At 58.3% G+C, this 57671-nt stretch carries 51 protein-coding genes and 2 pseudogenes (2 of these 53 cut by a window edge); 27 read left to right on the top strand and 26 right to left on the bottom strand.

Annotated elements, in window-relative coordinates:
* Together DU29_RS1000000131080 and DU29_RS01000000129395 are read left to right on the top strand one after the other, a co-directional pair.
* Nucleotides 1-321 (top strand): annotated as a pseudogene (locus DU29_RS1000000131080) (carbohydrate porin); its annotated part reaches 72 nt to the left of the window's first position; the annotation flags it as partial.
* Complete coding sequence (locus DU29_RS01000000129395; protein ID WP_050483057.1) at nt 293-811, top strand: LysR substrate-binding domain-containing protein; 519 nt, start codon at nt 293-295, stop codon at nt 809-811. The pseudogene DU29_RS1000000131080 and the gene DU29_RS01000000129395, both read left to right, overlap by 29 nt.
* A gap of 53 nt (nt 812-864) precedes the next feature.
* On the opposite strand, the gene DU29_RS0102600 is transcribed toward DU29_RS01000000129395, so the two are convergent.
* On the bottom strand, nt 865-1734 hold the full coding sequence (locus DU29_RS0102600; RefSeq protein WP_028620301.1) for an SDR family oxidoreductase: 870 nt from the start codon (nt 1732-1734) through the stop codon (nt 865-867).
* A gap of 117 nt (nt 1735-1851) precedes the next feature.
* On the opposite strand from DU29_RS0102600, the gene DU29_RS0102595 reads away from it, so the two are divergent.
* The 5 genes from DU29_RS0102595 to DU29_RS0102575 all read left to right on the top strand — a co-directional run bounded on the left by DU29_RS0102595 (nt 1852) and on the right by DU29_RS0102575 (nt 5388).
* The gene (locus tag DU29_RS0102595; protein WP_028620300.1) at nt 1852-2775 is read left to right on the top strand and encodes a LysR family transcriptional regulator; all 924 of its coding nucleotides are present in this window, start codon (nt 1852-1854) and stop codon (nt 2773-2775) included.
* Nucleotides 2776-2951: 176 nt separating this feature from the next.
* Complete coding sequence (locus DU29_RS0102590) at nt 2952-3581, top strand: LysE family translocator (protein WP_028620299.1); 630 nt, start codon at nt 2952-2954, stop codon at nt 3579-3581.
* A gap of 286 nt (nt 3582-3867) precedes the next feature.
* Nucleotides 3868-4335 carry a cyanase gene (cynS, locus tag DU29_RS0102585; RefSeq protein ID WP_028620298.1) on the top strand — a complete coding sequence of 156 codons (468 nt, stop codon included), beginning with the start codon at nt 3868-3870 and terminating at the stop codon, nt 4333-4335.
* 102 nt (nt 4336-4437) lie between these two features.
* On the top strand, nt 4438-4686 hold the full coding sequence (locus tag DU29_RS0102580; protein ID WP_028620297.1) for a DUF2790 domain-containing protein: 249 nt from the start codon (nt 4438-4440) through the stop codon (nt 4684-4686).
* A 39-nt stretch (nt 4687-4725) separates the two neighbouring features.
* Entirely contained in the window at nt 4726-5388 is a 663-nt protein-coding gene (locus DU29_RS0102575; RefSeq protein ID WP_028620296.1) for a carbonic anhydrase, read from the top strand.
* 74 nt (nt 5389-5462) lie between these two features.
* Here the strand turns inward: DU29_RS0102575 and DU29_RS0102570 are convergent, their stop codons facing one another.
* Together DU29_RS0102570 and DU29_RS0102565 are read right to left on the bottom strand one after the other, a co-directional pair.
* On the bottom strand, nt 5463-7535 hold the full coding sequence (locus DU29_RS0102570) for a pyridoxamine 5'-phosphate oxidase family protein (RefSeq protein ID WP_028620295.1): 2073 nt from the start codon (nt 7533-7535) through the stop codon (nt 5463-5465).
* An 8-nt stretch (nt 7536-7543) separates the two neighbouring features.
* Nucleotides 7544-8179 carry a DJ-1/PfpI family protein gene (locus DU29_RS0102565; protein WP_028620294.1) on the bottom strand — a complete coding sequence of 212 codons (636 nt, stop codon included), beginning with the start codon at nt 8177-8179 and terminating at the stop codon, nt 7544-7546.
* A gap of 261 nt (nt 8180-8440) precedes the next feature.
* Between DU29_RS0102565 and DU29_RS0102560 the strand changes: the two genes are divergently transcribed.
* On the top strand, nt 8441-9217 hold the full coding sequence (locus DU29_RS0102560) for an alpha/beta fold hydrolase (RefSeq protein ID WP_028620293.1): 777 nt from the start codon (nt 8441-8443) through the stop codon (nt 9215-9217).
* A gap of 37 nt (nt 9218-9254) precedes the next feature.
* Here the strand turns inward: DU29_RS0102560 and DU29_RS0102555 are convergent, their stop codons facing one another.
* From DU29_RS0102555 to rclC, 7 genes are all read right to left on the bottom strand, one after another.
* Entirely contained in the window at nt 9255-10166 is a 912-nt protein-coding gene (locus DU29_RS0102555) for a LysR family transcriptional regulator (protein ID WP_028620292.1), read from the bottom strand.
* Nucleotides 10166-11086 (bottom strand): LysR substrate-binding domain-containing protein, encoded by a 921-nt coding sequence (locus DU29_RS0102550; RefSeq protein WP_028620291.1) that lies wholly within the window; start codon nt 11084-11086, stop codon nt 10166-10168. Before DU29_RS0102550 ends, DU29_RS0102555 begins: the two co-directional genes overlap by 1 nt.
* A 106-nt stretch (nt 11087-11192) precedes the next feature.
* Nucleotides 11193-11822, bottom strand: coding sequence for a glutathione S-transferase family protein (locus tag DU29_RS0102545; RefSeq protein ID WP_028620290.1), 630 nt, complete (start codon nt 11820-11822; stop codon nt 11193-11195).
* 105 nt (nt 11823-11927) lie between these two features.
* Nucleotides 11928-12842 carry a transcriptional regulator CynR gene (cynR, locus tag DU29_RS0102540; RefSeq protein ID WP_028620289.1) on the bottom strand — a complete coding sequence of 305 codons (915 nt, stop codon included), beginning with the start codon at nt 12840-12842 and terminating at the stop codon, nt 11928-11930.
* Nucleotides 12843-12937: 95 nt separating this feature from the next.
* Nucleotides 12938-14299 (bottom strand): glutathione-disulfide reductase, encoded by a 1362-nt coding sequence (gene gorA / locus DU29_RS0102535; protein ID WP_028620288.1) that lies wholly within the window; start codon nt 14297-14299, stop codon nt 12938-12940.
* A 34-nt stretch (nt 14300-14333) separates the two neighbouring features.
* Nucleotides 14334-14567 carry a hypothetical protein gene (locus tag DU29_RS0102530; RefSeq protein WP_028620287.1) on the bottom strand — a complete coding sequence of 78 codons (234 nt, stop codon included), beginning with the start codon at nt 14565-14567 and terminating at the stop codon, nt 14334-14336.
* Between the two features lie 178 nt (nt 14568-14745).
* Nucleotides 14746-15321: a reactive chlorine resistance membrane protein RclC gene (gene rclC, locus DU29_RS0102525; protein ID WP_033050234.1), complete on the bottom strand. Its 576-nt coding sequence runs from the start codon at nt 15319-15321 to the stop codon at nt 14746-14748.
* Between the two features lie 168 nt (nt 15322-15489).
* Between rclC and DU29_RS0102520 the strand changes: the two genes are divergently transcribed.
* Both DU29_RS0102520 and DU29_RS0102515 read left to right on the top strand, forming a co-directional pair.
* Nucleotides 15490-16401: an AraC family transcriptional regulator gene (locus tag DU29_RS0102520; RefSeq protein WP_028620285.1), complete on the top strand. Its 912-nt coding sequence runs from the start codon at nt 15490-15492 to the stop codon at nt 16399-16401.
* A 125-nt stretch (nt 16402-16526) separates the two neighbouring features.
* Nucleotides 16527-18443, top strand: a complete 1917-nt coding sequence (locus DU29_RS0102515) for a tyrosine-protein phosphatase (protein WP_028620284.1) — start codon at nt 16527-16529, stop codon at nt 18441-18443.
* 39 nt (nt 18444-18482) lie between these two features.
* Here the strand turns inward: DU29_RS0102515 and DU29_RS0102510 are convergent, their stop codons facing one another.
* Entirely contained in the window at nt 18483-19451 is a 969-nt protein-coding gene (locus DU29_RS0102510; protein ID WP_028620283.1) for an AraC family transcriptional regulator, read from the bottom strand.
* Nucleotides 19452-19760: 309 nt separating this feature from the next.
* Here DU29_RS0102510 and DU29_RS0102505 point away from each other — a divergent pair, with 309 nt between their 5' ends.
* Nucleotides 19761-20873: an endonuclease/exonuclease/phosphatase family protein gene (locus DU29_RS0102505; protein WP_028620282.1), complete on the top strand. Its 1113-nt coding sequence runs from the start codon at nt 19761-19763 to the stop codon at nt 20871-20873.
* Between the two features lie 6 nt (nt 20874-20879).
* Here DU29_RS0102505 and DU29_RS0102500 read toward each other — a convergent pair whose 3' ends face one another.
* Nucleotides 20880-21797 carry a LysR substrate-binding domain-containing protein gene (locus DU29_RS0102500; RefSeq protein WP_028620281.1) on the bottom strand — a complete coding sequence of 306 codons (918 nt, stop codon included), beginning with the start codon at nt 21795-21797 and terminating at the stop codon, nt 20880-20882.
* 189 nt (nt 21798-21986) lie between these two features.
* Between DU29_RS0102500 and DU29_RS0102495 the strand changes: the two genes are divergently transcribed.
* The 5 genes from DU29_RS0102495 to DU29_RS0102475 all read left to right on the top strand — a co-directional run bounded on the left by DU29_RS0102495 (nt 21987) and on the right by DU29_RS0102475 (nt 27020).
* Entirely contained in the window at nt 21987-22736 is a 750-nt protein-coding gene (locus DU29_RS0102495) for an SDR family NAD(P)-dependent oxidoreductase (RefSeq protein WP_028620280.1), read from the top strand.
* A 97-nt stretch (nt 22737-22833) separates the two neighbouring features.
* The gene (locus tag DU29_RS0102490) at nt 22834-24138 is read left to right on the top strand and encodes an MFS transporter (protein WP_177326933.1); all 1305 of its coding nucleotides are present in this window, start codon (nt 22834-22836) and stop codon (nt 24136-24138) included.
* A gap of 18 nt (nt 24139-24156) precedes the next feature.
* Nucleotides 24157-25005, top strand: coding sequence for a transketolase (locus DU29_RS0102485; RefSeq protein WP_028620278.1), 849 nt, complete (start codon nt 24157-24159; stop codon nt 25003-25005).
* Entirely contained in the window at nt 25002-26024 is a 1023-nt protein-coding gene (locus DU29_RS0102480; protein WP_028620277.1) for a transketolase family protein, read from the top strand. Before DU29_RS0102485 ends, DU29_RS0102480 begins: the two co-directional genes overlap by 4 nt.
* Nucleotides 26025-26075: 51 nt before the next feature.
* Complete coding sequence (locus DU29_RS0102475; protein ID WP_028620276.1) at nt 26076-27020, top strand: alpha/beta hydrolase; 945 nt, start codon at nt 26076-26078, stop codon at nt 27018-27020.
* Between the two features lie 139 nt (nt 27021-27159).
* On the opposite strand, the gene DU29_RS1000000132785 is transcribed toward DU29_RS0102475, so the two are convergent.
* Together DU29_RS1000000132785 and DU29_RS01000000129390 are read right to left on the bottom strand one after the other, a co-directional pair.
* Complete coding sequence (locus DU29_RS1000000132785; protein WP_161781269.1) at nt 27160-27330, bottom strand: hypothetical protein; 171 nt, start codon at nt 27328-27330, stop codon at nt 27160-27162.
* Between the two features lie 3 nt (nt 27331-27333).
* On the bottom strand, nt 27334-27741 hold the full coding sequence (locus DU29_RS01000000129390; protein WP_033050233.1) for a zeta toxin family protein: 408 nt from the start codon (nt 27739-27741) through the stop codon (nt 27334-27336).
* Between the two features lie 301 nt (nt 27742-28042).
* Between DU29_RS01000000129390 and DU29_RS0102465 the strand changes: the two genes are divergently transcribed.
* On the top strand, nt 28043-33658 hold the full coding sequence (locus tag DU29_RS0102465) for a putative Ig domain-containing protein (RefSeq protein ID WP_028620275.1): 5616 nt from the start codon (nt 28043-28045) through the stop codon (nt 33656-33658).
* A 230-nt stretch (nt 33659-33888) separates the two neighbouring features.
* Here DU29_RS0102465 and DU29_RS0102460 read toward each other — a convergent pair whose 3' ends face one another.
* From DU29_RS0102460 to DU29_RS0102450, 3 genes are read right to left on the bottom strand one after another with little or no spacing between them, the layout of a single operon-like run.
* Complete coding sequence (locus DU29_RS0102460; protein WP_028620274.1) at nt 33889-35238, bottom strand: TolC family outer membrane protein; 1350 nt, start codon at nt 35236-35238, stop codon at nt 33889-33891.
* A gap of 2 nt (nt 35239-35240) precedes the next feature.
* Nucleotides 35241-36605: an HlyD family type I secretion periplasmic adaptor subunit gene (locus DU29_RS0102455; protein WP_028620273.1), complete on the bottom strand. Its 1365-nt coding sequence runs from the start codon at nt 36603-36605 to the stop codon at nt 35241-35243.
* Nucleotides 36598-38319, bottom strand: coding sequence for a type I secretion system permease/ATPase (locus tag DU29_RS0102450; protein ID WP_028620272.1), 1722 nt, complete (start codon nt 38317-38319; stop codon nt 36598-36600). The genes DU29_RS0102455 and DU29_RS0102450 overlap by 8 nt, the downstream gene beginning before the upstream one ends.
* 657 nt (nt 38320-38976) lie before the next feature.
* Between DU29_RS0102450 and nhaA the strand changes: the two genes are divergently transcribed.
* Nucleotides 38977-40350 carry a Na+/H+ antiporter NhaA gene (nhaA, locus tag DU29_RS0102445; protein WP_028620271.1) on the top strand — a complete coding sequence of 458 codons (1374 nt, stop codon included), beginning with the start codon at nt 38977-38979 and terminating at the stop codon, nt 40348-40350.
* A gap of 70 nt (nt 40351-40420) precedes the next feature.
* Here the strand turns inward: nhaA and DU29_RS0102440 are convergent, their stop codons facing one another.
* From DU29_RS0102440 to DU29_RS0102430, 4 genes and pseudogenes are all read right to left on the bottom strand, one after another.
* Nucleotides 40421-40747: an AzlD domain-containing protein gene (locus tag DU29_RS0102440; protein WP_028620270.1), complete on the bottom strand. Its 327-nt coding sequence runs from the start codon at nt 40745-40747 to the stop codon at nt 40421-40423.
* Nucleotides 40744-41478, bottom strand: a complete 735-nt coding sequence (locus tag DU29_RS0102435; RefSeq protein WP_028620269.1) for an AzlC family ABC transporter permease — start codon at nt 41476-41478, stop codon at nt 40744-40746. Before DU29_RS0102435 ends, DU29_RS0102440 begins: the two co-directional genes overlap by 4 nt.
* 94 nt (nt 41479-41572) lie before the next feature.
* A pseudogene (locus DU29_RS1000000133115) lies at nt 41573-41680 on the bottom strand (proline racemase family protein); the annotation flags it as partial.
* A 70-nt stretch (nt 41681-41750) separates the two neighbouring features.
* A complete protein-coding gene (locus DU29_RS0102430; protein WP_028620268.1) occupies nt 41751-42533 on the bottom strand; it encodes an SDR family NAD(P)-dependent oxidoreductase in 783 nt (260 codons plus the stop codon).
* 369 nt (nt 42534-42902) lie between these two features.
* Here DU29_RS0102430 and DU29_RS0102425 point away from each other — a divergent pair, with 369 nt between their 5' ends.
* Nucleotides 42903-45272 (top strand): tetratricopeptide repeat protein, encoded by a 2370-nt coding sequence (locus DU29_RS0102425; protein ID WP_028620267.1) that lies wholly within the window; start codon nt 42903-42905, stop codon nt 45270-45272.
* Between the two features lie 43 nt (nt 45273-45315).
* Here the strand turns inward: DU29_RS0102425 and DU29_RS0102420 are convergent, their stop codons facing one another.
* Nucleotides 45316-45957: a dTMP kinase gene (locus DU29_RS0102420; RefSeq protein ID WP_028620266.1), complete on the bottom strand. Its 642-nt coding sequence runs from the start codon at nt 45955-45957 to the stop codon at nt 45316-45318.
* 27 nt (nt 45958-45984) lie between these two features.
* A complete protein-coding gene (locus DU29_RS0102415; protein ID WP_028620265.1) occupies nt 45985-47496 on the bottom strand; it encodes a Fic family protein in 1512 nt (503 codons plus the stop codon).
* Between the two features lie 374 nt (nt 47497-47870).
* Here DU29_RS0102415 and DU29_RS0102405 point away from each other — a divergent pair, with 374 nt between their 5' ends.
* The gene (locus DU29_RS0102405; RefSeq protein ID WP_028620264.1) at nt 47871-48539 is read left to right on the top strand and encodes an FMN-dependent NADH-azoreductase; all 669 of its coding nucleotides are present in this window, start codon (nt 47871-47873) and stop codon (nt 48537-48539) included.
* 71 nt (nt 48540-48610) lie between these two features.
* On the opposite strand, the gene DU29_RS0102400 is transcribed toward DU29_RS0102405, so the two are convergent.
* Nucleotides 48611-49522: a LysR substrate-binding domain-containing protein gene (locus DU29_RS0102400; RefSeq protein WP_028620263.1), complete on the bottom strand. Its 912-nt coding sequence runs from the start codon at nt 49520-49522 to the stop codon at nt 48611-48613.
* Between the two features lie 84 nt (nt 49523-49606).
* The gene (locus tag DU29_RS01000000129385) at nt 49607-50260 is read right to left on the bottom strand and encodes a TetR/AcrR family transcriptional regulator (RefSeq protein ID WP_050483055.1); all 654 of its coding nucleotides are present in this window, start codon (nt 50258-50260) and stop codon (nt 49607-49609) included.
* 102 nt (nt 50261-50362) lie between these two features.
* Between DU29_RS01000000129385 and DU29_RS0102390 the strand changes: the two genes are divergently transcribed.
* Complete coding sequence (locus DU29_RS0102390) at nt 50363-51103, top strand: SDR family NAD(P)-dependent oxidoreductase (protein ID WP_028620262.1); 741 nt, start codon at nt 50363-50365, stop codon at nt 51101-51103.
* A 112-nt stretch (nt 51104-51215) separates the two neighbouring features.
* Nucleotides 51216-52181 (top strand): alpha/beta fold hydrolase, encoded by a 966-nt coding sequence (locus tag DU29_RS0102385; protein ID WP_050483054.1) that lies wholly within the window; start codon nt 51216-51218, stop codon nt 52179-52181.
* A 48-nt stretch (nt 52182-52229) separates the two neighbouring features.
* Here the strand turns inward: DU29_RS0102385 and DU29_RS1000000130865 are convergent, their stop codons facing one another.
* On the bottom strand, nt 52230-52865 hold the full coding sequence (locus tag DU29_RS1000000130865) for a TetR/AcrR family transcriptional regulator (protein WP_050483053.1): 636 nt from the start codon (nt 52863-52865) through the stop codon (nt 52230-52232).
* Between the two features lie 114 nt (nt 52866-52979).
* On the opposite strand from DU29_RS1000000130865, the gene DU29_RS0102375 reads away from it, so the two are divergent.
* The 5 genes from DU29_RS0102375 to DU29_RS0102355 form a co-directional block, all read left to right on the top strand.
* A complete protein-coding gene (locus DU29_RS0102375) occupies nt 52980-53381 on the top strand; it encodes a DoxX family protein (RefSeq protein ID WP_050483052.1) in 402 nt (133 codons plus the stop codon).
* A gap of 150 nt (nt 53382-53531) precedes the next feature.
* On the top strand, nt 53532-54914 hold the full coding sequence (locus DU29_RS0102370; protein ID WP_081832419.1) for an epoxide hydrolase family protein: 1383 nt from the start codon (nt 53532-53534) through the stop codon (nt 54912-54914).
* 90 nt (nt 54915-55004) lie between these two features.
* Nucleotides 55005-56270: an epoxide hydrolase family protein gene (locus DU29_RS0102365; protein WP_081832418.1), complete on the top strand. Its 1266-nt coding sequence runs from the start codon at nt 55005-55007 to the stop codon at nt 56268-56270.
* 48 nt (nt 56271-56318) lie between these two features.
* Nucleotides 56319-56714 carry a RidA family protein gene (locus tag DU29_RS0102360; RefSeq protein ID WP_028620257.1) on the top strand — a complete coding sequence of 132 codons (396 nt, stop codon included), beginning with the start codon at nt 56319-56321 and terminating at the stop codon, nt 56712-56714.
* Nucleotides 56715-56860: 146 nt separating this feature from the next.
* A protein-coding gene (locus DU29_RS0102355) for a sensor histidine kinase (RefSeq protein ID WP_028620256.1) crosses the window boundary here: on the top strand, nt 56861-57671 show its 5' portion. Its footprint extends 311 nt past the window's final position; 811 of the gene's 1122 nt are visible here — the first part of the coding sequence; it begins with the start codon at nt 56861-56863; its stop codon lies off the right edge, out of view.

The following is a 57671-nucleotide window of genomic DNA, read 5'->3' as shown; positions in this document are numbered from 1 at the left end:
GGACATCCGGTGAACATGTCCGGCGGAAGTGGCTGGACCAACTATCCCAACGCCCACTTGGGCGTGCGGGTGAAGTACGACCTCTCGTCTTCGTGGCAGCTGCGCGTGGCTGCATTTAATGTCGACCCTGAGAGCAACGGCAATTCCAGTCGCGCCTGGCACTTAGGCCCCAAGCACACGACCGGAACCGTGGTACCCATCGAACTGGTTTACAAGCACGCGGGTGACTTGCCCGGCGAATATAAAGTTGGCTATTACTACGACAGTTCGGACGTAAAACGCATCGGCAACGATGAAGAAGTATCTGGCCGTGGTGGACATCGTTGCTGGCGGATTCGATGCGGGCATACGGTTGGCGGAAAGCGTGCCGCAGGACATGATCGCCATTGCGATCACCCCTCCACTGAGGTTCGCGGTGGTCGGCTCTCCCCAGTACTTTGCGGGCTGCAAAAAACCAAAAGTGCCGGCCGATCTTCTCGCGCACAATTGCATCCGTGTGCGCTTCCCCAGCGGTGCGATCTACAAGTGGGAATTCGAGAAGCGTGGTGAGCAACAATCGGTCGATGTCAGTGGATCGCTGACGCTCGACAGCCATCACCTGATGCTGGAGGCCGCGCTGCAAGGCGCCGGACTGGCCTGGACCAACGATTTCGCCGCTGCTGCGCATATTGCCTCAGGCAGTCTGATCCGCGTGCTGGAGGATTGGACACCTGCGTATCCGGGCCTGCGCCTTTACTATCCGGCCAACCGTCATACGCCGGCAGGACTTCGGGCGTTCATCGACGTTGTCCGCGAGACGGTTGCGAATTAAGCGCGGGTTGTTTCGGCGGCAGCGACCTTCCTTGGTCGACCTGCAGTCACCCCTCAGAGCTTGAACGCGTCCCGGAGGATGGCTTCAAGGTCTTTGGGCTTGCGGCCTATGAGCTCCTCCAAGGTACGGCTGGTTTGATCGAATGCACCTTTCTCGATGGCGTTGAACCAGCCGCCAATGAAACTTGCGACATGCGCAGGCCAGCCTTCAGCTTCCCGGGCGGCAACGAAGGCTTCGTTCGAAATCGGCTGATAGCCGATGGCTTTTCCGGTGATTCGCGAGAGTGCGGCGGCGATGTCGACAAATGACCAGGCTTGCCCACTGTTCAGCAGATAAACGCGGCCTTCGTGACCCGACTGGCTGAGCAGCACAGCGCCGCCTTCCGCGAGTTCCTCGACGTTCGTCAGCGGCACCCGCCCCTGACCGGCAGGGGCGCTGAAGCCCTCCTGCGCTGCAGTGTCGCCGATAAACAGCGAGAGCCCGTCGGCATACAGCGGATGGCGGACGATGGTGTAATCCAGCCCGGATGATTTCAACAGCGCCTCGGTTTCGAGGTCGCTGGCCGTCACCCCATCAATGGGGCAAAAGTCATCGCTGATCCGCTGGATGCTGGTGTAGATCACATGCCGGACACCGGCCAGACGCGCGGCCTCAAAAACGTTTTTGTGCTGCGTCACACGATCGCTGAAAGCGACGGCCGACACCAGGTAGATTTTTTCCACCCCGGCAAAGGCACTGACCAGGGACTGGACGTTGAGGTAATCGCCTTCGCGCACTTCTACGCCCACATCCACCAGCGCCTGCGCTTTGCTCTTATCTCGCACCATCCCCACTACGTCCGCCGCAGGTACTTTCGCCACAAGCGATCGTACAACCGCACTGCCCAACTGGCCGGACGCGCCGGTGATCAACATTTTGCCCATGAGATTCTGCCCTGGTCTGATCAATGAAATTCAATCGACGCCACTATGGGCTCAACGGCCGCATCCAATTAGTCACGAATAGGTAGAATCAGCTTCAACCAAAAGTTGGAGACCCGCGTGGACAATCTGGGCAACCTGGAATCATTTGTGCGAGCCGCTGAAGCCCGCAGTTTTTCCGAAGCCGCTCGACGGATGGGTATTTCCGCCGCAGCCGTGAGTAAAAACATCGCGCGTCTGGAAACCAGGTTAGGCACCCGATTGTTCCAGCGCAGCACGCGCAGCCTTTCCCTCACCGAGGCCGGTGAGGCGCTGTATGAACAAGTGGCGAGCAGTGTCGAAACCATCCAGGGCGCCATGACGCAACTGGGCGACGCGCGGGATGTGCCGGCCGGGCGACTGCGGGTCAACATGGCGCCTTCGTTCGCCTACGATTACGTGTTGCCCCTGCTCAAGGTTTTCAAGCAACGTTACCCTGCGGTGGTGCCGGACTGGCACCTTGAAATCCGACGCGTGGATTTGATCGGGGAAGGGTTCGACGTTGCGATTGGCGGCGGTATGGAATTGAGCCCGGGCGTCGTTGCGCGAGAGTTGGCCAAACTTCACCTGGTCGCTGTAGCGGCCCCGGATTGGCTAAAGGGCAAGCCGCTGCCGCTTGTGCCAGCGGATCTTCAGGGCCAGGACGGCATCGTCACGCGCTCCACCGACACCAACAGATTACGCACCTGGACATTGCGCAATGCCGGTGGCGATACCTTTGATCTGAGCCTCAAACCCACAGCCATCATGAACGACCCGGAAGCCTTGAACGCGTGCGCGCTGATGGGGCTGGGCGTGGCGTTGGTACCCTTGGAGCGAGCGTGGTCCGGATTACAGCGCGGTGAACTGATTCGGCTGCTGCCGGATTGGTACGTTGATCTGGGTTCAGTGTCCTTGTACTACTCTGCGCGCAAGGTACTGCCGGCTAAAACCCGCGTGTTCATAGAGTTTCTGCTGGAGCATTTCCGGGAAACACTGGGTGATCGTTTCAACGCGGCCCGTTGAGGTTGTGACACCCGGGCTGATGCGTGCAATGCTCGGTTGGCATACACGTCCTAATCAAGCCTGATAAAGAGCAGGATCAGCCAATAAGACGGCCCTCAAGAGTTTAATACGCAACCACCTGCCCCGCCCCTCGGCTCTAGAATTGTCTTCCTCATCTCCTGTCGAGCACCGCGAATATGGAAGACACAGCGCTGTACCTTCTGGCTATCTCAATGGTTCTCTTGATGCCCGGCCCAGACATGATCCTGCTGCTTCAAACCGGTGCGAAACAAGGCAGAACCGCAGCGCTCGCGACAGCATTGGGTCTTGCGCTGGCGCGAGCCTGCCATGTGGCATTGGCTGCGATGGGATTGGCCACGCTGTTCAAGGTTCTGCCCTGGACGTTTGATATCGTGAAATATGCGGGAGCGGCCTATCTGCTCTGGATCGGGCTGCAGATGTTCAAAACGAGCGGAGTGAGCGCTCCCGCCATTGCCGAGAACAGCCCCCCAACACACACCCTGGGAGCGGCGTTCCGACGCGGGCTGCTCACCAATTTGCTGAACCCGAAGGCGCTGCTCTTTTGCTCCGTGCTACTTCCTCAATTCATTGATCCAACCCGATCGTCGGTTTCGGAGCAGTTTGCTGTGCTCGGGTTGATTCTTGTGATCACAGGGCTCGCGTTCGATAGCGTCTACGCAACCGCCAGTGCCTGGGTGGGTCGCTGGCTGGAGCGAAGCATCACCGCGCAACGAGTACAACACTGGTTGTTCGGCACACTTCTGATTGGATTTGCGGTGCGATTGGCGTTCGTCCAGCAAGCCTGACACGCAGCGAAACGTTGCTGTCGACTAACTGATAAGCATCACAGGCCACCGACTGCATCACCCTCCCGCTGACAACTGCTCCCGTCGCCACCAAGCCCGCCAAGCGCGGGCTTCTTTTTGCCTGCGCCCCGCTATTCAGCCACTGCCCCGATCTATAGGAAGGGCTTATGCGAAGCATTGCATATCGGTCTTGGACGCTATCGAGCAAGCGGCAGAACATGGGTCCACACCAAGCAACAAGCGTTTCCCAACCCCGTTACCCCAAGCATCCGAAAGGAGCAACACCATGCAGCAGTCCCACGCTTACAACGACACCAGCCTCGCATTGACCGCCAAAATTCTCGACGCCAAAGCCCGCAAAAATCTTTCATTCGAAGACGTGGCTCAAGGCACCGGTCTTAGTCTTGCTTACGTGACCGCTGCCCTGCTTGGCCAGCACCCACTCCCGGAAAATGCCGCCAAAGTGATCGGCGAAAAACTGGATCTGGACGCCGATTCGGTCGCCCGTCTGCAGATCATTCCCCTGCGTGGGAGCTTGTCGGGTGTTCCTACCGACCCGACCATCTACCGCTTCCACGAAATGATCCAGATCTATGGCACCACGTTGAAAGCCCTGATTCACGAGCAGTTCGGCGACGGCATCATCAGCGCAATCAATTTCAAGCTCGACATGAAAAAAGTCGAGGATCCAGAAGGTGGTCACCGCGCCGTGATCACGCTGGACGGCAAGTTCCTGCCACTGCGTCCTTTCTAGGATTGCGACCGCAACTGTCATTCGGCCCGCCACTTCAGCGGGCCTGCTTCAACCCACTTTATCGACTTCACCTGTTCACCCAATTTGCCTGGAGGATTCGTCATGAAAAAAATTCTGTTACTCGCCCTGTCCCTGACCGCTTCGCTGTCGGCCTATGCACAAGAAGCTTCGGCCGCCCCGCAAGCCACGCCCTATGTGTATGGCATGCACCTGGACATCGCCAAAGTCATCGACATAACCCCGGCAGCAGACGTCTGCGGCCCGGTGCCCGTGCAGATGACCTACAAGGATTCCCACGGCGACACCCGGGTCCTTGAATACAGCGTCATCGGTCGCGGCTGCAGCAATTGATTGCACGTTGAATTCAACTCTCAGACAGAGGCACACACCATGAAATCGCTGATCGAAGGTTTACTCAAGTTTCAGAAAGAAGCCTTTCCACAACGCACTGACCTGTTTAAACATCTGGCCACCACGCAGCATCCAGGCACATTGTTCATCACCTGTTCCGATAGCCGCGTAGTCCCGGAATTATTGACGCAACAAGAGCCAGGCGAGCTGTTCGTGATCCGTAACGCCGGCAACATCGTGCCGTCCTACAGCCCCCATCCCGGCGGCGTGTCGGCAACGGTCGAATACGCCGTGGCGGTGCTGGGGGTCACGGATATTGTCATCTGCGGCCATTCCGATTGCGGTGCAATGACCGCCGTGGCCAAGTGCACGTGCATGGCTCACCTGCCTGCTGTTGCCGGTTGGTTGCAACACGCCGAGTCGGCAAAAGTCATCAATGAATCCCGCGCCCATGCCAATGACGCGGCGAAGGTCAGCTCGATGGTTCGGGAAAATGTCATCGCCCAATTGGCCAACATCCAGACCCATCCAAGCGTACGCCTGGCTCAGGAAAAAGGCCTGCTGAATTTGCATGGCTGGGTGTACGACATCGAAACCGGTTCAGTCGACGCACTCGACGCCGACCATCGCAGCTTCAAATCATTGGCACAGCACCCCGGGACCTGCGCAGTGCATGCCCGTCTGGAAGAAGTTGCTGCCTGAAAGCATCCAGACGAGAAAGGAGGTTTGCTCAAGCACTCACCCCGCGAATGCGGGATGAGCGATAGAGACACGTGTTACAAATCCAGCACCAGGGGGGCATCGCCCTCCTTGCTTTGCGCCGGGACTGCACAACAAATCAAGACTTCTCCCTGCGCCGGCATTTCTGCGGGTAAGTTCAAATAGTGCACCTGCCCGCTGACCAGTTTCGTACGACAGGTTCCACACGACCCGCCGCGGCAACTGAAGTCCGGATTCAAACCCCTGCTTTCAGCCAACTCCAGCAAGCTGCCGCTTCCCGGCTCCCAGCGCGCCTCTTTCGCAGACGTCGAGAACAGCACTTTGACCGGGCTACTGGCTGCCGGAACTTGCTCGACGGCCGGGGTCAACTGGTCGCGCAACCGCACCAGGGTCGAAGGGCCGAACGTCTCGGCGTGAATGCGATCGTCGCCAATGCGCAGCTGACGCAGGCCATCGTATAAAGCCTGGGTGAACGCGCCCGGGCCACACAGGTAAAAATCATAATCGTCCAATGGCAGCAGCTCTTTGAGCAGAGCGACATCCACACGTCCAGCCAACTCGAAGTCTTCGCCCTCGCGAGCGTTCTGCTCGGGCTGACTGAGAAGTCTTAACGCGCGAATCTTGTCTTTCGCACGGGTCGCCAGTTCAAACAGTTCGTCCCTGAATGCCAGGTCCGCCAGGCTCCGTGCGCTCTGGATGAACCAGGTCGGCCGTGTTCTCCGAGTGCGCTCTCCTTCGTAGATGACTTCGCGCAGCATCGACAGCAGCGGCGTGACCCCAACGCCAGCGGCCAGCAGAACCAACGGCCGATGCTCATCGGCCTGCACGGTGAATCGTCCTTGAGGGGCACGGGCTTCGATGAGATCGCCCACCTGAATCCGGTTGTGCAAGTGCGACGAAACCAGGCCGTCACGCTTGACGCTGATCCGGAAAAAATCGTCCGAAGGTGCACTCGACACACTGTAAGTCCTGACAAGGGGCGCCTGCCCTTCGACCAGGCCAAACCGTACGGGTAAATGCTGGCCTGCCTCGAAACGCGGCATCCCCGCGCCATCGACCGGCTCCAGATAAAAAGAGCGGATGGTGCTGCTTTCTTCGACGATGCGGGTGACGCGCAGCTGCCGCCATTGATCGCGCAGCGCATCGGCCTGTAAGCGGCCTTCTGCTTTCTCCCAGCTGCCGGTCATCACACTGTTCGGCGAAAAACCTTCGAATGCCCAGCGCAACGCCAGCACACTCCGCCTTCTGACGACCTGTTCCACCGTCAAGGTCCAGAGTCGCTCGGCGCCCTGGAACGCAGCGATTTCAGGCCCCTCAAGCACAAGCTCGGTGCGGCCGGCCACTTGAAGCACATCACCTGTGGAGAAATCGACAAAGAGCAAACCGGCCCTGGGATTGAGCAACAGGTTGCCCAATGTATTGAAATGCAGATTGCCGGCGAAATCGGGAATCGTTAGCACGTTGCTTTGGACTCTGACGAAACCCGGATTGCCACCGCGGTGCGAAACGTCTACCGAGCGCTTCGATGGGTCGCCGTCCAGGTCGACGTAGCTGGCGAGAAAAAAAGTATCGGCCTTGCGAATCAGCTCTTTCGCCGCCTCGTCCAGTTCGGTCAGGCATTGCGCCGCAACGTCGGCTGAGGAACGTCCGACGCTGACCGGTTCTACGCTTCGCAACTGAATGTACTGCGGACAATTGCCAAAAGCGTGCACCACAGAAACGGCAAAACCGCCAGATGAGGCGGTGCTGATGTTGCCGTTCATACGATTGCGCCGTCGGGTCTTCAGGTCGATACCGAGCAGCCCGACTGCGGCGCCCTTCGCCAGGGCAGTTCTGACCGGGTCGCCGTCTGCAGGGAGGCGCTGCAGGTGCAAAGTGCGTGGGTCGGGAGAATCGACGAACCCGGGCGGGCCCTCGATCAGCGTCGCCCACGGCATGCCTTTGTCATCGACGGCACCCAGTATCAGATAAGGCAGCTGGCTGTAAAACGAGCGATGTTGATCCGGCATGTAGTCACGTACCACCTTTCGCCCGAAGTGCTCCATCTGCTGCGCCACGCCGACGCTTTCCTGCAACTGCCGCTCACCCGCATGCCAGGGCGAAGCCCCTGGCTCATCCGTTTTATTCATGATCACCTCTACATAGGTTGCGTTGGAACCTGTGGCGTCTCGAACCAATGACGATCGGGTGTAGCAAAGCGCATTTTCTTGCGGATGTACGTCGCGTTCTGCGCACCGGTGAGTTTTTCCAGCAGCACAAAAGCGACTTCAGTGGCGGTGCCGGGTCCGCTGGACGTAATGATGTTGCCATCGACCACGACAGGTCGATCGACGAACACAGCGCCCGTTTCCACCAGCTGATTCCGGCGCTTGCCGCCTTCCTGGTGATAAGTCGTGGCATTTCTGCCTCGCAGCACACCCGCGACGCCGAGGCACACCGACGATACGCACACGCTGGCGACGGGTTTGCCAGCGCTGACAAAGTAGCGAATCGTCTGCAGAAACGGCTCGCTGAGCGCCTCTTCATAAAATCCCGACGGTTCGAAACCACCCGGCAGCGCCAGCGCGTCGAAGCTGCTGATATCCAGATCGCGCAACAGACAACCCGGATTGACCGATAAACCAAAGGTGGTGACGATCTTTCTGCGAAGGCCGGCGTTCACCAGTTCGACAGGGCAATCACCGAGCAGATCGGCCCAGCCGAGCACGTCGGTGAACGCGGCCATCTCCATCGGTTCGACGCCATTGGCGAGCAGCATGAGGACTCGTTTCATCGGGTGGTTATCTCCGCAGTGATGCCCTGAACAAAGTGCTTGAACGCATGCTCTGCTTTATTCGCTTTGATGAGAACGGCCACAAAATGCAATCCACTGTTTCGCCCGCTGAAATGATGGCGTGTATCTGCCTGTAGCAAAGGTGGGATCAGACACGTTTCCATGCAGAGCACTGGATACCCGGACACATGGGAAACACAGCGACAGGTTCAACTATCCCTGTCGCTTCACTGCCCTCCCACGCTTAAACAGGAACATCCGATGAAGAAGATTTTTGCAGGTCTGGCCCTGGCTGCCGCAATGGTCAGTGCCACCGCTGCGCTGGCTGCACCGGTCAAACCGACTGTCGTTCTGGTTCACGGGGCTTTCGCCGATTCCAGCAGTTGGAATGGCGTCGTCAAAATTCTGGAAAAAGATGGCTATCCAGTGATCGCAGCCGCTAACCCGCTTCGCTCACTCAAGGGTGACGCGCAGTCGGTGGCCGACGTGCTCGCCAGCATCAAAACGTCGGTCGTGCTGGTTGGCCATTCCTATGGCGGGCCCGTCATCACCGAAGCGGCATACGGCAACGCCAACGTCAAAGCGCTGGTGTACGTCGCCGCCATTGCACCGGAAGCAGGTGAATCCACTGCAGAATTATCGGGGCGTTTCCCCGGCGGCACTTTGGGCCCGACTCTCTCCGCGCCCGTAGACCTGGCTGACGGCGGCAAGGACCTGTATATCCAGCAGGAAAAATTTCATGAGCAGTTCGCCGCTGATGTTCCTGACGCGGACGCCAGATTGATGGCTGCCACCCAACGTCCCGTGACAGTCGCTGCGCTCAATGAGGCTTCGACCGAGCCGGCCTGGAAAACCATTCCTTCCTGGTTTGTTTACGGCGACGCAGATAAAAACATCCCGGCACAAGCGCAGGCCTTCATGGCTGAGCGGGCACATGCTAAGCAGACCGTTGTGGTCAAAGGCGCGTCGCACGTTGTGATGGTGTCCAACCCAAAAGTGGTTGCCAGCCTGATCGAGAAGGCAGCGACCGCCCAATGAAGTGTTTCAGCGACCGCAGGTCAGGGTCGCTGATCAATCAAAGAGCATCCGGCAGCAGTGCCGGATGTTCGCGCAGGCCCTCGACCATGTAGTCGACAAAGCTGCGCACCCTCATCGAGGCCCTTCGTCTTTCGCGGTAGACGACATGCACGGGCAGCGCTGGCAGTTCAAAAGGTTGCAGGACCCGGCGCAATCGATCGCTTTTGAGGTAATCGTAGGCTGGATAACTCAAGCAACGCGTGAGGCCCCCACCATGCACCGCCGCATCGATGGCCGCTTGCGCCGTGGTGCAACTGACGCGTGATCGGGCTTTGAGGGTGGTCTGAATACCGTGGCTGGAAAAATCCCAGTGAATCTTCTCCCGATAAGCCTGGATGCCAATCAACCGATGACGTTTAAGGTCGTCCGGCTCGGCGGGCACACCGCAGGCGTCAAGATAGGCAGGGCTGGCACAAACGATCGAACGCACGTAGCCCACAGGCCTGGCGATCAACGATGAACTGGGCAGATGCCCCACCAGCACGGCCACGTCCAGACCTTCCTCGTTCATGTTCGGGAAACGGTCATGGTAATGAGCGAACACTTTGACGTCGGGATACACCTCCATGTAATTGGCTAGCAACGATGTCATGACATAGCGGCTGAAAAGCAGTGGCAGCAACACCGTCAGATTGCCTTGGGCCTGTACGTGAAGGCCTTTGGCAGAGGCTTCGGCGTCTTCGATTCCTTTGAGGATGCGCGAGCAGTCAGCCATGAATGCCGCCCCCGACTCCGTCAACGACACGCCACGGGTGCTGCGTTGTAACAGAGCCACACCGAGACGCGCCTCCAGCCGGGCAATCGCGCGAACAACCGTCGGGCCGGAGACATTCAGGCGACGCGCCGCTGCCGCCAGACTTGGCCGCTCCGACAGCGCTTCGAACATGAGCATTTCATGGAAGCGGTCCATCAGAAGGTACTTTTCATGGTCGGTCTGAGCGCTTTGTCACCGCCCAGGCGGTCCGTGAGGAAATCGACAAAGGTGCGAACCTTCGCGGGCACGCGGTTGCTCTTCAGATAAACGACCTGAATGGGCAACGCGGGTGGTTCAAAATCCTGCAGCACCACTTCCAATTCACCGGCCGCAACCTGACTGGCCACCTGGTAGGACAACACACGCGTTACGCCCCAACCCAGGCAGGCAATATTGATCGCAGCCTGGTTAGCGGTCACGACCAACCGTGGATCGAAACGAAAACTCAATGGATTGCCGTCATGTTCAAATTGCCAGTCGCTTAACAAATGGCTCGCCGAAGACATAACGATTTTGGCCGAGCTGAGTTCGCCGGGGTGGCGTGGCCGACCGAATCGTTCGAAGTAATCGGGGGCGCCGCAAATCACCTGGCGCACCTCGCCCACCTTGATGCCGTGCTGATTATTCTCGTGTAAATGGCCGATACGGATTGCCACATCGATCCCTTCATCCACCATGCTCGTCACGCGGTCAACCAGTAACGCGTTGAGATTAACGGAAGGAAACTGGTCCAGGTATTCAGCCAGCAATGGGGCAATGTACAACTCGCCAAAGAGCACCGGCGCCGTCACCGTCAGGTGGCCACAGGGAATAGAGTAACTGCCGGCAGCGGCCTCTTCCGCTTCATTGAGTTCGCCGAGTATTCGCCGGCAATCGTCCAGATAGCGTTGCCCGGCCTCGGTCAAGTGCAGGCTGCGTGTGGTGCGTGATAACAGTTGGGTGCCGATTCGCTCCTCCATGGCAGCAATGGCGCGAGTCACGCTGGGCGGGGATATATTCAAACGGCGGGCAGCGGCCGCGAAGCCCTCTTCTTCGGCGACCGTCATGAAAATCTGCATTTCTTGAAAGCGATCCATAGGCGACTCTGCCGTGACATAGGGACAGCAAGATCTGCACGCCAGAGCGAGCAGACGATCACCGGAGCTTGCCCGGGGTATTTCCCGGGAAGCTCCGACCGTTCGATCAGACTTGCTGCAAACCCGTGGCAGTACGCTGCATGCCAACAAAATTTGGCAGTGCCTCGATACTGCTCAACCAGGCACGGACGTTAGGATAGTCAGTCAGCGCAACATTGCCTTCCGGGGCGTGGGATATGTAGGTATAAGCCGCGACATCAGCGACGGTCGGCTTATCGCCCGCCAGGAATTTGCTGCTGCCCAACTCTTGCTCCATGACGGCGAGCAGACTGTGGGACTTGCTGATCGCCTCTTCAGCGTTGTAACCGGCACCGAACACCGTAATCAGTCGAGCTGTCGCCGGGCCTGAGTTGATCTGACCGGCCGCGATCGACAACCAGCGTTGTACCTTGGCTTGCGCAACAGGGTCGCTGGGCAGCCACTCGCCGTTGCCGTATTTAGCGGCCAGGTAGACCAGAATCGCGTTCGAGTCAGCCAGCACGGTGCCGTTATCATCCAGCACCGGTACCTGGCCGAAACTGTTCAACGCCAGGAACTCGGGAGTCTTGTGCGCGCCTTTCGCCAGGTCCACGAATACCAACTCGGTTGGCTGCCCGAGCAGCGACAGCATCAACTCGACGCGATGGGCGTGGCCTGACAATGGGTGACGATAAAGTTTGATAGGTTGCTGGGACATGACCTGCTCCGGTTGTTATGGATTCGACCCGGTGATCGCGTCGATGGAGTGATCTTGCCCCTGTCTCCCAAACAGCGGAATTACCACAATTCACAATCCAGCATTTCACTCGGCGTAATGATCGGCACCCTGGCCTGATTCCACGCCCGCTGTACCCAGCATCAGGTTCATGAACGCGACTGACGCTGCGCTGTGGTAGTTATTCTTGCGCCGGAGGATCGACACGCCACGTTGAGGCGCCTTGTCGAGCAGGGCCAACCTGTGCAAAGCGCGATCTTGAGTGGCGATGGGTTCCGGAAGAATGGTGGCGACTGCCGTGTTGCGGATGACTTCCAGCAACGTGTTCACTGAGTTGACCTGGACCAGCACTTTCGGCGTGATCTTCACCCTGGCGAAGTACTCGTCGATACACACGCGGGTGGCGAAGTCCGGTGTCAGCAAGGCGAAATCCAGTTCAGCCAGCTGTTCGGACGTCAACGCGTCCTCGCAGTCATACAGGGGATGAGCACGCCCGACCATCAGACCCAGTGTTTCAACAAATGCCGGGATTGACTCGATATCGGCGTTCCGCACCTGGTCAAATGCGACCGCAATGTCCAGCGAGTCATTGACCAGCCCCGTTTCAATGTCACCCATCGACAGCTCGAAAATCTCCAGGCGGATATTCGGATACTGCGCGATGTAGTCACGCACTAAGGGCCCCAGGACGTACGCCATGAAGGTGGGTGCCATGGCGAGCCTCAAGGTGCCACGTGACAAGTCCTTTACATCGTGCAAAGCCCGCTTGCCGGCCGCCAGTTCCACCAGAACGCGACGGGCGCATTCGATGTAGGCCAGCCCCGCATCGGTGGGTCGGACAGTTCGGGATGTTCGGTCAAACAGACTGACGCCAAGGGTTTCTTCCAGCTGCCGTATCTGTTGCGACAGCGTCGGCTGAGACACATGCAGGACTTCTGCGGCGCGGGTAAAGCCACCGTGGTCAGCCACTGCCAACAAATACCGCAGATGTCTTAGCAGCATGGGGTCACCTGAAGATTAAACGCGAGTTGCAGTGTATCTCGTACGTTTGCGGCGTGAAGGGCTGATCTGCTTTCGGCTGAGCAACCGAACGCCCTTCACCGCCTGACCACTGCCGTACGCAGGGTGACAAATTCTTCTGCCGAGGTCGGGTGCACCCCAATGGTGTCATCGAACAGTCGTTTGGTGGCACCGGCCTTGAGCGCAATCGCCAACCCTTGAATGATGTCGCCCGCATCCGGACCCACCATATGGCAGCCCAGTACCCGATCGGAATCCGCGTCGACCACCAGTTTCATCAATGTCTGCTCCGAGGATTCGGTCAGGGTCAGTTTCATCGGGCGGAAACGGCTCTCGAACACCACGACCTGGTGCCCCTGCTCGATCGCTTGCTGCTCGGTAAGACCCACCGTGCCGATGTTCGGCTGACTGAACACAGCGGTCGGTATATGACGATAATCGACTGGTCGATAGTGTTCGGGTTGAAATAACCGTCGAGCAACCGCCATGCCTTCCGCTGTCGCAACAGGCGTCAGCTGCACGCCACCAATCACGTCGCCAAGCGCCAGAACAGAAGGCTCGTCAGTTTCGAAATGCTCATTGACGGCGATATAGCCCGCTTCGTTGAGTTCGACGCTGGTGTTTTCCAACCCCAGGTTATCGAGCATTGGCCGGCGACCCGTCGCGCAGAACACGCAATCGGTCGCCAGTTGCCTGCCATCGTTAAGTGTCGCGAGCAAACTTCCATCAGCCTGCTTGTCGATCTGGACAAGGTCGGTATTGAACGCCAGTCGCAGCCCGCGCTTGGTCAACTCCTCTGCCAAATGAGTACGTACTGACTGATCGAATCCTCGCAAGAACAGATCGCCTCGGTACAGCAGCCGGGTTTCGGCGCCCAGCCCATTGAAGATGCCAGCGAATTCCACCGCGATATAACCGCCGCCGACGACGAGGATGCGCTTGGGCAGTTGTTCCAGAAAGAACGCTTCGTTCGAGGTGATCGCATATTCACGCCCCGGGATGTCCGGGATCTGCGGCCATCCACCGGTCGCCAGCAGAATCCGCTCGGCACTGAAACGCTGGCCGTTTATGTCCACATGGTGCGCATCGGCCAATCGGGCATGCCCTTCAAGCAACGTGACGCCGCTGTTGATCAAGAGCTTTCGGTAGATCCCGTTGAGCCTTGCGATCTCGCGGTTTTTGTTCGCAATCAGGTATGCCCAGTCGAAATTCGCTTTTCCCGCTGTCCAGCCGAAGCTTTCGGCCTGCTCGAAGTCGTCAGCAAAATGGGCACCGTACACCAATAATTTTTTTGGAACGCAGCCGACATTGACGCACGTACCGCCCAGATATCGGCTTTCGGCAACCGCTACTTTTGCACCGTAACCGGCTGCAAACCGTGCAGCGCGCACGCCACCTGAGCCGGCACCAATAACGAATAGATCGAAGTCGTAGCTCATGTCAGTTCTCTATCAGGAATATTCAAGTTCTCGCTTATTTGCCGAAGAGTAATCGGAGTTTCAGCGACTGCATCAGTGAGGCCCCGAGCCTTGCAAACACACCTGGGCCGGTTGGTTGCTGGCACCGGTTCGTCAGGGTTAATCCCATGGTCTCGCTGGCCAGCGCCCCCATGAACTGCGGCAGTAGGAAGCCCGCTTCGTGCTCGCGATCCAGCACGATTGAAGTTGCAGAACAGCCGTCAGTGCAGGATTGAGTAGTGCCAGGCATAGGTCATCTCCCGGTTGTGGAGAACGCTGCGACAACTGAAGGGGTTGATCGCTTGTGAGATCAGTTTCACCAACAAAGCCTTTTCAGAGAATGTGCACAGATGTCATGGCTTAATTGTGCTGGGTGAAACAATTGCAGGAAGCAATCTGTTTCCCCCCGCCACATCGTGACCGACGAATTACGCCGAACGCTCGCTGAGCAATTGACGTGCGGAGTCAGCCATGACGGGTAAAGCGCCGGCCAGCATCAGCAGGTCTTTGAGCACCAGGCGTCCGGCACCGGACAAGTACGGGAAGCCATGCTGCGCATCACCCAGGGCGCCCACCCAGGCTTCCGGCGTCGTGATCAGAAAGCTCAGCGTCACCAGCGGTGTGCCGAAGGCCAGCGCGCCGCCCAACAGACCAGTACGCCTGGAAAGCGGATTTGACAGCACCAGCAAACCGATCAGAATCTCGACGATGCCCAGACCGGTCGAAAAACCGTAGGTGTTGTTAGCGGTCTGCCAGGCGCGCTTGTCAGCGTTCAACTCACCCTCGTGTGTGAGGTGAGCCTTGTAGTCCTGAGGATGCTCGTAGAAGAACGACATGAAGGGGCTGTTCGCGACGAAGGGGGTGATGCTATCGGCTTCATACGGGACGAATTTCAGCGCACCAATCCATAAAAAAACGACGGCAATCGCCAATCGCATGAGGGACGTGCCGAACGTGTCGACTTTGCTGATCAGCCGTAGCCAGGCAGTCATAGAGGTGAGCATGAGACTTCTCCGAGGGGTTGAATGTGGAGGTAGTCTGCGGGGGATGCGAAAGCCGGTTTTGTGCGTCTTGCTCAATTTATTGCTGGATCGTCTCAATTGCCTCGACAGGCGCGGTACTCCCCTGCGACGCGAGTCCACTACGCTCAAATTTTCAAGCGAAGCCCTCACATGAATTCGATCGATAAACTCATCAGCCTGGCCAACGTACGCGGCAGTCTGGATCTGCGGTGCCAGTTCGAGGGGGATTGGGCGCGGGATCACCAGCAGGAAGTCCTGGGCAAAGCGCCCTATCACATCGTGCTGCGGGGCGAATGTCGGGTTGAGTTTGCGGACGGGCAACGCCTGCCCATGCGTGCAGGGGACATTTTGCTGCTGCCGCGTGGCGCGCCGCACATCATGCACAGCGTCGGCAAAACCGTTGCGCCCAGCACACCGAAGCGGGTTTCCGGCGGCACGCTGCCGCTGTATCGCATTGGCGTTGCGAGTACAGACCTGGACATGCTCTGCGGGGGCTTTCATTACAATCGTACGTCGCTGTTGTTCGCTGCCCTCCCCGAGCACCTCGTGATCCCCAGCGCTGCCCTCCCCGCCAGTGCCCCACTGCCGGCGCTGGTCGACATGCTGCGCGGCGAAGCGGACAGTGATCAGGTCGGCGCCCATTTCCTGCTTGATGCCTTGTCCCAGGCGCTTTTCACACTGTTGCTGCGCGCGCACATCGCCAGCCATGGTCAACACACCGGCACGCTGGCCTTGCTGTCCGATAAACGACTAGGCCGCGCCTGGCAATCGATGCTGGCGGATCCTGCGTTCGAGTGGACAGTCGACGCGCTCGCCGAGACTGCCAGCATGTCCCGAGCCACGTTCATGCGAGCCTTCGTGCGGGTAGCGGGCGTTTCACCGTGGGCATTGTTGACGCAGGTTCGAATGGAGCTCGCCTTCAGCCTGCTCAGCCATTCGCATTTGGGATTGAGCGACATTGCGTCTCAGGTGGGGTATCAATCCCAGGCGGCTTTTAGCAAGAAATTCAAGGAGGTTTACGGTGAATCACCAGGCAGAGTGAGACGCGGCGGGCTTGTCTGAGGGACAGATCACGCGCCCCACGGCCCGATCACGCCGCCATTTCCATTCCGAACGAAACTGTCATATTCGGTTTCCATTCATCACAGACAGTAGCCAGCCCAACGCTAATCCTATGAGGCTGCATCGTGTTTCAACGTCTTGTGTGTTCGCTGTCTGTTCTGAGCCTGTCCATTGCCGCTGCCCATGCTGCCGAGTCTGTTCCTCTCGATACGCCGCGCCTTCAAGGCATCGATAACTTTCGTGATGTCGCCGGCATTACCACCGCGTACTCCACAACCCACGACGGCACCCTGCGCAGTGGCGTGTTCTACCGCTCCAACGCGCTGACCCCGTCGGCGTCGGATCTGGCGACCCTGAACAACCTCGGCATCACCGCGATCTATGACCTGCGCACCCCAAGCGAAATCGCCGCTACGCCGGACACCCCGCTGGCCGGTGCGAACTGGCAAAACATCGACATCATCGGCAGCACCACCTCCGGCGCAGACATCACCAGCATCTCGTTCACCAGCGCTGCCGACGCCGTCGCCATAATGGAGCAGACCAACCGCGCCTTCGTCAGCGATGCAGGGATGCGCAGTCAGTTCGGCAAACTGTTCAATGAACTCGCCAGTGTCGACGCTGCGCAGTTGTTCCACTGCACCGCCGGCAAAGACCGCACCGGCTGGACCGCCGCCGTGTTGCAGAGCATTGCCGGCGTCGACGACGCGACAATCATGGCCAACTACCTGGCGAGCAACGATTACACCGCCGCCCGCATCGCCGCCACGTTGAAAGCGATGCCAGCCAGCATGGCCTCGGTTTACGCGCCTCTGCTGGGCGTTCAGGCCAGCTATTTACAGGCCGGTCTCGATGAAGTCACGGCCGAGTACGGCAGCATGGACAACTACCTCAAACAAGGCCTCGGCCTGTCGCAGGAAACTATCTATGTGCTGCGCGGCAAACTGGTCGAGTACAACAGCCTGCCGGGTCAGGCCGTCCTGATGGACAACGCCGCCGCCGGCGCGCGACTGCTGCAGCAATTGCAGAACAGCGACCTGTCCGGCACTTACAGCGCCTACAACTATTATCTGCAATCGGCTATCGACGCCGGCACCCTTGGCGGCGTCGAATCCGAGGTCGGCGGTCAGGTTCACGCCGACGCGGCCAGCTATCTGTTGCGCCAGAACGCGATGATCGAACAAGCCGCCGCACCGTTCGCCAGCGGCACCGACCTGAAAGTCGGCCAATACCGCTTGTGGTCCACTGCGCTCGCCGGTTACCTGGGCACCGATGGCTCGTCGCATGCCCAAAGCAGCAACGAACACAGCCAGGGGCTGATGGTCGGCGTCACCTGGCGCTACTCCGAGCAACTCTCCACCCGTGGCGGATTCGGCTACAGCAAAGGCAGCGTCGGCGGCGCAGGCGGCGAAGCCGATACCGATTTGACCTTCTTCAACGTCGGTGCGCGCTACGGCTTCACCAGCCTGGAACGCGGTCTGTTCGTCGACGCTAACGCCAGCGCCGGCTATGTCGACTACGACAGCAAACGCGACCTCGGCGGCGGCCTCGGCACCGCCAAGGGCGACACCCACGGCAACCTCACCGGCGGGACATTGGCATTGGGCTACCGCGTGCCGGTCAACGGCATGACCCTGGAACCGAGCCTCGGCTTGCGCGTCAGCCATCTTGACCTGAAGGGTTACAACGAAAAAGGCAGCGAACTCGCTCTCGACATCGACGACAACAATGAAACCCGCCGCAGCGCCGTCGCCAACCTCAACGTCGCCTTCGCCCCGGTGCCGATGGGCAACTGGCAACTGGTACCGGGTTTGCAAGTGGGTTACGAGCGGACGCTGGGTAACAGCGAAGTCGACAGCCAGGGCCACCTGCTTGGCCTCGACATCGAACAACGTGCCGCCTTCGACAACCGCGATCAATTCACCGGCGGCGTCAACGTCATGGCCAGCCTTGGCGCCTTGAGCCTTGGCGCCGAATTGGGCGCCAACGGCGGCGACAGCCACGGCTTTAATGGCGGCCTGAAAGCCAGCTACGCTTTTTAAACGATGGGATTCCGGCCACTCATGAGGGTGGCCGGGCGCTCAGCGCGATTTCAGATCTGCAGGACTGACGCCATAAGCCTTCTGAAAATACTGGCAAAACCGCCCGACATTGCTGAACCCGAAGCGCGATGCCACCTCCGTCACCGACACCGAATACGGCTGCGCAAGGGCCTCATAAGCCCTCTCCAGCCGCACCTGCCGCTGATACGCGACAATCGAAGTCCCGACAAACCGCCGAAACCCCTCCTGCAGCGCCCGTTGACTGACATTGCTCAACCGCGCGAGCTCCACACCACTGACTAACTGCTGCGGATGCGCCCGAATAAACTCAATCGCCAACCTCACATGCCGTGGAGCAACCAGCGGCGCCGGCCGGCGCAGTGCTTCAGTGAAATTGTGCGGCCACGCCTCGAGCACTGCATCAATCAACATCTCCCGCAGGCGCGACGGCATCAGCGTCCCGCTATTGATCAGCACATCAAACTCGGTGCCTGTGGCCAGATCAATCAACGCCTTGATTCCTTGAAAAGCCGCCGTGTTCAGATCCACCGTCGGTTCGAAGTGCAATTTCTGCACAATCGGTTTGCCCAGAAGCGTCGACAAGCGTTCAGTGAGTTGATGGCGATTCACCGAAATCCCGTGGTGCGCGTGATCGTCGCAGAAACGCATCGAGCGGATATCAGCCTTGTCGATGGCCAGACCGATGTGGGAAACACCGATGGATTCGCAGGAATGGTTGAACAGGATCGCGCCGGCCGTGGGGATGACGAACGTGATCTCGTCCTGTGGGGCCGGGAAGGACACGGTGAAATCGCCGTGGTAGTGCATGCGCCGGAAACTGACGCCGTCGTGCCTGCCGTAAACGCCGCCGATGATGATGTTGGAGGGTGGCGGCGGCGTGTCGCTGTAGCGGTCGCCGAACAGTTTTGAGAACAGAGCACCGAAGTCATCGGAACGCAGGTTGTCGGAGCGCAGAATGATTTGTTGGCGGGTTGGCGTGGGGAACAACTTGAATGGCACCTTGGTTGAGGGCTCTTGGATAAAGCGGAGACTGACGTGACCCCATCGCGAGCAGGCTCACTCCTACAGGGTTTCGATTGGCCTGGATAACGTGGGCAGCGGTAAACCCGTGGGAGCAAAGCTTGCTCGCGATAGCGGTGTGTCGGTCAGTGAGCAGGCGCTAGGGAAGTTAGCAAGTGCGGGTGACAGGTTTGTGACGGGGACAGCGGATCGTTTTTCATCTCAACGTCATCACCCCATGGAAAGCTGGTCTCAACTCGAGAACTGCAGGGGCCCGATGACGCCCCGGGAGCGCAAATGAGACTGGCCACCTACAACGTCGAAAACCTGTTCAATCGCGCCAAAGCCATGAATCTTGAGGGATGGGCGGAAGGCAAGCCAACCCTGGAGCGCTTCGCGAAACTCAACGGCTTGCTGGGGCAAGGTGCCTATTCTGCAGCAGACAAACGAAGCATGGTCCGTTTGCTGGATGAGCTGGGCCTTCACCGCTCAGACCGCGGGCCTTTCGTCCAGCTTCGGCAAAATCGCGGCAGCCTGGTAAAACGGTCGCGCAACGGCGAAATAACGATTGTTGCCAACGGACGATCCGATTGGGTCGGTTCGCTGGAGTTGATCCAGGCGCCTGTTGACGAGGAAGCCATGCGCAACACGGCCAGGGTCATGATCGATCTGAAGGCCGACGTCCTGGCCGTAGTGGAAGCGGAAAGCAGACCGGCGCTACGTGATTTCAACACCGAGATTATCGGTGGATTGGGCGGCGCTCCGTTCAGCCACGTGATGTTGATCGACGGGAATGACGAGCGCGGCATTGATGTCGGCGTGGCCACACGCGCAGGCTTTCCCATCGGAACCATGCGCAGCCACGTGGATGATCGTGTAGACGGCGGACCGCCGATATTTTCCAGGGATTGCCCAGAGTTTTATCTGACAACGCCCTCGGGTCTGCGATTGGTGCTATTAGTCAATCACTTCAAAAGCAAAGGCTACGGCAGCCTCGCTGACTCGGCCAAACGAAGATTGGCTCAGGCCAGCCGAGTGAAGGAAATCTACGACTCGCTGATCGAGCAAGGTGAACTCTATGTCGCCGTTGTGGGTGACTTCAACGACACGCCGGATAGCGACGCATTAAAGCCGCTCCTTGAAGATACGACGCTGAAGGACGCGTTCACTCACGAACGTTTTGACGACGGTGGTTATCCCGGAACATACGGATCGTGCACGGCCGCCAATAAGATTGATTATTTGCTGCTGTCGCCGGAGCTTTTTCTTAAAGTGAACGCTGGCGGGGTTTTCCGCAAAGGGATGTGGCCGGGTTCAAGGCCAGTACGTTGGGAGGTTTACCCCGAGCTGACCAGGAAAGAAAACGCCGGCTCTGACCATGCTGCCGTGTGGGTCGATCTGAACATCTAAGCGGGATTAGAAGACGAAGCTATGCCCCAACTCTCCCTCCATCCACTGCAAAAATCGCCTGACTCGAGGAAAGCTGGAGTGTGCTTTTGGAAAAACCAGATGATGCGCGGCTACCGGTGAACTCAACGCTTGCGGCGCGACCTCGACCAACGCACCGCTGGCCAGATACTTGTGCGCCAGCAGTGCACTTTCCAAAGCGAATCCCAAGCCGTGGCTCGCCGCTTCGAGGGTCATGTACGACCGATCGAAGCTGAGTGCATAAGGATTCTCCGGTCGTGCCAGGCCATGCTGCGCAAACCATTCAGGCCACTTGAGCAGGGTCGCCTCTGACAGAATCAGATCCTGTACCAGGAGATCCGCTGCGCTATTGATGGGGCAACGCGCGAGTAGCTTCGGGGAAGCCAGCACAGCGAAGGTTTCATTGCGCACAGTGCGAACCTCATAGCTGGGCCAGTTGGGTCGTCCGTGGCGGATATCGACGTCGATCTTGTCTCGGCTGAAATGCAGCGACTCGTACGAGCACGAGAGGTTTATCTGGATATCCGGGTTACTCATCCGGAAAGCCTCAAGCCTGGGCATGAGCCAAAGCAGCCCGAAACTGGGGGATGAATGAAGCCTCAGGCAATCGAGACTGACGTCACTGGCTGCACGCTCCGTCGCCACCTCCAGGCTTTGCAACAGCCCGGAAATGTCTTTCAGATACTGCTCGCCCACCGGCGTCAACGTCACCCCGCGCGCAGCCCTGACGAACAACTGTCGACCGATCATGACTTCCAGTTTGGCCAACTGGTGGCTAATGGCAGATGGCGTGAGGTCAAGCACCTCAGCCGCTCGGGCGAGGTTGCCAAAACGGGCCGTTTGCTCGAAGGCTTGAATTGCTCTCAGCGGTGGGAGGTTGGATGGAGTGTGATCGTCTTGGCGCATCAGTGCTCTGCCTATTGTTTTTGGTCGCTGGGGGACAGATTCATTCAACCATTAGTCATTTGGAATGACGAGAGGTGAATTTTATTCATCTAGCAGTGACGTTTGCGTTATTGCTCAGCATGCCGTCCACGGACACTCTGAATCATCGATCACTGAATCGAACCATAAAAACAATCAGAGGTAACCCGCATGCTTCTTCAAGGTAAAGTCGCCATCATCACTGGCGCAGCTTCGGAACGTGGCATTGGCCGCGCCACTGCCGTCACCTTCGCCAAACATGGCGCTCATGTCGTCATTCTGGATCTCGACGAGGCCGCTGCACGAGACGCAGCAGCCACGCTCGGCGAGGGCCATCTGGGTCTTGCCGCCAACGTTGCCGACGAAACCCAGGTCAAAGCGGCTGTCGCTAAAGTCATCGAGCGATTCGGTCGTATCGACATACTCATCAACAATGCTGGCATCACGCAGCCCATCAAGACCCTGGATATTCGTCCTGCCGATTACGACAAGGTGCTGGACGTCAGTCTGCGCGGCACTTTACTGATGTCACAAGCCGTGATTCCCACCATGCGTACGCAGTCATCCGGCAGCATCGTGTGCATGTCGTCTGTCTCAGCCCAGCGCGGCGGCGGCATTTTCGGCGGGCCACACTACAGCGCTGCGAAAGCGGGTGTGCTCGGACTCGGCAAAGCAATGGCCCGGGAATTCGGTGCTGACAACATCCGGGTGAACTCCATCACGCCTGGCTTGATACACACCGACATCACCGGTGGACTCATGCAGGACGAGCGTCGCCACGCCATCATTGAAAGCATCCCGCTCGGTCGCCTGGGCGCAGCTCAAGACGTTGCCAATGCCGCGTTGTTCCTCGCCAGCGACCTGTCCTCCTATCTCACCGGGATCACGCTGGATGTCAACGGCGGTATGTTGATCCACTGACCCCAAGTGGCGGGCCGTCATCGGCCCATTGAGTTCTGGATCGAAGGTACGTCGGGTTCATGCCGGGCGTTCTATAAAAACAAGAGATCAGACAATCATGATTACCACCACCATGACGCTTGACGCCGCCGCCTCGGTTCGGTCCAGCGCTTACCGTAAAACCGCCTGGCGCTTGATGCCTTTTTTGATGCTGTGCTACCTCTGCGCCTACCTCGACCGGGTAAACGTAGGGTTCGCCAAGCTCCAGATGATGAGTGATCTATCCCTCAGCGAGACCGTATACGGGCTGGGAGCCGGGGTATTTTTTCTTGGTTATTTCCTTTGCGAGGTGCCGAGTAATCTCATCCTTCACAAAGTCGGAGCCCGGCGCTGGATCGCCCGCATCATGATTTCGTGGGGCATTATTTCCGCCCTCTTCGCTTTCGTTGAAACCGCATGGCAGTTCTACACACTGCGTTTTCTGCTTGGCATCGCAGAGGCAGGCCTCGCGCCTGGCCTGCTGCTCTACCTCACTTACTGGTTCCCGTCCTATCGCCGCGCGAAGATGACGGTGCTGTGGTTCATCGCCATCCCGCTCTCCGGAATGATCGGCGGGCCTCTTTCTGGCTGGATCATGACGGAGTTCGCCGGCTATCAGGGTTGGGCTGGCTGGCAGTGGATGTTCGTTCTTGAAGCCATTCCAACGGTCATTGTCGGGCTGATGGTCCTGGCTTATCTAAAAGATGGCGTCCACCAGGCTACCTGGCTGACCGATGAAGAAAAGGAGCTCGTCAGCAAGGAACTGGCCGAGGACAACAGCCAAAAGGTCACTCACGCTTCAGTCGGAGAGTTCCTGCGAGATCGGCGCCTGTGGATTCTCGCCTGCATCTACTTTTGCGTGGTCATGGGCCAATACGCGATCACGTTCTGGTTGCCTACCCTGATCCGCAATGCCGGTGTTTCCGACACCATGCACATCGGTTTACTCACCAGCCTCCCGTACCTGTGCGCCATCGTGGCAATGGTGTTGATGGGCCGTAGCGGGGACAAGCACCAAGAGCGTCGCTGGCACCTGGTCGGGCCAATGATAGCCGGCGCGCTGGGATTGACGCTGGCAGCGGTGTTCGGAGGCAATCTGGTTCTATCGGTCTTGAGCCTGTGTCTGGCGGCGGCAGGTGTGCTTTCCGCCTCGTCACTTTTCTGGATGTTGCCCACCACGTTGCTCGGTGGAGTATCCGCTGCTGCGGGTATTGCCGGCATCAACAGCTTTGCCAATCTCGCGGGGTTCTGCTCGCCTTATCTGATTGGATGGATCACCACCACGACCGGCTCAAGCGCCATTGGCATGTATCTGATCACCGGCGTGCTGTGTCTCGGCGCCTGGCTGGTACTGCGCATTCCTGCCGCCTCGGTCAATCGTTGAGTTAACGGAGAATTCCCCATGACTGCCAATCCATCTCGCGCGTCGTCTACTACTCTAGTGCAGCGCGCCCACAACATTCGCCGCCACGCATTGCGCATGGGTCAGGTTCAGGGCCAGGGCTATGTCGGTCAGGCGCTAGGCGCAGCGGACTTGCTGGCCGTGTCGTACTTCCATGCCATGACCTACAAACCTGAAGACCCGGAGTGGGAAGATCGCGATCGCTTTTACCTCTCCATCGGCCACTACGCGATCGCGCTCTATGCCGCGTTGATTGAAGCTGAAATCGTGCCTCTGGACGAACTCGAAACATACGGTTCAGACGATAGCCGTCTGCCCATGTCTGGCATGGCCACCTACACACCGGGTATGGAGATCACCGGCGGATCGCTTGGCCAGGGACTGGGAATCGCGGTGGGTGCCTGCCTCGGCTTGAAGCGCAAAAAATCTGCGTCATTCGTTTATAACCTGCTGTCTGACGGCGAGCTGAATGAAGGCTCCACCTGGGAAGCCGTAATGTCGGCGTCCCACTGGAAACTCGACAACCTCATCGCCATCGTCGACGTCAACAATCAGCAAGCCGATGGGCGTTCCAGTGAAGTGCTGGCGTTTGAACCGATCGTTGATCGATGGCAAGCCTTCGGCTGGTTCACCCAACGAGTAGATGGCAACGACCTGGACGCATTGGTAAAGGCGTTCGATGCTGCCCGCAGCCATCCAGGTTCTCAGCCCAGAGTCATTATTTGCGACACCAAAATGGGCAAAGGCGTGCCTTTTCTGGAAACACGTGAGAAGGCGCACTTCATCCGCGTGGATGAGCATGAATGGGATCTCGCCCTGAACAACCTCGAAGAGGGGAAAACTGTATGAGCACTACAAATAACAATACGGCTCAGGCGCCCGTGACCGTAAAGAAAAAGCTGACGACCTCCGCGATGATTGCGTCGATTGCTTCTGAAGGTCAGGCCACCAAATCCGCTCCATTCGGACATGCATTGGCTGCACTCGCAGATCAGCGATCAGACATCGTTGGCTTGTCCGCCGACCTGTCGAAATACACCGACTTGCACATCTTCGCAAAGGCCCATCCCGACCGCTTCTATCAGATGGGTATGGCTGAACAATTGTTGATGAGTGCGGCAGCCGGGATGGCGCGGGAAGGATTTGTCCCCTTTGCCACGACCTATGCAGTGTTTGCCTCGCGTCGCGCCTATGACTTCATCTGCATGGCAATTGCTGAAGAAAACCTGAATGTCAAAATCGTCTGCGGCCTGCCGGGTCTGACCACAGGTTACGGCCCCAGCCATCAGGCAACCGACGATCTGGCGATCTTCCGCGCGATGCCCAATCTGATGATCGTCGATCCTTGCGATGCGCTGGAGATAGAACAGGCCGTACCTGCTATCGCAGCCCACCAAGGGCCGGTGTACATGCGTTTGTTGCGCGGCAACGTACCGTTGGTGCTCGACGAGTACGGGTACACATTCGAGATTGGTAAAGCCAAGACATTGCGCACCGGTAATGACGTTTTGATCATCTCTACGGGGCTGATGACAATGCGCGCTTTAGAAGCCGCTAAAGAACTTCAGGCAGATGGCGTAGAGGTCGCAGTCCTGCACGTGCCCACTATCAAGCCTTTGGATGTGCAAACCATTCTGGCTGAGGCCCGCAAGCCGGGACGGTTGGTCATCACCGCAGAAAACCACTCGATTATTGGCGGATTGGGAGAAGCAGTGGCAACGGTATTACTGCGCAATGGCGTTACGCCGACATTCAGGCAAATCGCGCTACCGGATGCTTTCCTCGATGCAGGGGCGCTTCCAACGCTGCACGACCGCTACGGCATTTCTACTCAGGCCGTATGCGCGCAGGTCAAAGGCTGGTTATAAAAGTGTAAACCTGCAGAGGGTTATTCGGCCCCCTGCAAGGAGGAATGACAATTGGACGCTGCCAAGTTACTCGACCCTGAATACGCGCAATTTCTGGAAAAAACGTCCACTGAATGGACGCTCGACAATCTTCCCGCCATTCGAACCCGACTCAGCGCTGACTTCAAACCATCCCGGCCAGTGCGCTATGAAGAGCGTTGGACAACGGATGCTCCAACCGCTCCCGGGGTTCGTCTGTGCATTTACCGGCCCGATCAAAAGTCTGAAGATCAAACACTACCTGCGATTTTGTATCTGCACGGCGGAGGATTTGTTCTGGGCTGTCCAGAGATGGCCGACGACTACCTGGCCGACCTGGCTAATGAGATGAAAGCAGTAATTGTGGCAGTCGATTACAGGCTGGCTCCGGAGCATCCCTACCCTGTTCCTCTGGAAGATAGTTATACGGCCCTGAGCTGGCTTTTTCGTGAAAGTTACCGTCTTGGCCTTGATGCCAACAGAGTCGTCATTATGGGCCACAGTGCGGGCGGCGGACTTGCTGCGGCACTGGCGTTGCTCGTTCGAGAAAGGGCCCAGTATTCAGTCGCCGGCCTGGTACTGATTTACCCAATGCTCGATCACCGCATTGGCTCGGCGCTTGCCCCTACGGACAACCCCACTACAGGAACGTTGAATTGGGGGCGGGAAGCCAACCGGTTTTGCTGGCAATGCCTGCAAGGTTCATACGACTCTGACGACGCAAAAGGCTTCCTGTTTTCCGCAGCACTTGCGCCAGATCTGGAGGGATTGCCGCGGAGTTTCATCTGCGTCGGAGCATTGGATTTGTTTTTGGAAGAGGACGTGGAATTCGCGTTGAAACTTTCGCGCTCAGGCGTACCCGTAGAGCTTCATGTTTACCCTGGAGTACCGCATATGTTTGACCAATACCCGGGTTCAGTGACTGATCAATGCAGGCACGACGTGGCGGCCGCGCTTGGGAAAATGTGGGCAGCCTGATCGGTTCTCGCACGCTCTATTGGAAGTGCGCCATAACGAAAAAATGCTCCGTATCTTTCGATGCGGAGCATTTTTTATCGCCAGGCAGATTGCCAGATATCAAGCAGCCCGTCAGGTCGGGTTTGTTAAATGCAGAACGTCAGGCGCAGTGGCGTTCTCGTGCTTCCCTGATGCCCTTCGCCTCTTCGAGCACTTTGCGCTGGCTTTCAATGGCCTTCGAGGCTGCTGAAGTGTAAGCCGCACGCTTGTCTGATTCTGAGGCGTTTCTGAAGAAGTTTGAGAGAGGACTGGCGTCCGAAACGGGTTTCATGGGTCAAGCCTCCGCTAAAATTTGATTGAGCTTGTCCTGAGAGTATCGAATGGTGACGAGAGCATCAATTTTGCCGGCGTCAGCGTCCAGTTCGACGATCCTATTGGTGCCGTCCGTGTTCTTGACAATGACATCAATGCGGATCTGCAGCCTATATGTCCTTTTCAATTCCAGAACAGCTTCTTTGGCTGCAAACAACTGCCGAACAAATTCTGCCTTGGGGATGCTCCTGCCCTCGGTGAGCTCCCTGGCCTTCACAAATTCCCATGCGAGCAAAGGTTCCTGAAACACGTAAACGACAGCGACGAGGCGATTGTGCCGCAGCGAGCGCTCTACATTCCGTTTCGCCACGGCCAGGTTGGACAGTGTTCCATCAAGCAAAAATGACTGACGCTGCCAGGTCATCTGCATTCGTTGTCACTTCAGCCTAACCCTCTCGGTGAACACCAGACGCAAGCCTGGCTTCGCATGCTAACGGCTTTGCAGAGCAGTTGCCGGGCCAGCGGCGTGCCAAAGCATTGTCAGCGCTAAAAGCGTCAATAGACCGTTACTTTTTTGATACACCCCACTACCGTCTATCGGTTTTCACGTTTTTTTGACACTTTTGCCGATGCGCGGTCACAACTTTTTCTTCGCGGTGGGTCATAACACGGTGGTCGTCGATGGATTATTGGCGCATGTCGCGGTTTCAGCCTGTTACGGAGATAAGCTAATGATTTTTAACGTACAAGATTTTGGCGCCATGGGTGATGGCATCACAGACGATACCGCGGCGATCCAAAGTGCGATTGATGCGGCCGCCGCGGCAGGCGGTGGACAGGTGTATATGCCAACTGGCACCTACATCGTTTCAGGAGGCGAAGAACCTTCTGACGGCTGCCTCATGATCAAGAGCAACGTCTACATGTACGGCGACGGCATGGGCGAAACCAACGTCAAGGTGGCGGACGGCTCCGACACCAAGATCACCGGTGTCATCCGCTCTGCGTACGGCGAAGAAACCCATGACTTTGGTATCAGCAACCTCACCATCGACGGTAACCGCGACAACACCACCGGCAAGATCGACGGTTGGTTCAATGGCTACATTCCCGGTCAGGAAGGCTACGACTCCAACGTCACCCTCGACAGCGTCGAGATCAAGGATTGCTCCGGGTACGGCTTCGACCCCCACGAGCAGACCGTCAATATGGTCATCAAGAACAGCGTGGCCCACGGCAATGGCCTGGACGGCTTCGTCGCTGACTTCCTCAGCAACAGCACCTTCGAAAACAACGTTGCCTACGACAATGACCGCCACGGTTTCAACGTCGTCACCAGCACCCACGACTTCACCCTCACCAACAACGTCGCCTACAACAATGGCGGCAATGGCATCGTCGTGCAGCGCGGCAGTGAGGACATCGCTTCCCCCAGCAACATCACCATTACCGGTGGCGAGGTGTACGGCAACGGCGCTGAAGGCGTGCTGGTCAAGTTGTCCAGTGATGTGACCGTCAGCGGCGTTGATATCCATGACAACGGTAGCGCCGGGATCCGTATCTACGGCAGCAACCACGTGGAAGTCACCGACAACACGCTCAATAACAATTCCCTGGCCAACCCTGTGCCGGAAATCATCATCCAGGCCTACGACGACACCCTGGGTGTATCCGGCAAGTACTTCAACGGCAGCGACAACACCATCCAGGGCAACATCATCAGCGGCAGCAACCTGTCGACCTACGGCGTTGCAGAACGCAACGAAGATGGCGTCGATCGCAACGCGATCATTGGCAATACCATCAGCAACACCAGCAAGGGCGCCACGCTGGTGTACGGCGACGGCAGCTACGTCAGCGCCACCATCCCGATGACTACCGTGCAAGGCACTGCGGGTAACGACAACCTGGTGGGCAGCGCCGCCAGTGAAATTTTTTATGGTGCGGCCGGCAACGACACGATCAATGGCGGAGCCGGGAACGACATTCTGGTGGGCGGCGCAGGCGTCGATAAACTCACCGGAGGCGCTGGCGCCGATACGTTCCGGTTCGCCTCGCAGTCCGACAGTTACCGCAACGCGACCTCCAGCTTCGATGACACCATCACTGACTTCGACGTCACTCAAGACAAGATCGATCTCGCTGGCCTCGGCTTTACCGGCCTTGGCAATGGCCGCGGCGGCACCTTGCAGATCAGCTACAGCGCCAGCAACGACCGCACATACATCAAGGACTACGATGCCGATGCCAGCGGCAATCGCTTCGAGTTGATCCTGTCGGGCAACCTGACCAGCACCCTGACCGCGGACAACTTCATTTTCAATCGTGTGGTCACCGGCACCAGCGGCAACGACTCGCTGGCGGGCACTGATTCGGCGGACACCTTGCTTGGCCTCGCGGGCAACGATGGCCTTAGCGGCGGCGCGGGCGATGACAAGCTCGACGGCGGCGCCGGCATGGACACCCTCACCGGCGGCGCTGGCGCGGACACCTTCGTGTTCTCCAGCCGCATGGACAGCTATCGCAATTACAACACCGGCGGCGCCAACCTCGGCGACCTGATCACAGACTTCAACATCGGCGCCGACAAGATCGACCTCTCCGCAATGGGTTTCACCGGTCTCGGTGACGGCAAAAACAACACGGTGTACCTGGTGGTCAACTCGGCCGGGACCAAGACGTACATCAAGTCGCTGGAAGCCGACGCCAATGGCAACCGCTTCGAAGTAGCGCTGGACGGCAATTACCTCAACACCTTGACCAGCGCCAATTTCGTCTTTGCCACGTCGCCAACCGTCAACCACGCACCCGTGGTGGCCTCCGCATTGCTGGACCAGAACGCGACCGAGAACACCCCGTTCAACTATGTGGTGCCGGCGACCAGCTTTACCGATTCGGATAACGATAGCCTCAGCTACACCGCGAAAATGGCCGACGGCAGCGCCCTGCCCACGTGGCTGACGTTCGACGCCGCCACACGCACTTTCAGCGGCACGCCAAGCGACACGGCTTCGGGCACTTACTCGATTCAGGTGACGGCATCCGATGGCAGCAATGCCTCCGTGAGCGACAGCTTTACTCTGGCCGTGCAGGACGTTCCCGCGGGCCCCGCCGTGATCAATGGCACGCCGAACAACGACACGCTGACCGGCACCGCCGCCAACGAACAATTGTACGGTGGTGCGGGCAATGACACGCTAAATGGCGGCGCTGGCAACGACATCCTGGTCGGCGGCACTGGCGCGGACAAACTCACCGGTGGTTCGGGCGCCGATGTGTTCCGCTACACCTCGAAACTCGACAGCTACCGCACCAGCTCCACCAGTGCCAGTGACCAGATTCTCGATTTCGACGCGGCCGCCGACAAGATCGATGTCTCCGCACTCGGCTACACCGGCCTGGGCAACGGCCAGAACGGCACGCTGCAAGTGACCTACAGCGCCTCGAGCAATCGCACCTACATCAAGGACCTGACTGCCGATGCCAACGGCAACCGCTTCGAAATGTCGTTGGCAGGGAATCTCGCAAACAGCCTGACGGCAAGTCATTTCGTCTTCGCTGACCAGAACCCGCCGAGCAACGTGGCGCCGGTGGTGGCCATCCCCCTCCTCGACCAGAACGCCACCGAAAGAACCCTGTTCAGTTACACCGTGACCCAAGACAGCTTCGCCGACGCCAACAAGGACACGCTAACCTTCAGCGCGACCCTGGCCGACGGCAGCCCTCTGCCCGCGTGGTTGAGTTTCAATGCCAGCAACCTGACGTTCAGCGGCACGCCTACCAACACCGCGTCTGGCACCTATAATGTTCTGCTCAAAGCTACCGATCCGTCCGGCGCGTCGGTCAGCGACAGCTTCGCGCTGGGAGTGGCCGACGCGCCAGCCAGCACCATCACCGGCACCAACAACGCCGACAGCCTCACCGGCACGGCGGGCGCCGACCTGATGCTCGGCCTCAACGGCAACGACACCATCAAAGCCGGTACCGGCGCGGACATCCTCGACGGCGGCGCCGGGCGCGATTCGCTCTACGGCGGCGACGGTGCGGATACCTTCCGCTATACAGACGTGCTCGACAGCTACCGCGACTATGACAGCGGCGGTGTCACGGCCACTGACACGATCTACGATTTCACCGCGGGTGTAGACAAGATCGACGTGTCGGCTCTGGGCTTCCTGGGTCTGGGCGATGGCAACAATGGCACGCTGTACATGACCCTCAACGCGGCCGGCGACAAGACTTACATCAAGTCCGCCGATGCCGACGCCGCGGGCAACCGCTTCGAGATCGCGCTCAACGGCAACTACCTCAACACCCTGACCGCTGATGATTTCGTCTTCGGCGAGCGCGCGCAGCAGGACATCCTTTACCTGCCAACCCTCGGCCAATCCAACGCGCGCCTGATGCGCATGACCGAGGACGACGATCAGTCCGGCACATCGATGCTGGTCAAGGACCTGGACCGCTACACCGACTATGACGTGCGCAGCCAGTTCACCGATGCCGATGGTAACGGCATCGACATCGCCGTGGGCGGCAGTACGGTCAATGGCATGTCCACGCTGGGCGTCGAGGAACTCAAGTTGTGCTGGTGGCTGACCGATACCAACCAGCCGGGCCCTGCGCTGCTGCGTGCGGTAACGCTGCTGCAGGATCAGCTCAGCGAACTGAAATCCATCGATAACGTCACCATGGGCATCATCTGGGGCCAGGGTGAAGAAGCCGCTCAGGAGATTGCCCGCGCCACGGATAAACCGGCAGCGGCCGCGGAATACAAAGCGGCGACGCTGAAGGTGTTCGATTACCTGCATGCGCAGTTCGGCACTTTCAACGTGTACATGATGGAAACCGGTCACTACCAAGAGGACGCGGCGCGCGCCCGCGGCTACGCCGAGGACAAGATCGCCGCCATTGTCGAGGGCGTAGGCTATGTCCGCGCTGCGCAGGAAGCCATCGCCGCCGAACGTCCCGACGTAAAGCTGGCCGTGGACTACAACGACCTGCCCCTGCGCTACGAAGTCGATCCATTGGTGTATCCCGATGACGTCTGGCACTTGCACGAGGAATCGGCGGAAATCGTTGGCCAGCGCCTCGCTGATTACATCGCCGGCGACCTGGGCTTCCAGGGCAACCCCAACGACAACAACAGCGTGCAGGATATCTTCGACAACGCTCAGAACCAGGGCGGGCATATTTACGGGACGGACCAGGCGGATACGCTGGTCGGTAGTTCGGGCAACGACACGCTGAATGGCGACATGGGTGCCGACACCATGACGGGTGGCGATGGCAACGACGTCTACGTGGTCGACAATGCCTTCGACAGTGTGGTGGAGAGCAACGACTCGGCGTCGCAGATCGATACCGTGCAATCTTCGGTCAGCTGGACCCTGGGCGCCAACCTGGAAAACCTCGTGCTCAGTGGTGTGTCGGACATCGACGGTACCGGCAACGACCGACGCAACTTCATCACCGGTAATGCCGCCAATAACGTGCTCGATGGTGCGGCCGGCGCCGACAGCATGAGCGGTGGCGATGGCAACGACACTTACTATGTCGACAACGCCGACGATTCCGTGATCGAAACCAACAGCAACACGGTGCCTGGCGGGATCGACAGCGTACACAGCAGCCTCGCGGCGTACACGCTCGGCAGCAATGTGGAAAACCTGTATATCGATAGTGCTGGCGCTGCCAATGCCACTGGCAACTCGCTCAACAACACACTGTTCGCCGGTGCCGGCAACAACGTGCTGGACGGTCGCGATGGCAATGACACGGTGTCCTTCGATCGGGCATCGGCGGCAGTGACGGTCAACCTGTCGACATCGGCGCAGCAAAACACGGTGGGATCAGGGCTCGACACCTTGAAGTTTATCGAGAACGTGACAGGCAGCGCCTATGACGACACCCTGTCCGGCAACAGCGGCGCCAATATCCTCAACGGCGGTGCGGGCAACGACACACTGGTGGGCGGATCGGGCGATGATCGACTGATCGGCGGCTCCGGTACCGACACTCTCACTGGCGGCACGGGCGCGGATACCTACGCATTCGCGGCGCTGTCGGACATGAACGTCGGAGCCTTGCGCGATGTGATCAACGGGTTCAAGACCACCGAGAATGATCACCTGGATTTCTCCGGCCTCGACGCTAACCCGCTGACCGCCAACATCGACGCTTTCACTTTCATCGGCAGCAATGCCTTCGACGCCACTAACGCCACCGGCCAGATTCGCTTCGCCGACGGCATCCTCTACGGCAGCGTCAACGCCGACGCTACGCCAGACTTCGAAATACAACTGGTCGGCGTCAAGGAACTGCAGGCCAGCGACTTTACGGCGTGACCAGAGGTGGGAGCGAGGCAAGCTCGCTCCCACAGTGGGGATTTTCCGTGCATTCAAGAGGGAGGTTGACTACAAATCCAGTGTGGGAGCGAGCCTGCTCGCGATGAGGGTGGCACATTCATTATATATGTTGAATGACACACCGCATTCGCGAGCAGGCTCACTCCTACAATGTATCTGTTGCGTTCACAAAATCAGGCTCGCGCCTGCGAATTCAGGGCTTCCCCACTTCAGAACAGGTCTTCCACCTGGTCCAGCACCGCGCGGTTCATCTGGCCGGTGTGGGTGTGCAGGCTGACGTAGCTTTGCAACATGTCGAGTTTGGTGTTGAGCAGGTCTCGACGTGCCTGGAACACGCGCTGCTGCGCATCAAGAATATCCACAGTGGAGCGCACGCCTCCCTGAAAACCTTTCTCGGTGGAGATCAGCGCCCGCTGGTTGGATTCCACCGCCCGTTGCATCGCCTTGCTTTTGGTAAATCCGGCAACAACGCCCAGGTAATCAGCCTCGATGTCTTCGGCCAATTGCTGGCGCTGCACGTCATAGTCGGACTGGGCGCCGGCCAGTTGCGCTTCAGCCTTGGCCACCGAGGCGCGTACCGCCCCGCCGCGATACAGCGGAATATCCAGCTGAACCCCGACGTAATAGGAATCCTGGCGCGGGTCGAGGTCCTGGTATTGACGGGTTTCCCGGCGGCTCAGCTGAGTAGTCAGCGACAACGTCGGATAATGCCCGGCGCGCTGGCTGTCGGCCTGGGCCTCGGCAACTTTCACCGTCGCCAGCCGGGCGGCCAGCTCGGGGCTGGCTTCGCGGGCAATCGCGGTCCAGTAAGGCAAGTCACGTTCCGGCGGGATCGGGTTACCTGCGGCGACTTCTTCGCGCATCGGCTGAATGTCGTCGATAGGCACGTTGGAGCGACCGGACAATGCCCGCAACGCAGCCACGCGGCGGGCCTGGGCTTCCGCCTCCTGGGCGTCGACCAGATCAAGTCGCGCCTGCGCCTCATCGATATCAGTGACTGCACCCTGCCCGCCCTGATAAAGCTTTTTGCTCTGGGTCACCAAGCCGCTGATGGCCGCCTTTTGCTGGGCGATCAACTTGATCTCGTTCTCGGCCCGGGCGACATCGAAATAGCCCTTGGCAACCCGGTCGAACAGGGCCTGTGTTGCGACATCGAACATCTGCGTGCCCAACCGGCCGCGCGCCTTGCCCTCTTGATACGCGGCCCAGCGCGCCTTGTCATAGAGCGGCTGCTGCGCCGCGAGCGTGATGTTGTTTGCCTGGTAGTCGTTGCTGTTGACGTAGCTGGTATCGTCGCCGCCGTCGGTGCGCCCGCCGTAGCCGTAGCGCGAGCTCAGCGACACTTGCGGATAGAGCCCGCCACGGCCGATCGCCTCTTCATGGGTCGACGCATCGAACGCATGGGCGGCCGACTGCACGGTCGGATCATTGAGGCGCGAGGCGTCGTAAGCAGCGGTCAGGCTCAAGCCGTTGTCGGCGGCCCAAACGGGACTGAGCGCGGCCCAACCCGTACACAAACCCAGCAACATGCCGGAGCGATAGCGACAACGGGCGGTCATGCTCATTCCTCTTTGAACGCTGCGAGCAAGCGCTCACGCAACGGTTTCATCAGGTAATTCATCAAAGTACGTTCCCCCGTTACCACGGTGACATCGGCGAGCATGCCCGGACGCACCAGCAGCCCGGCTGTCTGCAGCGAGGCGACGGTCTCAGCGGGGATTTCGACCTTGGCGGAAAAGTACGGTTGCTTCGTCTGCTCATCAATCAACTGGTCCGCCGACACCGTGCTCACCGTGCCAGTGACCGTCGGCGTATCGACCCGTTGCAGCGCTGTGAAATGCACATGCACCGGCAACCCCGGGCGCAATTTGTTCGCCATCAGTGGCTCGAATCGCGCCGTGATTGCCATTGGCGCATCCAGCGGTACCACCTGCATCAGCGTTTGACCGGCCTGCACCACGCCGCCGACCGTATGAATGCTCACGTCCATGACCTGCCCCGACACCGGCGCACGGATCGCCGCGTTGTCGACTTCAAACTGCAAGGCACGCATCTGATCGGCAAAACCCGCAGCCTCGGCAGAGACTTCGCTGAGCTGGGTTTCAGCATCACGGCGAAACTCCTGCTGCGCCTGCAACGCCTTAAGACGGCTTTCGTTGATCGCCTGGCGCGTGCGCCCGACATCGCCGATCCCGGACGCAATCTGCCCGGCCAGTTGGGCGGCATTGCGCTCGGACTCGAAGAGTTTGTTGCGCGGGACGTAGCCCTCACGGGCCAAATCGCGCAGGCCTTCCAGCTCCTGCTGCTGGAAGCGCATCTGCGCATCGTAGTTGCGCTTGACGCCTTCGTAGCCCTGCAATTGCTGCTGCAATGCGGCGGCCTCGTGTTCGATGATCTGCAGGCGGCTGCCCAACTCTGCCCGGCGGGTCAGAAACAACTGGCTCTGCAATGCCATCGCGGCCTTGACGCGCGGCTCGGCGGCGCGTTCAGTCAGCTCCTCCGGCCATTGAATCTCGGCAGAACCAAGGCGCTCGGCAATCAACCGCGCCTCGACGGCGCGATCGTTGAGCAACTTGCCCCGGGTGACGTCCAGTTGCGACTGCGCCTGCACCGTGTTGAGCTGCACCATCAACTGACCCTGAGTGACGCGATCACCATCACCGGCCGACAGTTTTTCCACGACCCCGCCGACGAGCGATTGCACCGCCTTGCGTTCGCCGGCGACCACCACAGTGCCGCTGCCGACCACACCCTGGTCGAGCGGCGCCAGGAACGCCCAGAGCAGGAAGGCGCCGAGCGTCAGAATCAGGAAACCCATGCCGTAGCGTGCGGCGGCCCCGGCGTCAGAACTGGCGCGGGGCAGCGTTGTGGTGTCACGCAGGTTCGGCATCGAATCGTGAGCAGCTGCTGGGGTTACATCACGCATCTTTTCCGGCCTCCCTGATCACTACCGCTTTTGGCGCGGGCATCAATGCCTTGAGCACCCGGTCCCGTGGACCGAAGGCTTGTTGAGTACCGTCCTTGAGCACCAGGATGTGATCGGCCACTGCCAGCACATTTGGCCGATGGGTGATCAGCACCACGGTGCTGCCCGCAGCCTTGAGCGCACTGATCGCCTGCACCAGTGCCAGCTCGCCTGCTTCATCCAGGTTCGAATTGGGCTCATCGAGCACGATCAGCGACGGGCGCCCGTAGAGCGCACGCGCCAGGCCGAGGCGCTGCTTCTGTCCACCGGACAGACCCAGCCCGCCGGGGCCCAGCGGCGTGTCATAACCCTTGGGAAACCTCAGGATCATTTCGTGAATGCCGGCATGACGCCCGGCAGCGATGATCTTGTCGGCGTCTTGCTCGCCAAAACGGGCAATGTTGTCGGCCACGCTGCCGTCGAACAGTTCGATGTCCTGCGGCAGGTAGCCAAGGTGCGGACCCAGCGCGTCGTGGGACCATTGACTGATCTCGGCGTCGTCCAGACGCACTGAGCCGCCCATGGCCGGCCAGACCCCGACCAACGTCCGCGCCAGCGTTGATTTGCCGCTGGCGCTGGGGCCGACGACGGCGAGCACTTCACCTTTGGCCAGGCTGAAATTGATCCCGCGCAAAATCGGCTGCGCAGTGCCTGGCGGGCCGGCATACAGTTGCTCCAGACGCAACGCGCCGGTAGGCGCCGGCAACGGCATGCGCAGACGCTCGCGCGGGTGCTGATCGAGCAGTTGACTCAAGCGCTGGTAACTCTGGCGTCCAGAGGTGAATTGCTTCCACGAACCAATGGCGATTTCCACTGGCGCCAGAGCTCGCCCCAGCAACAGCGACATCGCAATCATCATGCCCGCCGATATTTGCCCCTCAAGTACCAGCAATGCCCCCAGACCGAGGGCCAGCGACTGCCCCGAGATACGCACGAAGCGGGTGGCCGACGTGATGCGTGCGCTGCGATCGCTGGCATGCGCCTGAGCGGCGATGATGCGTTGCTGCAGCAGGCTCCAGCGCTGGCGCAACGGGCCGAGCATGCCGAGGGCCTGAATCACTTCGGCATTTTGCAAGGTGCTGTTGACATAGATCGACGACTGCACGCCCAGCCGATTGGCCTCGCCCAGACGCGCGCGTGTCGCCAACTCGCCCCACAGCGCCAGGCCGACCAGCACCAGGGCGAGCACCAGCGTCAGCACGCCGAACCAGGGATGGAAGATGAACGCGACCACCAGGAAAATCGGCAACCAGGGCGCATCGAACAAGGCAATCAGGCCCTGGCCTGTGATCAACTGCCGCAGTGTCGCCAGATCGGTCAGCACTTGCGCCGGGTTGGCGTTGTGCTCACGCAGGCTGCGGGCGAACGCGGCGTCGAAAATCCGCTCGCCCAGGGCCTCGTCCAGCCCGGCGCTCATGCGAATCATCACCTCGCCGCGCACCCATTCGATCAAGGCACTGAACATGAACAGTCCCACCGCGATCAGGGTGAGCATCATCAGGGTGGTTTCATTGCGACTGGTAAGAACCCGGTCATACACCTGCATCATGTAGAGCGACGGCACCAGCACCAGCAGGTTGATCACACCACTGAACAGCGCCAGTGACCAGAACACCCGGCGATAGCTCAATAAAGCGGCATCAATGTCGTGACGAGGATCGAGAAGCAAACCCATAGAATGTTGCCCGCATAAGAAAATAATCGATCCAAGACGCAATCCATCGCGAGCGTTTTGCCCAAAGGCATTGGAGAAAACACTAAACGTAGCCTGACTTTTGCTATCGGAGACGATCCTAGTCCCCACAGGCGCCAGTTACTGACAGCCCAACCTCGGATTAGTGCCAGTCACACCAGCAGGTCGTGACGCGGATAACGTGCGGGTCGATTTGCCCCCCCCCGACCGGCCTTGCTCAACCAGCCTCCCAGCCATGCGCCTCCTCAATAAAGTGCAGCACTGCACAGGATCGCTCATCAATGCGCGATATCAGTGACAGCCGCTGCCACCGGCACTGCTCTGGAATGCTTCGAGTTCACGCCCTATGGCGCTGTGTCTGCAACGACTCTGCCAAAGCTGTTTATTCCGTTCATGCACCCGACCGGCGGCCCAATGCTCTAATAACGACATCCAGTATCGGCCTGGCCGCACGGTCCCAGGCTGCGATGGCAAAACGCTATAAATTTACCGGTATGATCGATAAGACGGCAAGCCTGATGGGCAAAACATTTGCGCCCAGGCCCGTACATTTCATACCATCGGGGCGGGTGCTCTGCTGCATGATGCGCAGGGCAGGTTAATCTCAAGCGTTGGTCGGGCCGCCAGCGGAGAATACCAGTGCCTGAAAATAAGCCCTTGCCTGTTTCTATCCCCCGCCCTCAAGTGCTTACAGAAAAAGCGCTTGCAGCGTTTGAACGGTTTTCACACATCGAAGCTGTCAGCGGGATCGCGTTGCTGATTGCAGCCATTGTTGCCTTGGTGTGGGCGAACAGTTCTTTTGCCGAGAGCTACGAACACCTTTGGCATACGCAAATCACCATTGGTTATGGCGAGGCCAGCGTCTCGCGATCCCTTCATTTCCTCGTCAACGACGGCCTTATGACCATTTTCTTTCTGGTCGTTGGTGCGGAGATACGTCAGGAAATCCATGATGGCGCCCTGGCCAGCTTCAAGATGGCTCTCCTGCCAATGGGGGCGGCACTCGGTGGCGTGGTGGTTCCGGCGTTGATCTACATTGCGATTAACCATGGGACAGCCGCCAGTAACGGCTGGGCCGTGCCGACTGCAACGGATATCGCATTCGCTGTCGGCGTGCTTGCCTTGCTGGGCAAGTCGATCCCCGGAGGCGTGAGGGTATTGTTGCTGGCCTTGGCGATCATCGATGACATCGTGGCCATTCTGATCATCGCTGTGTTCTACACCGCGAGCCTGGACTACACGGGAATCGCCATCGCCTCAGGCGGTATTCTGCTGCTACTGATGTTCCAGCGAATGGGCCTGAGCCGGATGGCTCTTTATATATTGCCGGGTGCGATCATCTGGTACGGATTGCTGAAGACGGGCGTGCATCCGACACTGGCGGGCGTGCTTCTGGGGCTCATGAGCCCAGTGCGCTCAATGCCCATGACAGAACGACCACTGGATATGATCCAGAGAAATTTCCACGATTTGCTGGATAGATTCTCTGCCAAGGACACTCCCGACCAGTCAGTCGCCAAGCCACTGAAAGAGCTCCTTCAAGCGCAGCGGGAGATGCTTTCCCCGGTGCAGCGTATTCAAATGACACTTCATCCATGGGTAGCGTTCTGCATCATGCCGCTGTTCGCATTGGCCAACGCGGGTGTGAGCTTCGCAGGCGCCGATCTCGACAATGCACTTTCACAACATGTGTTCATCGCGGTGGTGCTGGCGTTGGTTGTCGGCAAGCCAGTAGGGGTGATATTGGCCTCCTACGTGCTCGTCAAAATGAAAATGTGTGAGCTTCCCACCGGGGTGACCTGGCCTGGCATCGTCCTCGTCGGCCTGCTCGCCGGTATTGGCTTTACCATGTCGATCTTCATTGCGTCGCTGGCATTTGACGATGCAGCCCTGCTGGCTGCTGCAAAATTGAGCGTGCTATGCGCTTCCGCTGCTGCCGCGATAGTGGGCCTTACTTGGGGTGCGTTACGGCGATCCGCCAAGCCTCAACAGGCGGAACTAAAGAGCGAATGAGCTCGGTGTGGGGTACTGTCCAGATCAGAAATGAGAGCATGATTTGGGAAGATCAAACCCCGATCGGCTTTCACGCAACCATGAGCTTGATACCCCACAGTGCTGCCATACCTGCAACAAGTGTCAGCACTGTGCTTCGAGTCTTCCAGGCCACCCAGGCAGCAATAATGGCTGCGGGAATCTGAGGGTTATCGAATACAAATCCACTTTGGCCACCCGGATACACCACCGCTGGTAACACCAGCGCTGCCAGCACACTCGCCGGTACATACACCAATGCTCGACTCAGCGACTCGGGCATTCTCCAGCGGCCATACAGCTCGACGAACGAAAGACGCATGACGAAAGTCCCGATGCCAACCGCCAGGAACATGCCCCACAAAGCCAGATCACTCATCGACTTTCCTCCTGATCGCCCAGGCGCCGCTCAGGTTTTTTTTTGCGGACGCTTTCAGTCAGCAGGCCGGCAATAATGCCACCGATGGAAGCCGTCACCAAACCCAGGTTATAGGGCAGATCAACCGCCATCACGGCGATCAGCCCGCCAACGGTTGCAGCGACCAAGGTCGGCGCGCTGCGTATGTTGGGTACCAGCAACGCCAGAAATGAAAGCGGTACGGCGAAACTCAGGGACCACGTCTGCGGAATGCTTGCGCCCAAGGACACGCCGGCAATCACTGAAAGCTGCCAGGTCAGCCACATGGCACTGGCTGTACCGGCGTGAAAATGTGGGCCAAAGCGACCCAGTTCACCGGATGAAAACTTCAGGATGGACAACGCATAGGACTGGTCGGACAGCATGTATGCCACCGGCCACGAGTAGCGACGGGGCAAGTGGTGCAGGTAGGGAGCCAGCGAAGCGCTGTACATCATGAAGCGCAAATTGATAATCAAGGCGGTGGCAATAATCGCGGCTGGCAATACTCCGTTTTGGAGCAGCTGTAACGCGACCAACTGGGCGGAACCCGAATAAAAAAGCAACGTCATGCCGATGCTCATGCCGGGCGACATACCCATTTCGATCGCCAACACCCCGGTCACCAGGCCGAAGGGAATGACGCCGGGCATCAACGGAACCAGCGTGCGAACTCCTTGTACAAAAGCTTCTGTTCCCGTTCGGTAAGTCATGTTGCTCCCGTGACATCAGCCGCGCGCAAGTGATCACCCTGCACTGACCCAGCGCCTGATCGTGGACGGCTGAACTTCGCTGTCCACTCCCGTTTCAGGCAAGCTGAAAACCATGCCGCAATGGATCTCTGTCGTCCATGAAAATCGTATGGTGACTGCTGGTCTACGCCCAGCCATTGATATTCGGCTGCATGCCGTCAAATCCTTACCTTCATCGTATTGGTCATGCGCTTCACCCATGCCGCACGCCTGTTGAAAGTTCGAAGAGACGATCAACTGCGCAACGACTTGTCCTCCATCAGACAATTGCCGCCATCGACCACCAGCAACTCGCCGGTGATGTAGCTCGCTTCGGGTGATGCAAGGAACGCGACCGCAGCGGCCACTTCTTCGGGTCGACCTGCCCTTTTGATTGGAGTGGCTTTCGCCGCCTCAACCTCTTCGAGCAGCGTTGATGCGGTGGCGATCCAGCCGGGGGCCAACGAATTGACCGTAATGCCCTGATGGGCAACTTCCAGCGCCAGGCTCATGCTCATCCCCACCATCGCAGCTTTTGCTGCACTGTAGGCAGACTGTCCCGGTGTACTCGCCCGCGTGCCAGTGGTCGAACTGACGTTGACGACGCGCCCGTACCCGCGGCTCTTCATGCCCGCCAGTACGCTTTGAGTTAACAGGAACGCCGTGGTCAGATTGCGCGCGATGGCCAGGTTCCAGGCTTCAAGGCTCATGTCCGACAGTTCGTCGCAGGTTTCTGGACTGCCCTGCATCGTCATGCCAGCGTTGTTCACCAGAATGTCGATCCTCCCCCACTGCGCTTGCGCCCACGTCACCAACGCGCGCACCTCGTCTTCTTTGGTGAGATCTGCCGGCCGCCCTTGCGCCTCAAAACCCGCCGCGCGAAGTTCGGTGACACGTTCATCAATGCGCGAGCTACTGGCCGTCACGATCAACCGGACACCCTGTGCGCCAAGGCGCCGGGCTACGGCCATGCCGATGCCGTGTTCGCTGCCTGCTCCACTTATCAGGGCCACTTGACCCGACCAATCCGCAACCATAGCGCTCGCTCCTTTGCATCAAGTCAATCTCAGCCCTTTACCCTGCCCCTCAGAAACGCTGTCTTGTGCAGCGGTTCGAGCGGTGGCGCATTCAACAGGATAGCCGCCGCAAACGCTCCCGCTCTCCTCTGCCAGCGTAGAACATCGATGACTCCCGCTCCCTGTTGCGCAGTCAACAGAACACCGTGCGTGACCCGTTGCAGGAAGTCGGTATAGGCTCGTTAGCGGTCCTGCTCGCGACATCGGTGAGGTAATACGTGGGGATGGCGCCAATCCATACTTTCGCTGGTTTACCGGCGGCAAATAAATCGACCGCCGTGATGTGTACCTTCGCCAAATGGCACCCGCACCAGGACTATGGAAGTCGCAATGCCCAAAAGTGAAAACAAAGCAGTCAATGCCACCCCCGGTGCATCTTCCAAGGCCAGTGCTCGATACCTTTACCCGCTGGCCATCGGTGTGTTGCTGGCGGCTGTCGCTGCCATCGGCTGGTTTTTGTTGAGCCCGGCCCCGGTGACGCCCAAGCCTGTAGCTCCACCTGCCGTTATCGCTGCGGCACCGGCACCGGCACCGGTCAGCAAGCCACAACCAGCGGTCAAACCCGCCACGATGGTCGATGAACAGCAATGCCAAGGCTGCCACAGTGAGCAGGTCAAAGACTGGCAAGGTTCTCACCACCAGTTGGCAATGCAACCGGCCACGGCAGAGACCATGCTGGGAGACTTCAACAACGTCACGGTCAAGGCCGAAACAGAGACTTTGCGTTTTTCTCGCAAAGGCGATGAGTTCTGGGTCAACACGCCCGGCCTCGATGGCAAGAACAACGACTTCAAAGTGGCCTACACCTTTGGCATTGCTCCGCTGCAGCAATACCTGATCGAAGTTGGCGAAGGTCGCTTGCAAGCAATGGGCGTGGCGTGGGATACGGAAAAAAACCGCTGGTTTCACCTGTATGCCGGTCAGGGGGTGAATTTCAAGAATCCACTGCACTGGAGCAAACCCAGCCAGAACGCCAACTTCATGTGTATGGAATGTCACAGCACCGGGTTCAAGCGCAATTTTGACGCCACTACCGGCACCTTCGCCAGTCAATGGTACAGCCTCGGCGTTGGCTGTCAGGCTTGCCATGGCCCGGCGTCGAATCACCTCGAATGGTCGGCGAAAAAACCCGATTTGGTCCATACCGGCTTCGCCGTGGACCTCATGGACAAGGACGCCACCGTCGAGATCGAAACATGCGCTCGCTGCCACGCGCGCCGGGCGCCATTGGGTGACGGTTTCACCGTTGGCAAACGGCTGATGGATGATTACCTGCCGAGTACGCTGACGCGTGAACTCTACGCACTGAATGGCAAAATCAAGGACGAAGTCTTCGAGCACGGCTCGTTTGCGCAGAGCAAAATGTTCGACAAAGGCGTGCGCTGCAGCAACTGCCATAACCCGCACAGCACCGAATTGAAGGCGACCGGTAACGGCGTTTGCCTGCAATGCCACAACACGGCTGGCAAGACATCGGTCGCAGGCGTTGACGGCCAGGGCCTGCAAGCGAAGAACTACGACGCCATCGAACACACTCGTCATGCTCCGGGCACACCCGGTTCGCAATGCGTGGATTGCCACATGCCCGGCAAGTTTTACATGGGCAACGACTTTCGCCACGACCACAGCTTCAGCATCCCGAACCCGGAGCGGGCACAAAAACTCGGCACCCCGGACGCGTGCCTCACCTGCCACCAAGCCAAGGCAGGCGACAAAATCACGGCCCAGTTCAAAACATGGAATGCCTCCAGCGCGCCTCAGTCTCCCCGTTACGATGAGAGCCTGTGGTTGATCCGTAATGGTCAGCCTGGCGCAGCGCAAGCCCTTGATGAACAGCTGCAACGTAGCGACCTGCCGGCGATTCGGCGCGCCACGTTGCTCGCTGAGCTGCCGCTGTACCCGAGCGAGCAGGCGCTGACACTGGCGACCGAGGCTCTTCGAAACTCCGCGCCAGAAGTACGAGAAAGCGCAGTGCGCGCGATCAGTGCGTTTCTGCCACCGCCGGAGCGAGCGCCGTTGCTCACGCCATTATTGGGAGATCCGGTCAAAGCCGTGCGCATCGCGGCAGCGCGGGAGCTGCTGAGTGTCGGCACCAATGGTCTTGGCGGCGCACAAGCCAATTGGCAGGCGGCGATCGGTGAGTACGAGGCCGTGCAAAAAAGCCTTGCCGAGCGCGCAGAGGCCAACCTGAACCTGGCAATGCTGTATCAGGCCAGTGGCCGCAGTTCGGAAGTCGAAGGCTTGCTGCGCACCGCGCTCAAACGCGATCCGGACTTTTACCCGGCGCTGGTGACACTTGTGCAGTGGCTGGAGGCTGGCGGTCGCAGTTCGGAAGCGCAGCAACTGCTGGCCACAGGTCTGCAACAGCATCCAGATGCAGCGTTGGTCCAGCATGCCCAAGGACTGTCACTGATTCGCGCCCGTAATACCGGCGCCGCCATGTCTTTCTTGAAGAAAGCCGCGCAACTGGAACCCCAGAACGGCCAGTACGGTTATGTACTCGCGGTGGCTCTGCATGAAAGCGGCAAAGTGAATGAAGCCTGCGAGGAACTGGAGCGCCTGCTGAAAGTGCAGCCCGCAAACAGAAATGCTCGTCTATCGTTGATCCAGTATTACCTCGACAGCGGGCAGGAGCCGAAAGCTCAAGCCGTGATGCTGGCCTGGAAGAAGATGAATCCGCAGGACCCGGCGCTGAAGTGAGAAAGACGACCGCTTCGCGTCCGGACGCAGGCTGCGCCAGTTGCTACAAGATTTGCGTTGACGGATATGGGGGGCATCCGAGGACTTTGCAGATCTCGGCGACCACCTGCATCGTTGCGTCTTCGATCGTTCCTTCATTACGGCATAACACCCAGCCGTAATCTGCGATCGCTCGCTCGAACGCCTCGGTACAAGCGACCTGATCTTCCAGCCTATGGATCACCGTACTGCTCAGCCCGCGCCGCCGTGCCGCGGCCCTCGCCCAGGAAATATCAGGGCTGGTAACAACCCCGACATGCAGGTCCGGCACCCGCACGTGTCGGTCAATGTTTAATTGCAGAATCTCGGCAAACGGAATCAACCGGCGAAACGCGGCATCCGACGGGTACCAGCGATCGATCAGGATGATGCTGTCGGGTGGCTGTTTGGTCAGCACGTGCCGGGAAATCCAGGCGCGGCTGTCAGCAAAACGCTCACAGACTCTCAACTCCAGATCCCGGGTGGGGTTTCGCACGAACTGGTTGACCAGGGCCATTGTTTCAGCCCTGTAAGGATCGCTTTTTTGCTCGGAAAGCCGGATCACTTTTTTGTTATCGGCCCGCAATGCTTTCGTAACGGCCTCCAGCAGTGTGGTTTTGCCGGTCCCCTTGGGCCCATCCAGAGAAACGAACAACTGACGATTCATTCTTCACACAGTGATAGCTGATACCACTTACTCATCGCCGTCTTCACTCGGTTGTTTTGCCAACGCTTGCTCTCTGATGAGGGCCTGTGTGACCTGCTCAATGTAGTCCAGCACCTCGGATTGAACCGAATATTGGTACTGTTTACGACGGTTATTGGAAACCGCTCCATTGTTGCTCAGGCACATCATTACCAGGTTGGCCAAGTCGCTACCGCGCACGTCATACACGTCATTGACCGCGCTCACGACCTTGTCGAAGTTCTCGAGAAATATTGTCTCTTCACGAAGCTCGACTTCGAGTGCCCGCTGGGCCATTTCCAGGGTAAACCGAACCCCGGGAGTGGCATCCCAATAGCGATAGATCGCCGGGTCGCCGATAAAGTTGAACGAGTATTGACCGTGATCGATCCAGCGCACATCCCAGAACTCTCGCGCCGGGCGGGAGAATTGCTGCAACGTCTCCAGGTACAAGCGTTCCTCGCGTTTCATGGCGACAGAAACAGGCAGCAGCAACCCGTTCTCCAGGGCACCGGCGCGGCATAAGGTCTGGTGGATCAGAAAACGCGAGAGGCGTCCGTTGCCGTCCATGAAGGGGTGCAGGAAGACAAAGCCGAAGGAGATGATTCCCGCCGCTATCAAAGGATCGATGCGCGCTGGAGCGTCATTGCCCAGCGCCATGAGCTGTTCCATCAGCTCACGGCACAGGTCTGGCGCGGGCGGGACGTAAGTCACGCCCGCAGCGCCTTGCAGACCACTGGCTAAATGGTTCTGCTCATGACGAAACCCCGCGGCCATGTCAAAGGGATTGGAAATAGTCGCATTCTGCAGGTGGACCAGGTAGTCCTCACTCAGTGGAATGCGCTCGTGAGCCTGGCGAAGCAACTTAATGAATTTGCGTGCTTTGTCCTCGCTGGGTGACTCTTTCTCTATCGCAAACGAATCCTGGGTTTCATGCAGGTACGCCCACTGGATCGCGCGATCCATCATTCCCGACGGGAGGTTTTGCATGAATTGCTGCGCGCGGGCAAGAATATCGTGCTCAATGAGCGCGACAATCTCGGGGGTGCGTTCAACCGTGGCGCAATACGCGATCGTCCCGATGCCGTTGAACTCCACCCGCCAGCGAGAATTACGCTCGCCGGGCATGGTCACGTACAGTTTTGGGTCGAACAGTGGGACAAAGGCACCTCGCACTGGCGAGTGCTGGCGCAGTTCTTCAGCGGTGAACGCTTCACGTAAAAAGCACGCTTTGCGGATGTAGATACCATTAGGGGCGCGTTCCAGTTCTGCTTCCAGGCTCGCTGCCGGGATTCGCGGCAGCGCCTGGGCCAGAATGGCGAGGTTGATACCTTCGTGCTTGAGCGCGAATAACAGGTGCCCCAGCAGATCATCCGGGGCGGGCACAATATTGGATGGCACAGCCAGGGTTTCCCCGATCCGCTTGATGCGGGTAACCGGCTGAACCTTCGCCGGCCGGGGCAAGGGGAACGCTGAAAGCCGCAGCGATTCCAGCAGCCAGGCATATCCAGCTGATTTCATGGCGCAAATCCTTAATGTTGTGCTGTTGCCGCGCGATTTTCTTCAGCGCGCCAGGAAAATCTTAACTTCACGCGATTATCCTGATTTTTTCTTGACTGGCTATGGCGGATTTACGATACGGACTATTCTTTGCCTGCTTCAGCGTACGGTGACAGCGCCGGCGCGCCGATGCCATGAATCTCCCTGGCGACATTCTCACTGATGATGCTGGCCAGCAAGTGAATCGCTCCCCTCGCGCCCCGACAAATAAACTCTCTTGTTGAGTTTTATTTGACGCTGCTCAAATAAACATCAATAGCCGAACACTCGCTCGCTATGGCCAACTTGTTTAAGCCGCTGAGGTAATAACACCTCAGCTTTAAAGGAGCCGCCACATGACCACTCTTTTACATATTGACGCCAGCGCACGATCTGATCGCTCCCTGAGCCGAAAACTGTCCCAGGCATTCGTCGAGTCCTGGTTAGCCCACGACGGCAAAACACACGTCATAGTCCGTGACGTCGGGCACACCCCTCCTCCTTACTTGACCGAGGAATGGATTGCTGCGGTGTTTACCCCCGAAGCGCAAATGACTCCTGAAAAACGCGAGGAGCTGCGGCTCTCGGATGAACTGATCGATGAACTTGATCGCGCTGATGTCATCGTGATCGGCACGCCGATGTACAACTACGGAATGCCGGCAACCCTCAAGTCCTGGTTCGATAAAGTGATTCGTATCGGCAAGACGTTTACGTTTGATCTCGACCGGGGCGACTATCCGCTGGAGCCGATCATGAGTGGCAAGAAGCTGATCATCTTGTCTGCCCGGGGTGAGTTCGGCTTTGGACCGGGTGGTGTTCGCGAGCACATGAACCACCTCGACACCCACATTCAGACATGTGCGCACTACCTGGGTGTGGACGAGACTCACGTCATCTCCATCGACTATCAGGAATTCGGAGACGCTCGCTATGAAGCTTCCATCGCCGATGCATTCGACGCCATTCCCGTGTTGATCAGGCAGATGATTGCAGAACAACAATGCCAGCTCTCGCCAGCCTGAAGGCCAGGTGCCGCCGCGACATGGGGAGAAGTGTCGCCGGTCTCATGAAGTGATCGTCGATTGATGTCGAGTCAATCAATCGCAGCATTTTCCTTGAAGGAGCCGGCCTCGCTCAGAAGCCAGTCTCTGAACACTGACAGGCTGCGGCGCGGCGCACGCTGGTGGTCTTCTATCAGGTAATACGTGAATCCGGGCAAGGTCGGACCGTCTACCCGATGCATCCGGCCGGAACGCAGCTCATCGTCGATCAGTACATTGCTGCACAACAACGGCCCCAGCCCGCGCTCGACCGCATGCAGCGCAAGGGTTTCCTCGCTGTACCAGGAGGTGCGCAGATGCCGTGATGCATCATGCTCGACGCGGGCCAGCCAGGCCGACCATGACGGTACTTCCAGCGACTGATTTTTCCATTTGAATGCCAGTAACGAGCGGTTGTGAAAGTCGTTGATCGTTGCGGTACGGTCGGCCGGACAAATGCTTTTGTCCGCGACCGCAACGTAGCGATCCTCGAACAATACGGGTCCACGGGCATTGGCATCGGGCAGACCATATCGAATCGCGAGATCGATCTTCTCGGAGCGCAAGTCCATGACTTTCTCCGAGGCATGAATGGACACCACTATATCGGGATGGATCGCGTTGAATTTCGCCAGGCGCGGCATCAGCCATCTTTCCGCGAACGCGCGCGTAGTGGACACCTCAATGGCGTCCCCCTCGGCTGGCGTACCGATCAGGGCAAATGCTTGAGCTATCTGGTCAAAGCTGTCTCGCAACAGCGGGTAGATGGCTTTGCCGGCGGACGTGAGGGTGACGGTCCGCCCGCGTTCCAGGAGCTTTTGCCCCAATCCGTCTTCCAGTTGCCGGACCTGATGACTGACCGCTGCGACAGTGACCGAAAGCTCATTGGCAGCCATGGAAAAGCTCTGATGACGAGCTACAGCCTCAAACGCTCGCACGGAATTGAGAGGGGGTATTTTGCGCATGGCTTTCTCCGCACACCTGTTATTGAACTGACAGCACGTTCAGGGTTACGCCGGCAGACCACATTAGACAGCAGGCGCCCAGTGTCATGAGCCCGGTCGCATTACATCAGTGTCGCGTGTCCCTGTTGCTCCATCAGCGCCCGTCAGGGCCGGCCAAGCGGCCAACGCGCTGTAAGCGATCTCTTCGAGCTTTTGGCGACTGGCGCCATCGCGCGCTTGAATCGACATACCCTGTTGCACGGTGATGAAAAAACGCGCGACCGTCTCTACGTTTACCCTTTCGTCGACCTCACCGCTTGGGACGCCTTGAGCCAGCTTATCGGCAAGAATCTGGACATTGTGGACTCTTCTGGCGGACAGCTCGGCGCTGACAGCGGCACTGGCTGGGGTCAAGTGCAAGACTGAAAGGGTAATGAAGCACCCGCTGGGTTTATCAAGCGTGCTGAATTGAACGGCTGAAGTCATCAGGAACGCCTCTACAGCACCATAGGCCGTGGGCGCGGCGAGCGTTTCACGCCAAACCGCCGCGCCATCGGTCGCGTTATAAAGGTCTATGGCCTCCCTGAACAGTTTTTCCTTGGACCCGAAAGCCGCATACAGGCTTGGCGAGCCGATGCCCATTGCGGCAGTCAATTCCGCCATCGAAGCACCTTCGTAACCCTTCTCCCAGAAAACTTCCATTGCCTTGGCAAGGCTTTTCTCTGTATCGAAATTTCGGGGTCGTCCACGAACCGCCATTTGATAGCTCCAATTATGTGTCGATCGATATATTAATCGTTGACGGGGTTTTCCGTAAGAATTATGTTGTGTGCCGATCATTACATAAATAGAGGTTTCACCATGTCGTCACTTATCGGAAAGCGCGCATTTGTCACCGGTGGAAGCCGCGGCATCGGCGCGGCCATTGCTCGCAGGCTTGCAGCTGAAGGCGCTGACGTCGCGATTGCTTACGAGCAATCCGCCGCTGCCGCCCAGCTCATCGTCGCAGAGCTTCGCAATGCTGGCCGCCACGCGGTGGCGATCCAGATGGACGCAGCATCGCCAGATTCGGTCCGCCAGGCAGTCGATGGCGCAGCCGCTGAACTGGGTGGGCTCGATATCCTGGTCAACAACGCCGGCATCATGCGGGGTGGCCCGGTTGAAGCCATGAGTGTGCAAGACATCGACGACACGTTGGCGGTAAACATACGAGCGGTGCTGCTGGCCTCCCAGGCAGCGCTGGCTTACCTGCCAAATGGCGGCAGAATTATTTCCATCGGCAGCAACCTTGCCGAACAAGTGCCTGGCGAGGGGCTGAGCTTGTACTCGATGAGCAAAGCGGCCCTGATCGGCTGGACCAAAGGCCTGGCACGGGACCTTGGACCGAGAGGCATCACCGTCAATATTGTCCATCCGGGCTCTACTGACACGGACATGAACCCCGCCAGTGGGCCGGGTTCTGACGGCCAACTGAACCGCATGGCGATCAAGACGTACGGCCGAGCAGAGGATGTTGCAGCGCTGGTTGCATTTGTTGCTGGAGACGAAGCTCGCTCGATCAACGGCACTGGTTTAACCATCGATGGCGGCGCCAACGCATGAAGGCTGCCATCCGCTCTGATGACGCACGGCCCAAGCAAGTGCGCTGGGTACTTGGGCCTGCCATCAGCTTGGTGGTGGCAAAACCGAGTTCATAAACGCAAAGGGGAACGCCATGTTTGCCAAACTCTTGAAAGCAACAACTTTCGCACTTGCCCTGTTGCTAGCATTACCAACATTAGCCGCGCCCGAAATGCCCACGGAAGAGTTTCCGGCGCCCGAGGGGTTTACACCCGCCTATCAGACGGTGGACGGCGTCAAAATTCACTATCTCAAAGGCGGCAAGGGGCCGCTGGTACTTCTCGTCCATGGCTTCGCGCAAACCTGGTATGAGTGGAACGAGCTAATGCCGCTGCTTGCAAAAAATCATACTGTTGTGGCGATCGATTTACCCGGCCTTGGCCAATCGGACGCGCCGAAGTCCTATGCCGGCCAGGACGTTGCCAAACTTATCTATCAGTTCGCCAAGTCGCATAGTCAGAATGGACAGATGGATCTCGTGTCGCATGACATTGGCAACTGGAACACATTCCCGATGGTTGCCGAACATCAGGCTGATTTCAAACATGTTGTATTTATGGAGGCCCCCCTGCCCGACGAAGGGATTTACACCTTCCCGTCCTTCACTCCGCAGGGAGAGTCGCCAATGTGGCATTTCAGCTTCTTTGCCGCCGGTAATAACCTGGCAGAGACGCTGGTTGCGGGCAGAGAGGTTTCATTCTTCGAGCACTTCATAAAATCACATGCCGTCAACAAAGAAGTGTTTACGTCCGAACTTATAGGCCTCTACGCGCGCTCATATTCCAAGCCTCAATCATTTCACGCCGCGATGGAATATTACCGCGCCCTGCCTGAGACTCAACAGCGCAACATCCCTCTGTTCAAGAACAAGTTGACGATGAAGACCATGGCAATCGGCGGAGGCTCGCCCGTATCCGTCGGACAGTTTCAAGTCGATCAACTCGCCAAGTATGCTACCAATATGAAGGGAGTCGTCATCCCGAATTGTGGTCATTGGATGCCGGAGGAATGTCCCGCAGAACTCAACTCGACAATAATAAATTTTCTCGCCGATAAATGAGCGTAATGAATGCCGGGCGTTGTGCCCGGCAGCTTCGTTTGGCCTGGGTCAAGCAACACCTTGCCGGTCTCGCTTCAGGCATTGCAGGTAACCCAGTACGCCACACACCGCTTCCTGCTCGGCAATGTCCATACTCTCAGGCCTGTCGCTCAGCCAACGCTCAAAAATGCCGCGAACCAGCGCCGGCACGGTTGTCGCCGCGCGCAACACATCAATGCCTCGCGCCGTATCACCCCAATGCGAAAGTCTCGACGCAAACAACTCACTGCCTTGCGTCAGGTACCCGGCTTTGATCGCGTGAATGGGCAGATGCATTTCCTGCTGACTGAGGATCAACGCGACGGACTGATTGTCGCGCAGGTGTTTCATTCGGCCCCTGATTAAAAGGCGGGCGGCACCCTCCAGATCTGTGTTTGAGGCCGCTTGCATCGATGCCGAAATATTGATGAACATCTGTTGCTTCTGCCGTCGGATCAGCGCCAACAACAAGGCTTCCTTGTTGGGGAAGTACTGATAAAACGTGCCGATGCTCGTCCCTGCCCGCTCTGCGATCGCATTGGTATTGAAGCCTGCCAGACGGTCAGTGGCGAGAACCTGAGTAGCCCCCTCCAGAATCACCTCAATAGTGGCCTGCGCACGTGCTTGCTGCGGGATTTTACGGGGCTCCAGCGAAGGCGTTGGCATAGGATCGACAGCTCTGAAATGCGAGTAAGAAATTCAGCAGACAGTCATTAAAGTACGAGGTGAACAGGCTTTGCGCAATGTCGCGTGAACCGCTGACTCACCGTAGGTAGAGCAATGCCCAGTCTGATCCATGACCTGCTCATGAGCGAAGCGTTTTCGATACTGGCCCGTTTGATATTGACCTCGTTTTTCTGGATTGCAGGTCTTTTCGGCATTTTTAACTTCGGTGTGATGGTTGAGACAATCAAGGCCCACGGGCTGCCAATGCCCCGTCTGATCGTGGTTTTGATGGTGACCACCGAACTCGTCGGTTCGATATTGCTCGTCACCGATTTTCGCTCCATGGGTTGGCTGGGTGCCGGGGCACTGGGCGTGTTCACCTTGCTCAGCATCCCGCTGGACCACGCCTTCTGGAGATACCCGCCACCAAGGAAAATGGAAGAGTTTCAGCTTGCTCTGGAGCATCTCGCCGTCATCGGCGGTTTGATGGGCGCAGCCATTCTGACCATTCGTTAGACCGCAGACGCGCCTTCCACAATTACCGAGAGCGGAGATCCGGTTCAATCATTTGAGTTATTCGAAAATACAATTCTAAGGTGCGCCAATTGTTCGACGAGTATTGCGCCGTTAGCATCCATACAACTTATCGCGTAGAGATGAACAGTCATGTCGGATTTTATTACGCACATTAATGACAATAAAACCGAACATGAAACCGTGCGTCTTGATCCGCCTCCGGTAATCACGTCCGCATTCTCACGACGCGGCGTACTCAAAGCCGCTGTGACAACGGGATCGGTTCTACCGTTTCTCTCTGGCGCTGGCCTTCTGTCGATAACGGCGGGGTCGACGCTGCCCCTGTTGTCCGGCCCCGTCCTGGCTGCTTCCGCGCCTTCGGCAAAACCTACCGGCACTGCCATCGTGCCGTTTCGCATTGCAATCGCGCAAAGCGACCTTGACGATCTGCGCGCTCGGCTCGCCCTTACCCGCTGGCCGGAAAAGGAAACCGTGCAGGACTGGTCGCAAGGCGTCCCGCTGGCAAAGGCACAAGCGCTGATTGCAGCGTGGCACGATCATTACGACTGGCGAGCGTTTGAACGGCGAGTCAACCAGATACCTCAGTTTTTGACGAACATCGATGGACTGGATATCCACTTCATTCACGTTAAATCAGCTGAGCCCAATGCACTCCCCATCTTACTCACACATGGCTGGCCCGGTTCGTTCTCGGAGTTTCTGGAGGTCGTCGGCCCCTTGACCGATCCTGTCCGCCATGGCGGCAAAGCAAGTGACGCCTTCGATGTCATCATCCCTTCACTGCCCGGTTATGCGTTCTCCGCAAAGCCGACTGCCCCGGGTTGGAACATCGATAAAACCGCTGCGACCTGGGTCAAACTCATGGACCGGCTCGGCTATGAACGCTGGGTTGCGCAAGGGGGCGACTGGGGCGCCAGCGTCACCAGCACGCTCGGTCAATTAAGACCTGAGGGATTGGCCGGGATCCATCTGAATTGGGCGTTCGTGTTCCCCGAGGTCATTCCCGAAAAATTGTCACCCGACGAAAAACGCGCCGTTGATCAAGCCAATGTCTTCAAGACAGAAGGCATCGGGTATTTCAAACAGCTGTCGACCAAACCGCAAACCATGGGCTACGGCTTGCTCGATTCCCCCGTAGCGCTGGCGACCTACATTTATGAAAAGTTCCAGGTATGGTCGGACAACAAGGGTGATCCGGAAGAAGCGATTTCCCTGACCGCAATGCTGGACGATATTTCCTTGTACTGGCTTACCCGAAGCGGTGCTTCTGCCGCGCGGTTCTACTGGGAAAATCCGGGAAACAGCTTTGCCGGAGGCATCATCGACGTGCCCGTAGCGGTAAGTGTATTCCCGAGAGAAATCTATCAAGTGCCAAAAAGTTGGGCAGAGGCCACTTTTCCCCAGTTGATCTATTTCGGCGAAGTTGAAAAAGGTGGTCATTTCGCTGCGCTGGAGCAACCCAAACTGTTCACTGAGGAACTCCGCCGCGCGTTCACCTCTCTGCGGTCGTGAGTCTGAATTTGCACTGCCATATGGCCAAGACATGAAGCGTCACGAACGTTTCTGAAGTTCCATACCTACGCCAGACATCAGAGGCTAATCATGCAATCCGACGATCAACAGGGTTTTAACAGGCGGACATTGTTGAAAAGCAGTTTCGTCGGCGCTGCAGTATTGGCCTCGGCAGCAACGCCGCTGTCCTTATTCGCCGATACCGCAGTGAAAGGAGACATACGTCCATTCAAAGTTGAATGGCCAACTGCGAAATTGGCGAGCGTTCTGGATAAAGTCAGGACTTACGAGTTCCCCATCGAGCCCGAGAGTGCCGGCTGGCGGTACGGCTGTGATCCGGTTTTCTTGAAATCAATCTGCGATTACTGGGTCAATGGTTATGACACGCAGAAGGCAGTCGATGAGCTGAACCGTTATCCGCAATTCGTGACCAGAATCGAAGACCTGGACGTTCACTTTCTGCACATCGTGGGTGAAGCACGCGGCAAGCGACCCTTGCTCATGGTTCATGGGTGGCCTGGGTCGGTGTTTGAATTCTGGCAGGTGGCCGAGCGTCTGGCCTTCCCGTCTAGATTCGGTAATAACAGTGCCGATGCCTTTGATGTGGTCATTCCTTCGCTACCTGGCTTCGGTTCAAGTGGCAAGCCTCGGCAGCCGATCGGCGCCCGCACAACCGCGAGGCTGTTCGACACACTGATGCGTGAAAGGCTCGGCTACAAAACCTATATGGCTCAAGGCGGCGACTGGGGAGCTGGCGTCGTCGGCTGGCTCGGCCTCGACTATGCCGAATCGCTTAAAGCCATGCATTTGAATTTGCTGATCGTGTCACCCCAGTCCGCGCCCGGTGACGCCGAAGAAAACATATACGCAACCTCACACGCCGAATATGAATCTCGCTTGGGTGCCTATTATCAACTGCAGTCCACCAAACCTCATTCGCTGGCTTACGCGATGGCAAACAATCCTGTGGGACAGGCTGCCTGGCTGTTGGAACGATTCCATGACTGGTCGGATTTGCGGGATCGATCATTCGAAACCGTATTTAGCAAAGACCAACTGCTGACATCCGTGATGATTTACGTCATGAACGATGCATTTGCCAGCGCGGCCTGGTTTTACACCGCTGGCCGTATGGAGCAAGTTACAGAGATGCCAGTCGGTCGACGCGTGGAGACCCCAACCGGGTTTTCCGCTTACCCCGACTCAAGATCCCCCAACCCACCGCGGAGTTTGATTGAACGCGGTTATAACCTCAAATACTGGCGGGTCATGGAGCAAGGTGGCCACTTTGCAGCCATGGAGGTGCCCGAGGCTTTTGCTAAAGACATCCAGCAATGGGGCCGTTCTTTAAGCTGATTTCTTCGTTTCGCCTAACGACATTTTCAATAAAAAGGTATCGCCACCATGAACACCGAAAAAGTTGTGCTGCGCAACGGCCCCTTCAAGCGGCTTATCAATGACGGCGTAAAAGTCGACAACTGGATCTATCTCTCGGGCCAGTTGAGTGTCGACGCCAATGGGCAGACAGTGGGTGAGAACGACATTGCTGAACAAGTTCGCATGGCGTACCAGAACGTCAAAACGACGTTGAATTCGTTCGGCGCAGACATGCCTCATATTGTCGAAGAAACCTTGTTTGTGACCGATATCAGAAACTTCCTGTCCCGTGCGGACGAACTGTTTGCGATACGCGCCGAAGCCTATGGCGAAGACCCGCAAGTTGCTCAAACGCTGGTGGAAGTGGTTGCGCTTGGCGTGTCCACTTCCATGATCGAAATCAAATGCGTTGCCCGATTATGAAGGCTGTTACCGAATCCTGGTTATAAACGACTTACCTCACGCCGGATTGAGCGAAACCAACGGTTTTGCGCCCCAAGCACGATTGATGCTCTACTGAATCATCGAGCCAGCACAATGCACGGTTCAACGTTCAGGTTTGGACAGCTATGCGTTTATCCGGATTCATCCTCGAAAATATTGAAGCCATTGTCCAGGAATGGGAAAACTTCGCACGGACCATGGACACTCCTGGCAATCCGCTGGATACGGCGGCCCTGCGCGATCACGCTGAATTGATGCTGCGCACCATCGCGGCGGATCTGCAAACCGCACAGACCGCGAAGGAGCAAGTAGAAAAATCCCAGGGGCATGGCGTGTCAGAGGATGAAACCGCTGCCAAGACCCATGCCATTACCCGTTTGATGTCCGGTTTTACCATCGATCAGCTGGTTTCGGAATTCCGTGCCTTGCGAGCGAGCGTGATTAAACTGTGGATGAAACGAGCGGCCGACGGCACGCAGCTGCAAGTTGAAGACATGATCCGCTTCAATGAAGCCATCGATCAGGCGCTGGCCGAGTCCATCAACAGTTACACCGAAGCCGTTCAGGCTTCGCGCAACGTCTTCCTTGGCATTCTCGGCCACGACCTGCGCACGCCACTGAGCGCAATACTCCTAGGCGCGGACGTACTCTTGCGATCAGACGATCTGGGCGCGCGACCGACCAAAATCGCTTCGCGCATTTACAGTAGCGTTAAACGCGCCAGCCAGATTGTCGGTGATCTGCTTGATTTCACCCGTTCCCAGGTCGGCCCGGGTATCCCCGTAAAAAAACAGGAGATAGACCTCAGCCCGATTTGCGAGCGGATTGTCGATGAATCCAGAACGGTGTATCCGGAAACCAACATCAAGTTGAAATCGGTCAAACGGGCGACAGGTCAGTTCGACGGCGATCGATTGGAGCAGGTGTTTTCCAATC

The organism is Pseudomonas sp. Ant30-3, from assembly GCF_000690905.1.
GTDB lineage: Bacteria > Pseudomonadota > Gammaproteobacteria > Pseudomonadales > Pseudomonadaceae > Aquipseudomonas.
Note: the sequence above shows the minus strand (reverse complement) of the source record. Positions and strands in the feature narration are given on the sequence as shown.

What these genes read in the sequence shown, in the direction of transcription:
- DU29_RS0102570 (WP_028620295.1), bottom strand. Translation starts at nt 7,535, where the DNA reads ATGAATAAAACGGATGAGCCAGGGGCTTCGCCCTGGCATGCGGGTGAG.
- DU29_RS0102400 (WP_028620263.1), bottom strand. Translation starts at nt 49,522, where the DNA reads ATGCGCAAAATACCCCCTCTCAATTCCGTGCGAGCGTTTGAGGCTGTA.
- DU29_RS0102565 (WP_028620294.1), bottom strand. Translation starts at nt 8,179, where the DNA reads ATGAAACGAGTCCTCATGCTGCTCGCCAATGGCGTCGAACCGATGGAG.
- DU29_RS0102450 (WP_028620272.1), bottom strand. Translation starts at nt 38,319, where the DNA reads ATGGGTTTGCTTCTCGATCCTCGTCACGACATTGATGCCGCTTTATTG.
- DU29_RS0102485 (WP_028620278.1), top strand. Translation starts at nt 24,157, where the DNA reads ATGACTGCCAATCCATCTCGCGCGTCGTCTACTACTCTAGTGCAGCGC.
- DU29_RS0102495 (WP_028620280.1), top strand. Translation starts at nt 21,987, where the DNA reads ATGCTTCTTCAAGGTAAAGTCGCCATCATCACTGGCGCAGCTTCGGAA.
- rclC (WP_033050234.1), bottom strand. Translation starts at nt 15,321, where the DNA reads ATGCTCACCTCTATGACTGCCTGGCTACGGCTGATCAGCAAAGTCGAC.
- DU29_RS0102415 (WP_028620265.1), bottom strand. Translation starts at nt 47,496, where the DNA reads ATGAAATCAGCTGGATATGCCTGGCTGCTGGAATCGCTGCGGCTTTCA.
- gorA (WP_028620288.1), bottom strand. Translation starts at nt 14,299, where the DNA reads ATGAGCTACGACTTCGATCTATTCGTTATTGGTGCCGGCTCAGGTGGC.
- DU29_RS0102590 (WP_028620299.1), top strand. Translation starts at nt 2,952, where the DNA reads ATGGAAGACACAGCGCTGTACCTTCTGGCTATCTCAATGGTTCTCTTG.
- DU29_RS0102600 (WP_028620301.1), bottom strand. Translation starts at nt 1,734, where the DNA reads ATGGGCAAAATGTTGATCACCGGCGCGTCCGGCCAGTTGGGCAGTGCG.
- DU29_RS0102375 (WP_050483052.1), top strand. Translation starts at nt 52,980, where the DNA reads ATGCCCAGTCTGATCCATGACCTGCTCATGAGCGAAGCGTTTTCGATA.
- DU29_RS0102465 (WP_028620275.1), top strand. Translation starts at nt 28,043, where the DNA reads ATGATTTTTAACGTACAAGATTTTGGCGCCATGGGTGATGGCATCACA.
- cynR (WP_028620289.1), bottom strand. Translation starts at nt 12,842, where the DNA reads ATGCTGCTAAGACATCTGCGGTATTTGTTGGCAGTGGCTGACCACGGT.
- DU29_RS0102370 (WP_081832419.1), top strand. Translation starts at nt 53,532, where the DNA reads ATGTCGGATTTTATTACGCACATTAATGACAATAAAACCGAACATGAA.
- DU29_RS0102385 (WP_050483054.1), top strand. Translation starts at nt 51,216, where the DNA reads ATGTTTGCCAAACTCTTGAAAGCAACAACTTTCGCACTTGCCCTGTTG.
- DU29_RS0102580 (WP_028620297.1), top strand. Translation starts at nt 4,438, where the DNA reads ATGAAAAAAATTCTGTTACTCGCCCTGTCCCTGACCGCTTCGCTGTCG.
- DU29_RS01000000129385 (WP_050483055.1), bottom strand. Translation starts at nt 50,260, where the DNA reads ATGGCGGTTCGTGGACGACCCCGAAATTTCGATACAGAGAAAAGCCTT.
- DU29_RS0102455 (WP_028620273.1), bottom strand. Translation starts at nt 36,605, where the DNA reads ATGCGTGATGTAACCCCAGCAGCTGCTCACGATTCGATGCCGAACCTG.
- DU29_RS0102500 (WP_028620281.1), bottom strand. Translation starts at nt 21,797, where the DNA reads ATGCGCCAAGACGATCACACTCCATCCAACCTCCCACCGCTGAGAGCA.
- DU29_RS0102490 (WP_177326933.1), top strand. Translation starts at nt 22,834, where the DNA reads ATGATTACCACCACCATGACGCTTGACGCCGCCGCCTCGGTTCGGTCC.
- DU29_RS0102575 (WP_028620296.1), top strand. Translation starts at nt 4,726, where the DNA reads ATGAAATCGCTGATCGAAGGTTTACTCAAGTTTCAGAAAGAAGCCTTT.
- DU29_RS0102390 (WP_028620262.1), top strand. Translation starts at nt 50,363, where the DNA reads ATGTCGTCACTTATCGGAAAGCGCGCATTTGTCACCGGTGGAAGCCGC.
- DU29_RS0102420 (WP_028620266.1), bottom strand. Translation starts at nt 45,957, where the DNA reads ATGAATCGTCAGTTGTTCGTTTCTCTGGATGGGCCCAAGGGGACCGGC.
- DU29_RS0102545 (WP_028620290.1), bottom strand. Translation starts at nt 11,822, where the DNA reads ATGTCCCAGCAACCTATCAAACTTTATCGTCACCCATTGTCAGGCCAC.
- DU29_RS0102435 (WP_028620269.1), bottom strand. Translation starts at nt 41,478, where the DNA reads ATGACTTACCGAACGGGAACAGAAGCTTTTGTACAAGGAGTTCGCACG.
- DU29_RS0102480 (WP_028620277.1), top strand. Translation starts at nt 25,002, where the DNA reads ATGAGCACTACAAATAACAATACGGCTCAGGCGCCCGTGACCGTAAAG.
- DU29_RS0102360 (WP_028620257.1), top strand. Translation starts at nt 56,319, where the DNA reads ATGAACACCGAAAAAGTTGTGCTGCGCAACGGCCCCTTCAAGCGGCTT.
- DU29_RS0102550 (WP_028620291.1), bottom strand. Translation starts at nt 11,086, where the DNA reads ATGGATCGCTTTCAAGAAATGCAGATTTTCATGACGGTCGCCGAAGAA.
- DU29_RS01000000129395 (WP_050483057.1), top strand. Translation starts at nt 293, where the DNA reads ATGAAGAAGTATCTGGCCGTGGTGGACATCGTTGCTGGCGGATTCGAT.
- DU29_RS0102440 (WP_028620270.1), bottom strand. Translation starts at nt 40,747, where the DNA reads ATGAGTGATCTGGCTTTGTGGGGCATGTTCCTGGCGGTTGGCATCGGG.
- DU29_RS0102530 (WP_028620287.1), bottom strand. Translation starts at nt 14,567, where the DNA reads ATGCCTGGCACTACTCAATCCTGCACTGACGGCTGTTCTGCAACTTCA.
- DU29_RS1000000132785 (WP_161781269.1), bottom strand. Translation starts at nt 27,330, where the DNA reads ATGAAACCCGTTTCGGACGCCAGTCCTCTCTCAAACTTCTTCAGAAAC.
- DU29_RS0102505 (WP_028620282.1), top strand. Translation starts at nt 19,761, where the DNA reads ATGAGACTGGCCACCTACAACGTCGAAAACCTGTTCAATCGCGCCAAA.
- DU29_RS0102430 (WP_028620268.1), bottom strand. Translation starts at nt 42,533, where the DNA reads ATGGTTGCGGATTGGTCGGGTCAAGTGGCCCTGATAAGTGGAGCAGGC.
- cynS (WP_028620298.1), top strand. Translation starts at nt 3,868, where the DNA reads ATGCAGCAGTCCCACGCTTACAACGACACCAGCCTCGCATTGACCGCC.
- DU29_RS0102460 (WP_028620274.1), bottom strand. Translation starts at nt 35,238, where the DNA reads ATGACCGCCCGTTGTCGCTATCGCTCCGGCATGTTGCTGGGTTTGTGT.
- DU29_RS0102560 (WP_028620293.1), top strand. Translation starts at nt 8,441, where the DNA reads ATGAAGAAGATTTTTGCAGGTCTGGCCCTGGCTGCCGCAATGGTCAGT.
- DU29_RS01000000129390 (WP_033050233.1), bottom strand. Translation starts at nt 27,741, where the DNA reads ATGCAGATGACCTGGCAGCGTCAGTCATTTTTGCTTGATGGAACACTG.
- DU29_RS0102405 (WP_028620264.1), top strand. Translation starts at nt 47,871, where the DNA reads ATGACCACTCTTTTACATATTGACGCCAGCGCACGATCTGATCGCTCC.
- DU29_RS0102520 (WP_028620285.1), top strand. Translation starts at nt 15,490, where the DNA reads ATGAATTCGATCGATAAACTCATCAGCCTGGCCAACGTACGCGGCAGT.
- DU29_RS1000000130865 (WP_050483053.1), bottom strand. Translation starts at nt 52,865, where the DNA reads ATGCCAACGCCTTCGCTGGAGCCCCGTAAAATCCCGCAGCAAGCACGT.
- DU29_RS0102365 (WP_081832418.1), top strand. Translation starts at nt 55,005, where the DNA reads ATGCAATCCGACGATCAACAGGGTTTTAACAGGCGGACATTGTTGAAA.
- DU29_RS0102555 (WP_028620292.1), bottom strand. Translation starts at nt 10,166, where the DNA reads ATGGACCGCTTCCATGAAATGCTCATGTTCGAAGCGCTGTCGGAGCGG.
- DU29_RS0102425 (WP_028620267.1), top strand. Translation starts at nt 42,903, where the DNA reads ATGCCCAAAAGTGAAAACAAAGCAGTCAATGCCACCCCCGGTGCATCT.